52 protein-coding genes (1 of these 52 running past the window's edge) are annotated in these 55,382 nt (G+C 70.6%); 15 read left to right on the top strand and 37 right to left on the bottom strand.

The annotated features are described in order from the left end of the window. Positions 1–53, top strand: partial view of a YdcF family protein gene (locus tag ACLBWX_RS17200; protein ID WP_447678222.1) — the end only. It extends 757 nt beyond the left edge of the window; only the last 53 of its 810 coding nucleotides appear in the window; its start codon lies beyond the left edge, outside the window; its stop codon occupies positions 51–53. Between the two features lie 55 nt (positions 54–108). On the opposite strand, the gene ACLBWX_RS17195 is transcribed toward ACLBWX_RS17200, so the two are convergent. From ACLBWX_RS17195 to ACLBWX_RS17155, 9 genes are all read right to left on the bottom strand, one after another. Further along, on the bottom strand, positions 109–453 hold the full coding sequence (locus tag ACLBWX_RS17195) for a hypothetical protein (protein ID WP_447678221.1): 345 nt from the start codon (positions 451–453) through the stop codon (positions 109–111). Further along, positions 450–917, bottom strand: coding sequence for a PTS IIA-like nitrogen regulatory protein PtsN (gene ptsN, locus ACLBWX_RS17190; RefSeq protein WP_056476546.1), 468 nt, complete (start codon positions 915–917; stop codon positions 450–452). Before ptsN ends, ACLBWX_RS17195 begins: the two co-directional genes overlap by 4 nt. A 118-nt stretch (positions 918–1,035) precedes the next feature. Next, the gene (gene hpf / locus ACLBWX_RS17185) at positions 1,036–1,647 is read right to left on the bottom strand and encodes a ribosome hibernation-promoting factor, HPF/YfiA family (protein WP_447678220.1); all 612 of its coding nucleotides are present in this window, start codon (positions 1,645–1,647) and stop codon (positions 1,036–1,038) included. A 253-nt stretch (positions 1,648–1,900) separates the two neighbouring features. Then, positions 1,901–3,463 (bottom strand): RNA polymerase factor sigma-54, encoded by a 1,563-nt coding sequence (rpoN, locus tag ACLBWX_RS17180; RefSeq protein ID WP_447678219.1) that lies wholly within the window; start codon positions 3,461–3,463, stop codon positions 1,901–1,903. Between the two features lie 368 nt (positions 3,464–3,831). After that, positions 3,832–4,620 (bottom strand): LPS export ABC transporter ATP-binding protein, encoded by a 789-nt coding sequence (lptB, locus tag ACLBWX_RS17175; protein WP_243214809.1) that lies wholly within the window; start codon positions 4,618–4,620, stop codon positions 3,832–3,834. Positions 4,621–4,703: 83 nt separating this feature from the next. Beyond that, positions 4,704–5,390 carry an LptA/OstA family protein gene (locus ACLBWX_RS17170; RefSeq protein ID WP_447678239.1) on the bottom strand — a complete coding sequence of 229 codons (687 nt, stop codon included), beginning with the start codon at positions 5,388–5,390 and terminating at the stop codon, positions 4,704–4,706. 71 nt (positions 5,391–5,461) lie between these two features. After that, positions 5,462–6,274 (bottom strand): lipopolysaccharide-assembly, LptC-related protein, encoded by an 813-nt coding sequence (locus tag ACLBWX_RS17165; protein ID WP_447678218.1) that lies wholly within the window; start codon positions 6,272–6,274, stop codon positions 5,462–5,464. Positions 6,275–6,487: 213 nt separating this feature from the next. Then, entirely contained in the window at positions 6,488–7,114 is a 627-nt protein-coding gene (locus tag ACLBWX_RS17160; protein ID WP_447678217.1) for a ribonuclease D, read from the bottom strand. Positions 7,115–7,297: 183 nt separating this feature from the next. Further along, positions 7,298–7,660, bottom strand: coding sequence for a helix-hairpin-helix domain-containing protein (locus tag ACLBWX_RS17155; protein WP_447678216.1), 363 nt, complete (start codon positions 7,658–7,660; stop codon positions 7,298–7,300). A gap of 1,151 nt (positions 7,661–8,811) precedes the next feature. On the opposite strand from ACLBWX_RS17155, the gene rpmF reads away from it, so the two are divergent. Then, positions 8,812–9,000 carry a 50S ribosomal protein L32 gene (rpmF, locus tag ACLBWX_RS17150; RefSeq protein ID WP_055946842.1) on the top strand — a complete coding sequence of 63 codons (189 nt, stop codon included), beginning with the start codon at positions 8,812–8,814 and terminating at the stop codon, positions 8,998–9,000. Positions 9,001–9,137: 137 nt separating this feature from the next. On the opposite strand, the gene ACLBWX_RS17145 is transcribed toward rpmF, so the two are convergent. Continuing rightward, complete coding sequence (locus ACLBWX_RS17145) at positions 9,138–9,386, bottom strand: hypothetical protein (RefSeq protein ID WP_447678215.1); 249 nt, start codon at positions 9,384–9,386, stop codon at positions 9,138–9,140. A 153-nt stretch (positions 9,387–9,539) separates the two neighbouring features. Next, complete coding sequence (gene phaR, locus ACLBWX_RS17140) at positions 9,540–10,166, bottom strand: polyhydroxyalkanoate synthesis repressor PhaR (protein ID WP_447678214.1); 627 nt, start codon at positions 10,164–10,166, stop codon at positions 9,540–9,542. Positions 10,167–10,482: 316 nt separating this feature from the next. Here phaR and ACLBWX_RS17135 point away from each other — a divergent pair, with 316 nt between their 5' ends. Together ACLBWX_RS17135 and phbB are read left to right on the top strand one after the other, a co-directional pair. Beyond that, positions 10,483–11,664: an acetyl-CoA C-acetyltransferase gene (locus ACLBWX_RS17135; protein WP_447678213.1), complete on the top strand. Its 1,182-nt coding sequence runs from the start codon at positions 10,483–10,485 to the stop codon at positions 11,662–11,664. A 133-nt stretch (positions 11,665–11,797) separates the two neighbouring features. Continuing rightward, positions 11,798–12,529, top strand: a complete 732-nt coding sequence (gene phbB, locus ACLBWX_RS17130) for an acetoacetyl-CoA reductase (protein ID WP_447678212.1) — start codon at positions 11,798–11,800, stop codon at positions 12,527–12,529. Between the two features lie 36 nt (positions 12,530–12,565). On the opposite strand, the gene ACLBWX_RS17125 is transcribed toward phbB, so the two are convergent. Further along, positions 12,566–13,822: a glycerophosphodiester phosphodiesterase family protein gene (locus ACLBWX_RS17125; RefSeq protein ID WP_447678211.1), complete on the bottom strand. Its 1,257-nt coding sequence runs from the start codon at positions 13,820–13,822 to the stop codon at positions 12,566–12,568. Between the two features lie 155 nt (positions 13,823–13,977). On the opposite strand from ACLBWX_RS17125, the gene yddG reads away from it, so the two are divergent. Continuing rightward, positions 13,978–14,847 (top strand): aromatic amino acid exporter YddG, encoded by an 870-nt coding sequence (yddG, locus tag ACLBWX_RS17120; protein WP_447678210.1) that lies wholly within the window; start codon positions 13,978–13,980, stop codon positions 14,845–14,847. Positions 14,848–14,872: 25 nt separating this feature from the next. Here yddG and ACLBWX_RS17115 read toward each other — a convergent pair whose 3' ends face one another. From ACLBWX_RS17115 to ACLBWX_RS17105, 3 genes are read right to left on the bottom strand one after another with little or no spacing between them, the layout of a single operon-like run. Further along, on the bottom strand, positions 14,873–15,322 hold the full coding sequence (locus ACLBWX_RS17115) for a cupin domain-containing protein (RefSeq protein WP_447678209.1): 450 nt from the start codon (positions 15,320–15,322) through the stop codon (positions 14,873–14,875). 36 nt (positions 15,323–15,358) lie between these two features. Beyond that, positions 15,359–16,174 (bottom strand): hypothetical protein, encoded by an 816-nt coding sequence (locus ACLBWX_RS17110; RefSeq protein WP_447678208.1) that lies wholly within the window; start codon positions 16,172–16,174, stop codon positions 15,359–15,361. Further along, positions 16,174–16,485 (bottom strand): hypothetical protein, encoded by a 312-nt coding sequence (locus ACLBWX_RS17105; protein ID WP_447678207.1) that lies wholly within the window; start codon positions 16,483–16,485, stop codon positions 16,174–16,176. Before ACLBWX_RS17105 ends, ACLBWX_RS17110 begins: the two co-directional genes overlap by 1 nt. A 318-nt stretch (positions 16,486–16,803) precedes the next feature. Here ACLBWX_RS17105 and ACLBWX_RS17100 point away from each other — a divergent pair, with 318 nt between their 5' ends. Further along, on the top strand, positions 16,804–19,719 hold the full coding sequence (locus tag ACLBWX_RS17100; protein ID WP_447678206.1) for a phosphoenolpyruvate carboxylase: 2,916 nt from the start codon (positions 16,804–16,806) through the stop codon (positions 19,717–19,719). Between the two features lie 81 nt (positions 19,720–19,800). On the opposite strand, the gene ACLBWX_RS17095 is transcribed toward ACLBWX_RS17100, so the two are convergent. The 5 genes from ACLBWX_RS17095 to ACLBWX_RS17075 all read right to left on the bottom strand — a co-directional run bounded on the left by ACLBWX_RS17095 (position 19,801) and on the right by ACLBWX_RS17075 (position 25,212). Continuing rightward, entirely contained in the window at positions 19,801–21,246 is a 1,446-nt protein-coding gene (locus tag ACLBWX_RS17095; RefSeq protein ID WP_447678205.1) for a phosphomannomutase, read from the bottom strand. A gap of 279 nt (positions 21,247–21,525) precedes the next feature. Next, the gene (locus ACLBWX_RS17090; RefSeq protein ID WP_447678204.1) at positions 21,526–21,960 is read right to left on the bottom strand and encodes an NfeD family protein; all 435 of its coding nucleotides are present in this window, start codon (positions 21,958–21,960) and stop codon (positions 21,526–21,528) included. Further along, entirely contained in the window at positions 21,957–22,937 is a 981-nt protein-coding gene (locus tag ACLBWX_RS17085) for an SPFH domain-containing protein (RefSeq protein WP_447678203.1), read from the bottom strand. Before ACLBWX_RS17085 ends, ACLBWX_RS17090 begins: the two co-directional genes overlap by 4 nt. Positions 22,938–23,032: 95 nt before the next feature. Beyond that, positions 23,033–24,178 (bottom strand): thermonuclease family protein, encoded by a 1,146-nt coding sequence (locus ACLBWX_RS17080; protein WP_447678202.1) that lies wholly within the window; start codon positions 24,176–24,178, stop codon positions 23,033–23,035. Positions 24,179–24,300: 122 nt separating this feature from the next. Next, positions 24,301–25,212 (bottom strand): hypothetical protein, encoded by a 912-nt coding sequence (locus tag ACLBWX_RS17075; RefSeq protein WP_447678201.1) that lies wholly within the window; start codon positions 25,210–25,212, stop codon positions 24,301–24,303. A gap of 397 nt (positions 25,213–25,609) precedes the next feature. Between ACLBWX_RS17075 and ACLBWX_RS17070 the strand changes: the two genes are divergently transcribed. Together ACLBWX_RS17070 and ACLBWX_RS17065 are read left to right on the top strand one after the other, a co-directional pair. Beyond that, positions 25,610–26,533 carry a lipid kinase gene (locus ACLBWX_RS17070; RefSeq protein WP_447678200.1) on the top strand — a complete coding sequence of 308 codons (924 nt, stop codon included), beginning with the start codon at positions 25,610–25,612 and terminating at the stop codon, positions 26,531–26,533. Positions 26,534–26,635: 102 nt separating this feature from the next. Beyond that, a complete protein-coding gene (locus ACLBWX_RS17065; RefSeq protein WP_447678199.1) occupies positions 26,636–27,385 on the top strand; it encodes a TerC family protein in 750 nt (249 codons plus the stop codon). A gap of 562 nt (positions 27,386–27,947) precedes the next feature. Here ACLBWX_RS17065 and ACLBWX_RS17060 read toward each other — a convergent pair. From ACLBWX_RS17060 to ACLBWX_RS17045, 4 genes are all read right to left on the bottom strand, one after another. After that, complete coding sequence (locus ACLBWX_RS17060) at positions 27,948–28,808, bottom strand: acid phosphatase (RefSeq protein WP_447678198.1); 861 nt, start codon at positions 28,806–28,808, stop codon at positions 27,948–27,950. A 259-nt stretch (positions 28,809–29,067) separates the two neighbouring features. After that, positions 29,068–29,847, bottom strand: a complete 780-nt coding sequence (locus ACLBWX_RS17055; protein ID WP_447678238.1) for an anti-sigma factor family protein — start codon at positions 29,845–29,847, stop codon at positions 29,068–29,070. A 123-nt stretch (positions 29,848–29,970) separates the two neighbouring features. Next, positions 29,971–30,585, bottom strand: a complete 615-nt coding sequence (locus ACLBWX_RS17050) for a sigma-70 family RNA polymerase sigma factor (protein ID WP_447678197.1) — start codon at positions 30,583–30,585, stop codon at positions 29,971–29,973. A gap of 57 nt (positions 30,586–30,642) precedes the next feature. Further along, a complete protein-coding gene (locus ACLBWX_RS17045; RefSeq protein ID WP_447678196.1) occupies positions 30,643–31,755 on the bottom strand; it encodes a patatin-like phospholipase family protein in 1,113 nt (370 codons plus the stop codon). Positions 31,756–32,099: 344 nt separating this feature from the next. On the opposite strand from ACLBWX_RS17045, the gene ispG reads away from it, so the two are divergent. Both ispG and ACLBWX_RS17035 read left to right on the top strand, forming a co-directional pair. Further along, on the top strand, positions 32,100–33,407 hold the full coding sequence (gene ispG / locus ACLBWX_RS17040) for a flavodoxin-dependent (E)-4-hydroxy-3-methylbut-2-enyl-diphosphate synthase (RefSeq protein ID WP_447678195.1): 1,308 nt from the start codon (positions 32,100–32,102) through the stop codon (positions 33,405–33,407). A gap of 206 nt (positions 33,408–33,613) precedes the next feature. Then, positions 33,614–35,563 (top strand): potassium transporter Kup, encoded by a 1,950-nt coding sequence (locus ACLBWX_RS17035; RefSeq protein ID WP_447678194.1) that lies wholly within the window; start codon positions 33,614–33,616, stop codon positions 35,561–35,563. A gap of 19 nt (positions 35,564–35,582) precedes the next feature. On the opposite strand, the gene ACLBWX_RS17030 is transcribed toward ACLBWX_RS17035, so the two are convergent. The 5 genes from ACLBWX_RS17030 to ACLBWX_RS17010 all read right to left on the bottom strand — a co-directional run bounded on the left by ACLBWX_RS17030 (position 35,583) and on the right by ACLBWX_RS17010 (position 40,920). Beyond that, entirely contained in the window at positions 35,583–35,939 is a 357-nt protein-coding gene (locus ACLBWX_RS17030; protein WP_447678193.1) for a hypothetical protein, read from the bottom strand. 146 nt (positions 35,940–36,085) lie between these two features. Further along, positions 36,086–36,805, bottom strand: a complete 720-nt coding sequence (locus ACLBWX_RS17025; protein ID WP_447678192.1) for a cell wall hydrolase — start codon at positions 36,803–36,805, stop codon at positions 36,086–36,088. Between the two features lie 222 nt (positions 36,806–37,027). After that, positions 37,028–37,441 (bottom strand): GNAT family N-acetyltransferase, encoded by a 414-nt coding sequence (locus ACLBWX_RS17020; protein ID WP_447678237.1) that lies wholly within the window; start codon positions 37,439–37,441, stop codon positions 37,028–37,030. Continuing rightward, positions 37,438–40,332 carry a preprotein translocase subunit SecA gene (gene secA / locus ACLBWX_RS17015; protein WP_447678191.1) on the bottom strand — a complete coding sequence of 965 codons (2,895 nt, stop codon included), beginning with the start codon at positions 40,330–40,332 and terminating at the stop codon, positions 37,438–37,440. The genes ACLBWX_RS17020 and secA overlap by 4 nt, the downstream gene beginning before the upstream one ends. Positions 40,333–40,590: 258 nt before the next feature. After that, entirely contained in the window at positions 40,591–40,920 is a 330-nt protein-coding gene (locus ACLBWX_RS17010; protein WP_447678190.1) for a hypothetical protein, read from the bottom strand. 284 nt (positions 40,921–41,204) lie between these two features. Between ACLBWX_RS17010 and ACLBWX_RS17005 the strand changes: the two genes are divergently transcribed. Further along, positions 41,205–42,128 (top strand): peptidylprolyl isomerase, encoded by a 924-nt coding sequence (locus ACLBWX_RS17005; RefSeq protein WP_447678236.1) that lies wholly within the window; start codon positions 41,205–41,207, stop codon positions 42,126–42,128. Between the two features lie 6 nt (positions 42,129–42,134). Here the strand turns inward: ACLBWX_RS17005 and ACLBWX_RS17000 are convergent, their stop codons facing one another. The 5 genes from ACLBWX_RS17000 to ACLBWX_RS16980 form a co-directional block, all read right to left on the bottom strand. Beyond that, a complete protein-coding gene (locus ACLBWX_RS17000; protein ID WP_447678189.1) occupies positions 42,135–43,307 on the bottom strand; it encodes a GGDEF domain-containing protein in 1,173 nt (390 codons plus the stop codon). Between the two features lie 152 nt (positions 43,308–43,459). Continuing rightward, a complete protein-coding gene (locus ACLBWX_RS16995) occupies positions 43,460–44,755 on the bottom strand; it encodes an HlyC/CorC family transporter (protein ID WP_447678188.1) in 1,296 nt (431 codons plus the stop codon). Between the two features lie 65 nt (positions 44,756–44,820). Continuing rightward, positions 44,821–47,691 (bottom strand): PAS domain-containing protein, encoded by a 2,871-nt coding sequence (locus tag ACLBWX_RS16990; RefSeq protein ID WP_447678187.1) that lies wholly within the window; start codon positions 47,689–47,691, stop codon positions 44,821–44,823. Next, the gene (aroB, locus tag ACLBWX_RS16985; protein ID WP_447678186.1) at positions 47,688–48,806 is read right to left on the bottom strand and encodes a 3-dehydroquinate synthase; all 1,119 of its coding nucleotides are present in this window, start codon (positions 48,804–48,806) and stop codon (positions 47,688–47,690) included. Before aroB ends, ACLBWX_RS16990 begins: the two co-directional genes overlap by 4 nt. Further along, positions 48,803–49,450, bottom strand: coding sequence for a shikimate kinase (locus tag ACLBWX_RS16980; protein ID WP_447678185.1), 648 nt, complete (start codon positions 49,448–49,450; stop codon positions 48,803–48,805). Before ACLBWX_RS16980 ends, aroB begins: the two co-directional genes overlap by 4 nt. A gap of 235 nt (positions 49,451–49,685) precedes the next feature. Between ACLBWX_RS16980 and ACLBWX_RS16975 the strand changes: the two genes are divergently transcribed. Both ACLBWX_RS16975 and ACLBWX_RS16970 read left to right on the top strand, forming a co-directional pair. Further along, positions 49,686–49,838 (top strand): hypothetical protein, encoded by a 153-nt coding sequence (locus ACLBWX_RS16975; RefSeq protein WP_055946764.1) that lies wholly within the window; start codon positions 49,686–49,688, stop codon positions 49,836–49,838. Positions 49,839–49,891: 53 nt separating this feature from the next. Continuing rightward, positions 49,892–50,788, top strand: a complete 897-nt coding sequence (locus ACLBWX_RS16970; protein ID WP_447678235.1) for a site-specific tyrosine recombinase XerD — start codon at positions 49,892–49,894, stop codon at positions 50,786–50,788. 103 nt (positions 50,789–50,891) lie between these two features. Here ACLBWX_RS16970 and ACLBWX_RS16965 read toward each other — a convergent pair whose 3' ends face one another. Next, positions 50,892–52,139, bottom strand: a complete 1,248-nt coding sequence (locus ACLBWX_RS16965) for an AI-2E family transporter (RefSeq protein WP_447678184.1) — start codon at positions 52,137–52,139, stop codon at positions 50,892–50,894. 140 nt (positions 52,140–52,279) lie between these two features. Continuing rightward, positions 52,280–52,735, bottom strand: a complete 456-nt coding sequence (locus ACLBWX_RS16960; RefSeq protein ID WP_447678183.1) for a molybdenum cofactor biosynthesis protein MoaE — start codon at positions 52,733–52,735, stop codon at positions 52,280–52,282. Positions 52,736–52,885: 150 nt separating this feature from the next. Between ACLBWX_RS16960 and ACLBWX_RS16955 the strand changes: the two genes are divergently transcribed. Together ACLBWX_RS16955 and ACLBWX_RS16950 are read left to right on the top strand one after the other, a co-directional pair. Beyond that, positions 52,886–53,905: a gamma carbonic anhydrase family protein gene (locus tag ACLBWX_RS16955; RefSeq protein WP_447678182.1), complete on the top strand. Its 1,020-nt coding sequence runs from the start codon at positions 52,886–52,888 to the stop codon at positions 53,903–53,905. A gap of 195 nt (positions 53,906–54,100) precedes the next feature. Next, the gene (locus ACLBWX_RS16950) at positions 54,101–54,379 is read left to right on the top strand and encodes a hypothetical protein (protein ID WP_447678181.1); all 279 of its coding nucleotides are present in this window, start codon (positions 54,101–54,103) and stop codon (positions 54,377–54,379) included. Positions 54,380–54,488: 109 nt separating this feature from the next. Here ACLBWX_RS16950 and ACLBWX_RS16945 read toward each other — a convergent pair. Continuing rightward, the coding region (locus tag ACLBWX_RS16945) for a methyl-accepting chemotaxis protein (protein WP_447678180.1) at positions 54,489–55,382 on the bottom strand (894 nt) is incomplete at its 5' end.

Below are 55,382 nucleotides of genomic sequence, written 5' to 3'. Positions count from 1 at the left end.
GCAAGCCGATCAAGATGGTCGCCGAACCGCTGCTGCTGCGCGGGCAGGAATAGACCGGAAGCCCTGGCCGAGCGTCGTCCCGGAGACCCTTGCTTCAGAGACCGTTGCTCAGAGCCCCTTGCACTGGCTCCGGATCATCCCGGAAAACTCCCTCTCGGAAGTCTGGACCTGATTGAGTCGGTCCGTGCGCTCGGCACCCGAGAGGCAGCGGCCGTAGACGCTCGCCACCCGGCGCATGGTTTCCACGTGCCTGCGCCAGACGCGGCACTGATCGGCCGCCTCGCTGCCGGCCTGTTCGAGCTGGTCGATGGCCTGGCGCTGCATCGAATTCGCCACCAGGACATCGCGGGCACAGGCCATATCGGTGGCGCCGCGCTGTTGCGCCAGGGCGGGCGCGGCGACGAGCAGGAGGGCGGCCGCGACGGGCACGCAGGACAGGACGCGCATGATCATGCGGCCTGCGAGGCCGAGGTGTGGGTGAGCAGCGCGTAGAGGGCACTGGCATCGCGGGCAGCGCGGATGCGCTCGAGGATGCCGGGCTCGCGCAGGATGCGGGCGACCTGAGCCAGGGCCTTCAGGTGATCGGCGCCGGCGCCCTCGGGGGCCAGGAGCAGGAAGGCGATGTCGACGGGCTGGCCGTCGAGGGCATCGAAATCGACCGGCTTCTCCAGCCGGGCGACGAGCCCGAACAGACGGTCGAGGCCGGGCAGCTTGCCGTGCGGGATGGCGACGCCGTCACCGATGCCGGTGGAGCCCAGGCGCTCGCGCTGCAGCAGGGTCTCGAACACCTCGCGCTCGTCCAGTGCCGGAAGCTGACGCACCGCGTGAGCGCTGAGCTCCTGCAGCATCGACTTCTTGGCGCGGACGCGCAGGGACGGCACCACGGAATCCGGAGAGAGGAATTCCAGCACTGGCATGAAGGACCGTCGCCCCGTCGGCGGCCGCCGAACCGGCTGCCACTCCATGAAAGGTCGGGCCGCCCGAGCGGCCCTTGAACTCAATCGAGCGGGTTCAGGCTCTGTTCCCGACCCGCGCCTACGAGGCCGCGTCGGCCGGATCGACCCAGCCGATAGCCCCGTCAGAGCGGCGGTATACGACGTTGATGCGCCCGGTGCCAGCGTGAACGAACACGATGACCGGTGCCCCCGTGAGATCGAGGGCGGTGACCGCCTCGCTGACCGAGTGGCGCTTCAGGGTCTTGGTGCTCTCGGCCACCACGGGAGGATGCGCCGCCTCCTCGTCCGCTTCGTCCTCGTCGAGGTCGATGGCGTCCGCCTCGCTCGGGGCGGCGAACACCGCGTAGGCCGCCTGCACGGTCGCGCCGTCATGGCCGGCCGCGCCGTGATCCTTCAACTTGTGCTTGTAGCGACGGAGGCGCTTTTCCAGGCGGTCCGCCGTCTGCTCGAAGCTCGCATGGGCGTCGTGGGCCGCGCCGGAGGCTTCCAGGGTCAGGCCGGAGACGAGGTGGAGCACGCAATCGGTGCGGTAGGCCGTCCCATCCCGGCGCAGGGTGACGTGGCCGGAGCAGGTCCCGCTCATGTGGCTGTCGAGATATTTCGAGAGGGTGGCAGCCATTCGCTCCTCGACCCGGCCCCGCAGGGCTTCGCCAAGGTCCAGGCCGTGGCCCGTCACGCGCAATGACCCCATGATTCCTCCGCTTTTGGTTGTGGACACGCCCTGGGTGAGGCGAAACCCGAGTTAAGGAGCCTCTCTCGGAGAAGTCAACGCGAGGCAGTGCCCGGACCTTGTCCCGGCCTCCGATCCGTCAGGCGCGACCGAAGAGCGCCTCGCCGTCGTCGTGGCGGAGCCTGGCGCGTCCATGCTCAGGTACGGGTCGGCCGGAGCAAGCCTCGACGACTCTCCGCGTCAACCGTCGCGGAGAACGCCCTGGCGATGCGCATCACCGCCCCGCATAGGCGAAATGCTCCCGGCGGCGCTCGATCGAGGAGGGGATCCGCAGGGATTCCCGGTACTTGGCGACGGTGCGGCGGGCGATGTCGATGCCCTCGTCGCGCAGGCGCTGCACAAGGGCGTCGTCCGAGAGCACGTCGCTCGGCGCCTCGGCGTCGACGAGTTGCTTGATGCGGTGGCGCACGGCCTCGGAGGAGTGCGAGGCCGTGCCGGCGGCGCCCGGGATCGCGGCGGTGAAGAAGTACTTCATCTCGAGCGTGCCGCGACTGGTGCCGATCGACTTGTTGGAGGTGACCCGCGAGACGGTGGATTCGTGCATGCCGATCGCCTCGGCAACGGTCTTCAGGTTGAGCGGGCGCAGGTGCGCGACGCCGTGCAGGAAGAAGGCGTCCTGTTGGCGCACGATCTCGGAGGCGACCTTGAGGATGGTGCGGGCGCGCTGCTCCAGGCTGCGGGTGAGCCAGTTGGCGGTCTGCAGGCATTCCGAAAGGAAGGCCTTGTCGCCGTCCGCCACCGCGCCGCGCGAAACGCGGGCGTAGTAGCTCTGGTTGACCAGCACGCGCGGCAGGGCCTCGGCGTTGAGTTCTACCAGCCAGGACCCGTCGGGCGCGGCGCGCACGAACACGTCGGGGATCAGCACCTCGACGGCGCGCGCCCCGAAGGCGCGGCCGGGCTTCGGGTCGAGCCGGCGCAGTTCGGCCAGCATGTCGACGAGATCCTCGTCGTCGACGCCGCAGAGCCGGCGGAGGGCCGTGAAGTCGCGCTTGGCCACGAGGTCGAGGCGCGAGACCAGGGCCTGCATGGCCGGGTCGAAGCGGTCGCGGTCGCGCAGTTGCAGGGCGAGGCACTCGGCGAGGTCGCGGGCGGCGATCCCGGCCGGCTCGAAGCTCTGGACCAGCTTCAGCACCCGGGCGACCCGGTCGAGGGAGGCGCCGAGGCGCTCGGCCACATCATCGATGGATTCGCGCAGGTAGCCGGCATCATCGACGGCATCGATGAGGAAGCCGCCGATCAGGCGGTCCATCGGATCGCGGGTGGCGAGATCGAGTTGGGCACCGAGATGCTCGCGCAGGGAGATCTCGGCGGTCAGGCTCGCCTCGAAGTCGGGGGCCTCGCCGTCGAAGCTGCCGCCGGTGTTGCCGTAGGGTGCCGGCGTCAGCGAGAGCATGTCGCCGGAGGCGGCCTCCCGGGCATGCGTGGGGTTCTCGTCCGAGAAGACGTTGTCGAGGCGGGTGTCGAGGGCGCTCTCCATGTCGGCGCCGCTCGCCGTCAGCGTGGTGGCGATCCAAGGCTCTTCGCCCCCGTCGAAGTCGCCGCCCTCGCCGTCGACGTCCCGGTCCACCGAGGATTCGGATGGCGTCTCGGCGGCGGGGCGCTCGCTCTCGCTCTCCCCCTCGGCGCGCTCCAGAAGCGGGTTGCGCTCGAGCTCTGCGTCGACGTAGGCGGCGAGGTCCAGCTGGGAGAGCTGGAGCAGCTTGATGGCCTGGAGAAGCTGAGGCGTCATCACCAGGGCTTGCCCCTGGCGCATTTCCAGCCGTTGCAGCAGACTCATGGTTGTCGCCCCGGGTGAGTCGCACCTCAGATCCGCGGCGCACGTCGCCGTGAGCCGCGCTTCGGCACAAATCTTGCTTCCTGTTGTCTGCTTCCAGGTCTAGCGCCAACCCGATCGCACGTCAAAGTGTGCAGGCCCCTGTTTGCATCCAAATTGGGCAGGCCATGAAAGCAGCACGGGTGTGAGCGCCCCTCCCCGGCCCGAGCTTCGCATCGCGTGCCCTAACAAAAGCTTCTGCAATCAAGGGAAATTCCCGCACCGCACCAAAGCTGCAGACGGAGCGCGGCCGCGGAAGCCGGCAAAAAAATCTGGGGGAACGGAGACGGGTGCAGGGCTCGCATGCTGCGAGGAAGGCGGAGACTCGGAGCCTAGAGGCGAAAATCCTCGCCGAGATAGAGTCGGCGCGCCTCTGGATTGGCCACGATCTCCTCGGGCGTGCCCTCGGTGAGGATGCGGCCCGAATGGGCGATGTAGGCGCGGTCGATCAGGCCGAGGGTCTCACGCACGTTATGGTCGGTGATGAGCACGCCGATGCCGCGCTGCTTCAGGTGCTTCACCAGATCCTGGATGTCGCCGACCGCGATGGGGTCGATGCCCGCGAAGGGCTCGTCGAGGAGCATGAAGCTCGGCGAGGAGGCCAGAGCCCGGGCAATCTCGCAGCGCCGGCGCTCGCCGCCCGACAGGGCGATGGAAGGCGACTTGCGCAGCCGGGCGATATCGAATTCCTCGAGCAGCGATTCGAGCTTGCGGGCGCGCTCCTTCCGATCCGGCTCGGCCACCTCGAGCACCGCGCGGATGTTGTCCTCCACGGTGAGGCCGCGGAAGATCGAGGCCTCCTGCGGCAGGTAGCCGATGCCGAGGCGGGCACGCTGATACATCGGCAACTGGGTGATCGGCAGGCCGTCGAGGGTGATCGTGCCGCGGTCGGCGGTGACGAGACCCGTGATCATGTAGAAGATCGTGGTCTTGCCCGCGCCGTTGGGACCGAGGAGTCCGACCGCCTCGCCGTTGCGCACGGTGAGGCCGGCCTCGTGCACCACGGTGCGGGCACCGTAGCTCTTGCGCAGGCCGCGCACGCAGAGAATGCCCGGCCCGCCGCCCTCCTCGACGATGGCGGCCGCCTCGGCCGCACGGCGGCGGGCGCGGCCGCCGAACAGCCGTCGGATCAGGGAGGGCGCCGGCAGCGCGCCGGCGCGGTCGGAGGAGCGCTCCGCCAGGGCGGGCGCCGGCGATGCGGCACTCAATTCGTCTGGGCCCGGGTCTTGCCGGCCGGCTTTTCGGCGGAGGCCTCGGTGGGCTTATCGGCTGTGGGCTTGGCCGGGCGCCCGGCGATGGGCGCCTGCGAGCAGCCCTTGCCCTTGGCCCCGTCGTCCTTCTGCGGCACCAGAAGGGCGGAGACACGCCCACCCGCCACCGGGTCCATGTTCGCCCGGCCGGTGTTCATGTCGTAGACGAGGCGCGAGCCCCGGGTGACGTTCTGGCACTGGCTCAGGATGACGTTGCCGGTGACCACGATGCGCTTGGCCTCCTGATCGAACACGGCGTTGTCGCCGGTGGCGATCTGGTCCTTCTGCACCACGGTGACGGGGCCGGCGCATTCCACGCGCTGGATTCCGTTCTCGTTCAAGCCGGCGGCACGCTCGGCTTGGCTCGGAGGCTCGGCACCCGCCGCTGCCGGCTCCTTCTTGTCCTTGCCGCGCTTGTAGCGCACCGTCATGCTGGAGCAGCGGATGGTGCTGTCGCCCTGCACGGCGACGACGTTGCCGGCGAAGATCGCCTTGTTCTCGCGGTCGAACACGTCGAGCCGGTCGGCGTCGATCTTGATGGGCTCCTTGCCGCCCCCGCCGAGATTGCCCATGGGCGAGGCGGCCTTTTCCTTGCGCGGGGCCGCGGGCGCGATTTGCGCCGTGGCGGGTCCGGCCGCCATCAGGACCGCCAGAACGAGCGCGAGGGGCGCCAAGTGTCGGTGGGAAGCGATGTCCTTGCCCGCGGACCGCGTCACCGGCGGCGCTCCCCGTCATCGGGTTCGGCCGCCGTGGTCCGGATGCGGGGCGGCTTGTCGGTCAGCCCGGCGACCTGAGCCGGGTCGGCCTGGGCCTTGCCCTCCGTCGCTTCGGACTTGTCCTGCGGATCCTGTCCGGTCCGCTCCTGCCCGTGCAGGACCGTGTGGACGTTGCCGACGAAGGAGATCACATGGCCGCTGTCGATCACCTCGAGGGTGTCGGCCACGATGGTGCCGCTGGGCATCGAGACCGTGACGGTCTCGCTCGAGCGCACGCTGCCGGCCTTGAAGTCGACGGCGGCCGTCTTCAGACGAACCTCCTCGCCCTTGTCGGTCCAGAGGCGGATGTCGCGCTCGAGGGTCATGGCCTCCCGGGACGAATCGAACACGCCGGAGGCGGCTTCGAGATGGACAAGGCCGCCCTTGTCGTCGGTGTTGAGCTGGCCCTTCATCGCCTGCAACTCGATCACGCTCGGCTTGCGCACGTCCTGGAAGGCGGCGGTGGCGGTGACCTCGTAGCCCCGGTCGCCCTTGCGAAAGCCGGAGAGGCGCGGGTTCTCCATCTTCACCTTGCTGCCCGACAGGCTGACCTGGCCCATCGACACGTCGGGAAGGCCGGCTCCGAACGGGTTGAACAGGGTGACGACCGCGAGCGCCAGCACGGCGGTTCCGGCGGCGAGGGGGATGAGGCGGCGCAGGGCGCGCACGTGGCTGCTGTGGTTGCGCGCCCGCGCATGGGCACGGGTCCGGCGCACATCGACGCGGCCGCCGCTCGTCTGCCCCGTCTCGATCGCTGCGCCCACGTGCATGATCTTTCCAACATCGTACCCCGGCAGCGTCGACGCTCGCGAAGGGCGCGCCACGGCTGGGTCGACCGCCGGATGCCCGGGGGCAATGGCGAAGTTATGGCCGGAAGCTTGAGAAAGCATCAAGCCTCCGCGTCCGCGAAAGGCGGAATGGCGCAGGGGCGGGATCGGGGATGTGCGACGGCGCACGGCGGTCCATGCGGCCCCCGCCCGTCCTCACGCATGCGCGAAGATGTCGGTCTCCGCCCAGCCCGCCAGATCGAGCCGGGCGCGGGTCGGCAGGAAGTCGAAACAGTTTCGGGCGAGGTCCGTGCGGCCTTCCCGCTCCAGCATCGCGTCGAGGCGCGCCCGCGCGGCGTGGAGATAGAGCACGTCGGAGGCGGCGTAATCGACCTGAGCCTGACTCAGGGTGTCGGCGCCCCAGTCGGAGGATTGCTGCTGCTTGGAGAGGTCGACGCCCACGAGTTCGCGGACCACGTCCTTCAGGCCGTGCCGGTCGGTGTAGGTACGCGCCAGCTTCGAGGCGACCTTGGTGCAGTAGACCGGCGCCGGCATGACGCCGAGGCCGTGGAACAACACCGCGAGATCGAAGCGCGCGAAGTGGAAGATCTTCAGGGTGGCCGGATCGGCCAGCACGCGCACGAGCGTCTCCGGGGCCGGACCACCGGGGACGATCTGGATCACGTCGGCGCTGCCGTCGCCGCGCGAGATCTGCACGACGCAGAGCCGGTCGCGATGGGGATTGAGCCCAAGGGTCTCGGTGTCGATGGCGATGGCCGGACCGGCGACGTAATCGGCGGGCAGGTCACCGCGATGCAGGCGGATGGCAGGATGCGACGGCATGGGGGGGCGTTTTCGCGCTGGGATCGACGACGGGCCACGAACGGCGTTTCGCGCGTGATCCCGGGCGCCTATCACCCGGCCCGCTCCCCTGCAAGGATTGTGGAGCACGCGGCGCGAGGGATGCCCCCGCGCCGCCTCAGGCCTCACGTCTGCTTGGTCGGCCCTGTTTCTATTTCGCCAAAACTATTTCTGCTTGGCAATAATCTTGTCCTTGATACCGTCATAGGCGTTCTGCGGGATGATCTTCTTGGACAGGAGCTCGTCCTTGCCGCGATAGGGACGCCCCTTGATGATCGCGGCGGCACGAGCGGCGCCGATGCCCGGCAGGGCATCGAGTTCGGCGGCACTGGCGCTGTTGATGTCGATCAGGGCCGTCTTCGCCGCTGGCTCGACCGTCGGCGCCTTCGGGGCCGCGGGCGCGGTCGGCGCCACCGTCTTCGGTGCGGTTGTCGGACTGGGGGTGGCGGGGCTCGGTGCCTGGGCCAGGGCGGGGGCGGCGGCGAAGCAGGTCAGAACGGCGAGGGTACGCAGCAGGGATGAGGACATGGACGTCTCCCGAAAAGCGTCGCCGTCCGCGCGATGCGGCAGCGGGCCGATCCGCTGAATAGAAGTCTCAACTTGAACCAGAGATTAAAGTCTTCGCGCCGTTCCAAACGTCGTCAGGGCATCCGCGGCGGAGAACTCGGCGTCGGCGCCGGGCTCTCCGCGAAGCGCCACGCCGCCGAATGCACGCCCTCATCCTGTCCATCCACCGCCACGAGGCCAATCATCATGGTCTTCAAGCGCGCCGGGATCAGTTCAGAGATCCACACGCGCTGCCACGCGTCGCGGATCGTCAGGTCGGGATCGCACCAGGAGCGGCGCCAGAGGGCCGATGGCGGGCCGCACCTCGTTTCCCCGGAAAGCGGCCGGCATCCAGATCCAGGCCGACAGTACGTTCCCTGCCATCCGGTCGAGATCGGTGAGATCCTGTGCAGCGGGCGCGAAAACCCCAAGACCGGCCACGGGGCCGTCCGGATCGATTGGCCGGTCCCGGGACGGGTATTGCGCATCCCTCTTCGGCGGCGCCAGGGAATTAGGTTCGTCCGAGCAGGCCGGCGCAGTGGTGCGAATCCGCGCGCAGACCGATCGACCTCGGAGCAGACCGATCGCCCTCGGAGCAGACCGATCGCCCTCGGAACAGGGATCCAGTCACGCTCCCTGGAGACCTTCGTAGAGTTCGAGGTCCTTCGCTGCGCCGTAAGCGCCGGCATCCGTGTCGTGCGCCGCGACGCGCGTCTCAGGCGCCGAGTGGGCGAATCGGAACAGACCGAGGGGCTTCGCGTCACCGCCCCGCTGGACCAGATCGCGGTCGCAGGTGTCGCCCAGGCTTCCGAAGCCCTTGCGGAGGTCGTGAGGTATCGGGATATCGTCGCTGCGCCGGCGAAGCCGGAACCGCCTCGGCCATCAACTCCGAAAACGACGGGGGATCCGCCGATGGGCAGGATTCGGGAGGGAAGGGCGCGGCGGCTGAGGCTCGCGGTCGGACGAGCCGTCCGGGCGAAGCCCGGGACCGCGCATCCGGAGCACTCTAGCCAGAACCCGCGCGCGGCGTTATAGAGCCGCCAGCGAATCTCCGTTTGACCACGGTACCGAGGCGGCCTTCCCCTGGAAGTCGCGCCCACGGTGCCTTTTTTGCCGTAAACAGGACTCTTCCGATGGCCGTTCCGAAGCGAAAGACCTCTCCCTCGCGTCGCGGCATGCGCCGCTCCGCCGACGCCCTCAAGGCCCCGACCTACGTCACCGACAAGGATTCGGGCGAGCTGCGCCGTCCCCACCACATCGACCTGAAGACCGGCATGTACCGGGGCCGCCAGGTCCTGAAGGTGAAGTCGACCGAGGCCTGAGCGTCGCGGGGGCGCCGTATGGTCGCCCCGGAAGGCACCGGATACCTGGGATGCACGAGCCGAGGCCCCGCAAGGGCCCGGCTTTTTTCGTGGCGTGATCCGCTGCGGCACCCTGCAGTGGCCGATGTCGGTCGCCGTCAGGCGCGGCGCGCAGCCTCGGCGTAGCGCGCGGCGGCCGAGCGCGTGCGCTCGATGCGGGAGGGCCGCAGGGTCGGCTCGGTGCAGACGATGAGCTGGGCGAGGAAGCCGGAAAGGGGACGGGCCGGGATCGGCCGGTATCCGGATGCCTCGGCGCCGGAGACGACCACGAGGTCGCGACGCGCGGCGGAGGCCGATCCGGGCGATGCGCCTGCCGGGCCTTCCCGCTCCGTCTCGGCATGCCCCATAGCCGTCACTCCCCGCGCCCGCATGGCCCGTGGGAGGAGAATTGGCCCGCGTTAACGGTTCGTCAACCTTTGCTCTGGCGCCGGTCTCGCAGCAAGGTTACCGGCTCGGGGTGCCGAGCGGCGTCCGCCGACGCCCTCCGCCGATTCCCTGGCCTACTTCTTGGCCAGATCCTCGAGACGGGACTGCATCTCGGCCATCTGGCGCTTGAGATCGTCGAGGTCGCTTCCGCCGGAGGCATGCTGCGCAGGCGCGGGAACGACGGCGCCGGACTTGCCCGCCGAGGAGGGATGCGTGCCCATGCCGGAGAGCGGCCCGGTGCCGAAGGTGGTGAACATCTTCATCGCATCGCCGAAGAAGCTCATGTTGGCCCGAACCTGCTCCTCCATCGCGCTCTGGAACACGGTAGGCGCGAAGCTCTGGGTCATCTTCTCGCGCAGGCCCTCCTGGTCCCGGGCGAAGTTGGCCATCGAGAATTCCAGGAAGCTCGGGACCATGGTGCGCATGCTGTCGCCGTAGAAGCGGATCAGCTGGCGCAGGAAAGCCACCGGCAGCAGGTTGTCCTCGCCGGCCTTGTTCTCCTGCTCGAAGATGATCTGCGTCAGAACCGACCGGGTGATGTCGTCGCCCGAGCGCGCATCGTAGACGAGAAAATCCTCGCCGTTCTGCACCATCGTCGCCAAGTCCTCGAGGGTGACGTAGGTCGACGTCCCGGTGTGATAGAGGCGCCGATTGGCGTATTTCTTGATGACGGTGTGGGTGGACTTACCGTTATCCGCCATTTCTGGGGGCCTCTCCCGACGCGTTCATCGCCGCGCAATCTTCTTCGATGGCGCTGAGGACCACTGCCCGATCCCGCGGCGCACAAGTGCACCTTAAGACGTTCGCGTGCCGACGAAAACAGCAATTTAGCGCCCATCCCGCGGAATACCACGCAAGGGAGCGTTTCCTGTCACGGGAGGAGCCTCAAACAACCCTCGGGTGCCTTGACTTCGCAGGGTCGACGGCTTTCATCCGAGGGAACGGCACAAAGGCGCCCACGCTCGATCGACATCCGAGCGTCAAGGGAGCGCCGGCCGGTATGAGGAGAACGTCACCATGGCAGCAGAAGACATCGTCATCGTCGGCGCGGCACGCACCGCGGTCGGCTCGTTCGGCGGCGTGTTCAACACCGTCCCCGCGCACGACCTCGGCGCCGTGGCGATCAAGGCGGCCCTCGAGCGCGCCGGCGTCCCCGCCGACGACGTGGACGAGGTGATCTTCGGCCAGGTGCTCACCGCCGGCGCCGGCCAGAACCCCGCCCGCCAGGCTGCGATCAAGGCCGGCATTCCCGAGAAGGCCACGGCCTGGGGCGTCAACCAGGTCTGCGGCTCGGGCCTGCGCACCGTCGCCATCGGCATGCAGCAGATCGCCAACGGCGACGCCACCGTCATCGTGGCCGGCGGCCAGGAATCGATGTCCCTCTCCCCCCACGCGCAGTACCTGCGCGGCGGCCAGAAGATGGGTGACGTCAAGCTCGTCGACACCATGATCAAGGACGGGCTCTGGGACGCCTTCAACGGCTACCACATGGGTCAGACGGCCGAGAACGTGGCCCAGGCCTTCCAGCTCACCCGTGAGCAGCAGGACCAGTTCGCCACCGCCTCGCAGAACAAGGCCGAAGCCGCCCGCCGGGAAGGCCGCTTCAAGGAGGAGATCGTCCCCGTCACCGTGCCGGGCCGCAAGGGCGACGTGATCGTCGACACCGACGAGTACATCCGTGACGGCGCCACCGTGGAGGCGATGGCCAAGCTCAAGCCGGCCTTCACCAAGGACGGGACCGTGACCGCCGCCAACGCCTCCGGCCTGAACGACGGCGCCGCCGCCATCGTGCTGATGTCGGCCTCCGAAGCCGAGCGCCGGGGCATCAAGCCCCTCGCCCGGATCGTCTCCTGGGCCACGGCCGGCGTCGACCCCAAGGTGATGGGCACCGGCCCGATCCCGGCCTCGCGCAAGGCCCTCGACAAGGCAGGCTGGAAGCCGTCCGACCTCGATCTGATCGAGGCCAACGAGGCCTTCGCCGCCCAGGCGCTCGCCGTGAACAAGGACATGGGCTGGGACACCGACAAGGTGAACGTCAATGGCGGCGCCATCGCCATCGGCCACCCGATCGGCGCCTCCGGTGCCCGCGTCCTCGTCACCCTGCTGCACGAGTTGAAGCGCCGGGACGCCAAGCGCGGCCTCGCAACGCTCTGCATCGGCGGCGGCATGGGCGTCGCCCTCTGCGTCGAGCGCGTCTGAGCCGCGTCCCGGGCGGCGCGGGATGAAGTCCTGACGTCGCCGCAGATCTAGATCGGTCGCGTGATGCGCGGGCGCTCCGCTCAAGCGCGACCGGCCGACCAAAATCACAAGAAACCGGATTTCGGAGGAAACCATGGCTCAGGAACGCGTCGCACTCGTCACCGGCGGCACCCGCGGCATCGGCGCCGCCATCTCGAAGGGGCTGAAGGCCAAGGGCTACAAGGTCGCGGCCAATTATGGTGGCAACGACGAGGCCGCCAACGCCTTCAAGGAAGAGACCGGCATCCCGGTCTTCAAGTTCGACGTCGGCGACTACGCCGCCTGCGAGGCCGGCATCAAGGCCGTCGAATCCGAGGTCGGTCCGGTCGACATCCTGGTCAACAATGCCGGCATCACCCGCGACGGCCTGTTCCACAAGATGACCTTCGAGAAGTGGCAGGCGGTCATCAAGACCAACCTCGATTCCGCCTTCACGGTCACCCGGCCGGTCATCGAGGGCATGCGCAACCGGGGCTTCGGCCGCATCATCCTGATCTCGTCGATCAATGGCCAGAAGGGCCAGATCGGCCAGGCCAACTACTCGGCCGCCAAGGCCGGCGTGATCGGCTTCGCCAAGGCCTTGGCCCAGGAGAGCGCCTCGAAGGGCATCACCGTCAACGTGATCGCGCCCGGCTACATCGCCACCGACATGGTGATGGCGGTGCCGGAGGACGTGCGCAACAAGATCATCTCGACGATCCCGGTGGGCCGCCTCGGCGAGGCGGAGGAGATCGCCCGCGCGGTGGAATACCTCGCCGCCGAAGATTCGGGCTTCATCACCGGTTCGACCCTGACCATCAACGGCGCCCAGTACATCGCCGGATGAGCGTTCGCGCGGCTCCCGTCGCGGGAGCCGCGTCCCTCACTCGAGACCGAGGCAGTTCGCGTAGAACGTCGTCGTCGCCGGCCAATCCGAGAACACCCCCTTCACGCCGACGTCGCGGTGGAGCACGTCGAGGAGGGTGAAGGTGTCGCCGTCCCGGTCGATCACCGGGCGGATCGATTTGTAGTAATATCCTCCCCCGTCCTTCAGCGGCCCCGAGCGCTCCAGCGACCAGGTGATCAGGTCGAGTCCGGCGGCCCGCGCCGCGCGCGCATAGGCCGAAGGCTCGATCGTCCCGTTCGGCCCGACCCGGACCAGCATCCAGAGCGGCGGCGCCAGGGTGCGCAGGCCCAGCGCCGCCAATTCCGTCATGCCGGGTTTCCAGCTCTCCGGCGTCTCGGGGTCGAAGCCCGGATCGGTCTCGTCGCGGTTGTCGAGCCAGAGAGCCTGCCGTCCGAATTCGGGCTCCGCCTTCAGCCAGTACAGGATGTCCCGGAGCTGGAAGCTCTGCGGCCGCACGTCCGAGGCCGGAATGCCCACCCGCTTGTAGGCGTCGATCATCGCCTGGGCGTACTGGTCCTGGCCGTAACCCTCGAAGGGCATCGGCACCTCGGGCGCCTTCAGCTCCGGCGTGAACCGGCGCCCCAGGGATTTCACCAGCGCGATGTACGCGTCATGGGTCATCAGCGTGCCGGTGGTGGCGTAGAGATCGGTGCGCCAGCGCGGGGTCGCGTTCGCGTAGGCCTCCCGGGTCGTGGCCCGCGGGTCGCTCGCGTCCATCTTGCCATTGAGGCTCTCGAACTCGGCCAGGGTCAGGTCGCTGGTGCAGCAGCGGGCCGAGGCCTTTCGCCCGGTGGCCGGGTCGGCGGGCTGGAAGTCCTGGCTGCACTTGGCCGCCAGGTCCGGGCGGGCGAGGATGTCCGTGGTGGCATGGAGGTCGCACTGGGCATGCCGGCAGACGAGCTGCCGATCGCGCGTGAAGGCGACGTCGCACTCGATCACGCCGGCGCCCATGCGGGCGGCCGCCAGGATGCCCTCCCGGGTGTGCTCGGGAAACTGCAGCGGCGCGCCACGGTGGGCGATCGAGAAGGTGCGGGCGGTGTAGGCCCTGTCCGCGCCGCAGGCCAGCAGGCGTTCCTTCAAGGGACCCGGCTTCATGCTGTCGACGAGGTAGAACGGCCGCGGGCCGAGCTGGGCCGGCTCACCGGCCATCGCCGGGCCTGCGGCGAGGAGCAGGGCCAGCCTCAGGGCCGACGCCGTCCGGGGGCGTCCCCGCCCGAGAGAAGCCGCGCCCATGGTCCGCCTCCGCGTCGCCTGTCTGCCCGTATCAGGTAGCGTGCGTCCGTGACCGGTCGATGAAGGGAGCCGCACCGGACGTCGTCGCCTTGCCCGGGACGGCTCCGGCATGGGACAGCGGCCCGGCCTCCCCCACCTCGGACATCCGGATTCCCATGCCCTCCGCGACCCTGCTCGGCTTCGGCGCGATCCTGCTCTGGTCGCTGCTCGCCCTGCTCACGGCCCTGTCGGGAGCGGTACCGCCGTTTCAACTCGCTGCGATGACCTTCGCGCTCGGCGGCCTCGTCGGCTGCGCCAGCTGGCTCGTGCGTCCCGCGGGGATCCGGGCCCTGCGCCAGCCCTGGCCGGTCTGGCTCCTCGGTATCGGCGGCCTGTTCGGATACCACGCTCTGTACTTCGCCGCCCTGCGCCTCGCCCCGCCGGCCGAGGCGGGCCTGCTCAACTACCTCTGGCCCCTGCTCATCGTGCTGCTGTCGGCCCGGCTTCCCGGAGCCGCGGGCCTCCGCGCCGGCCATCTCGGGGGGGCTGCCCTCGGGCTCGTCGGCGTCGGAGTGCTGTTCGCCGGGCGGAGCGGGATCGACTTCGCTGCCGGGGCCATGCCCGGCTACCTCGCGGCGCTGGCAGCCGCCTTCGTCTGGTCGAGCTATTCCGTGCTCTCGTCCCGGGTCGGGGCGGTGCCGACGGATGCGGTGGCGGGCTTCTGCGTCGCCACCGCCGCCCTGAGCCTCGCCTGCCACCGCGCCTTCGAGACGACCCTGTGGCCGGAGAGCGCGGTGCAGTGGGGTGCGGTCGTCGCCCTCGGGCTCGGGCCCGTGGGCGCCGCGTTCTACCTCTGGGACATCGGGGTCAAGCGGGGCGACCTGCGCCTCCTCGGGGTCTCGGCCTACGCGGCCCCGATCCTGTCGACGCTGACCTTGGTGCTCGCCGGCTACGCCGAGCCGAGCCCGGCCCTGGCGCTCGCCTGCCTCCTCATCGTCCTCGGCGCCGGGGTGGCGGTGCGGGCCTCTCGCGCCGACGCGCCCTAGGCCTCACGGATCAGGACCTTCGGCATCAGGATCTGGGCGTCGGGCGCCAGTCCGGCGGCGCCATCTCGAAGCCGGCGAACTCGAAGGCCGGCGAGACCGTGCAGCCCACCAGCGTCCAGGCACCGAGGCTGGTGGCGGTCTGCCAATGGCCGGCGGGCACCACGATCTGCGGCTGCTGGCCCCGGGCGAGGTCGGGGCCGAGATAGGCGGCCGTCGCATCGTGGCCGTTGGGGCTCACCGTCAGGACCAGCGGCGCGCCCGCATGCCAGTGCCAGATCTCGGCGGCATCCACGCGATGCCACTCGGAGACTTCGCCGAGATCGAGCAGGTAGTAGATCGCGCTGCCCACCGAGCGCCCGTCCGCGGTCCGCGGATCGCGGAAGGTCTCGCGATAATGGCCGCCCTCCGGGTGCGGCGCGAGGCCGAGGCGGGCGATCACTTCCGCGGCGGTCGGTCCCTGCGATCCCGCACTCATCGACGCATACTCATGGGCGAACTCCTACGGACCGTGTCACTCGATAGCGCCCTGTGGCAAACTGAGGCCGGGCGGCGCCTTGGCGCCGGACGCCCGGTCCGCTGAGTCCTTCGCCACCTTGGGCCGGCCCTTCGGCTTCGCTGGACTCTTTCCCGCCTTGGCCGCGTCGTCCTTGGCGGCGACCGGCGCGCCCTTCACCGCAGGTGCCTCGCCGCATTCGCGGAACCCGAGCTGCGCCAGGCTCTGACTGGTCTCGGAGACGATGTTGAGGGTGTCGGGCAATGGTGCCGGCACGGGATCCCAGCGGACCGGGGCGCCGAGCAGCGCGCCCAGCGCCGCCGGGCTTCCGCCGCGCCGCAGGGCGAACAGGTCGGGACCGTACGCCGTGGCGGCCTTGCCGGCGATGACGACCTCGAGCACCCGGGTGGTCTCCGGCGTGAGCGGACGCAACGGGTTCTCGACGATGACGGCGCCCGTACGGGTGACCCAGAGGGAGAAATCCTTCGGCCCCTCGTAGAGCGCCGCCCGAGCCTCGCATTGCACCGTGAGGCCGGGCAGGTTGGCGGCCGGCATCGGCGCCGGGGCGGCGGGCACGGGCTCCGGGACGACCGGCCGTACCTCGGCCGCCGTCGGTTTCGCCACCGGCTTGGCGACGGGTTTGGCGACGGGTTTGGCCACAGGCTTCGGCTTGGGCTTCGGAGTGGCCTTGCGCGGGGGTGCCTGCGGCTCGGATGCGGCCGGTGCCTCGGCCTCCGGCGCCGGTTCGGGGGCCTGGGCCCGGGCCGAGCCGGCCGCGATCAGGGCGGCCAGGGGCAGGAGGGTCGCCCACCGGCGCGTGCGGGAGCACACCATCAGGGAAGCCCTCGATCGCGATGCGGGTCTCGGAGGGGCGACGACGGCAGCTCCTTGGGCGGGGCCTCGGCCGAAATCGCGTGCGACCGCTCGGGCTCGATGTCCAGGATGGTCGCGGTGCGGTCGATGGGGCTCGCGCGCATCGGCTCCAGGCTCCGGATCAACAGCTCTTCGCCGTCGGCCTCGTCCACGAGGTCTTCCTCGCGTCCCATGCGCAGCTCCGGCCGGCGCCCGCGCGTGAGCTGCAGGGCCACGAGGAAGCCGGAGAACAGGAGGACGCCGAGCGCCCCCAGGATCAGGAGTGTTTCCATGCCGGGTCCAGCGTTAGCCCAGGACGCGCCGCGTTGCATCCTCCCCCGGCGCTTTCGCCGAGCCCCGCCGGGGCTCGGAACGGTCCTTGCGTCCCGGACCAGCGATGTCAGAAGGTGCGTCTCCATCCCGGCCCGATGCCCCCGAGAGCCGGGTCCGTCGGGCATGGAGCGTGCTACCGCGGAGACCCGGGACGGAACCAGTCGCCCCCTGGCGACGCCCGTGGATTCCGCGCAGTTCCGACGCACCGGCGTCGTCCGCATACCGTATGACGTATGACACCGTAGCCCGCTCCCGAACCCCAAGGTCGATCGATGCGCATGCATGACCTCAGCCCGGCCGATGCCGTCCGGGACCCCGGCCACGATCCGAAGGGGGCCGAGGGCCTGGAGCGTGATCTCCTGCGGCTGATCGAGGAATCCCGCGAGCAGGCGGCGGAGGACCCGTTCCGCAACCCCGTTCTCGCGGTGACGCTGGCCATCACCCGGCGATTCGACCGGGGCGAGATCGGCGAGGACGACCTCGACGCGCTGTTTCCGCGCCTGCGGGCGCAGTCCCTGGCCGCCCGCGCGGAGCGCCTGCGCGCCTATGTCGGGCTCGACCGGGACGCGTCACTGACGCCCGACGCCCGGATGGCCACCCGCCTCGTGGCGGCGGTGCCGGCGCGCCAGGGGGATTTCGAGACCTTCCGGGACCTCGTGGGCCGCACGGGCTTCGCCGTGGTCTTTACCGCCCACCCGACCTTCGGAATGCCGCGCGCCGTCGCCGCCCTGATCGCCCAGGCGGCGACCGAGGCCGAGGGGGCGACCCGGGAGCCGCTGCTCGCGCGCGCGGCCGGCCTCTCGACCCGGCCCGATCCGAACATCAGCCTCGACGACGAGTTCGACCAGGCCTGCGTCGCGGCCAATCACGGCCGCACCGCCCTCGACGGCTTCAACGCCGCGCTCCTCGACGCCGCCCGGGCGCGCTGGCCCGACCGCTGGACGGAGCTCGTGCCGAAGCCCTTCGCCATCGCGAGCTGGGTCGGCTGCGACACCGACGGGCGCACGGATATCGGCTGGTGGGACACCCTGCGCTACCGACTCGAATCGAAGCGGATGCAGCTCGACCGCGTGATGCGCCAGCTGCCACAGGTGCCGGCGACCCAGGTGGTGCGTGATCTCACGGGGGGAGCGCTCGCCGCCGTGAACCGCCAGCTCGCCGTGGCGCCCCGCCTCGGGACCAAGCCGTCCCTGGAGGCCGTACACCGCTTCGCCCTCGCCCTGATCATCGAGCGCGAGCGCGCCCAGACCGATTCCAGCGCGATCCTGGCCGGACTCGCGGGGGCCATCGGCGCCGCCGAGTCGGATGCCGACAGGCACAGGATCGCACTGCTGCGCTCCGGCATCGCCACTCACGGCCTCTCGAACGCCCTGCCGCACTTTCGGCTCAACGCCAGCCAGATCCACAACGCGGTGCGCCGCGTCACCGACCTCGAGGGCGAACCCACGGATGCCGCCCAGCGCCGCTCGCACCTTGCCACCATCCATGCGCTCCTCAACGACGTGCAGCCGGTGGACGTCGATTTCGGTGCGCTGGCCGCCGAGCGCGCCTCAGCCGCCCGGCTGATGATGACGATCACCCAGATCCTCAAGCACGTCGACGGCACCCACCCGGTCCGCTTCCTCATCGCCGAGACCGAGACCGGCTACACCCTGCTCGCCGCCCTCTGGCTGGCACGACATTACGGCATCGCCGACAAGGTCGAGATCACGCCGCTGTTCGAGACGGCGAGCGCTCTGGAACAGGGCATCCGCGTCCTCGACGATGCGCTCCGCAACCCGCATTGGCGGCAGTATCTCAAGCGCATCGGGCGCCTGACGGTGCAGTTCGGCTACTCGGATTCCGGGCGCTACGTCGGCCAGCTCGCCGCGAGCTTCTGGATCGAGCGCCTGCGCCTGCGCATCACCGAGTTGATGGTGCAGAACGACCTCACGGGGGTGGAGCTCGCCATCTTCGACACGCACGGCGAATCCATCGGCCGGGGCGCCCACCCGTCGTCGCTGCGTGACCGCCTCGCCTATCTCGCGCCCGAGGATGCGCGCCGGCGCAACCGGAACGCGGGGATCCGCGTGCGCCTCGAATCGAGCTTCCAGGGCTCGGACGGCTACCTGATGTTCGGCACCCTGCCCCTGGCCGAGGCCACGGTGGAGCGCATCGCCGAGCACGTCTTCGCCTTCGACGTCGCCGACGACGACAGCTTCGCCGACTACGTTCTGTCCGATCCGGCGAGCGGGGCCGACGAGACCGACGACCCGATCTACGCCGAGCCGGACTTCGCTGCCGAGTTCTTCACCGTGGTGCGCCAGGACATGGAGGCGCTGGTGGACGATCCCGGCTACGCCGCCCTCCTCGGCACATTCGGCCCGAGCCTTCTCGACCGCACAGGCTCCCGGCCGGTCGCCCGCCAGACCGATGGCGGCGGCCCGACCATGATCACCCATCCCCGTCAGATGCGGGCGATTCCCAACAACGCGATCCTGCAGCAGCTCGGCTTCCTGGCCAATTCCCTGCACGGCGTCGGCCGGGCCGCCGGCCGGACCCCGGACCTGTTCCGCGACATGCGCCGGGATTCGGTGCGCTTCTCACGCGCCTTCCGTCTGGTCCAGCACGCCGCCAGCGTCGCCGACCTCGACGTGCTGCGCGCCTACATCGACACCCTCGATCCGGCGGTGTGGCTGGAGCGGGCGCGGCGCACCCAGCGCGACGGTCGGCGCGAGGAACTCGTGGTGATCGCCAACGCCCTCGACCGGCTGCACCTCGCCCCCGACCTGCGCCACCTGTTCGGCCGCCTCACCTGCGATTGGCTCGACCTCCAGGTCGCCGCGCCCGACCTCGGCCGGATGTCGGCCCGCTTGACCCTGCTGCACGCGATCCGGCTCGCGCTGATCCATCGGATCTGGTTCCTGGCCGTGCACATCCCGGGCTTCCGGCCGCAATCGGGTGTGAGTCGCGAGGCCCTGATCGAGCGCTTCCTGCGCCTCGATATCGACGGCTGCCTCGCGCTGCTGGAAGATATCTTTCCGATCACGCCGGATCCGACCCTCGGTCTGAACTTCGGCGAGCCCGCCGGTCCCCGCGACGTCGGAACCTACGAGGCCGAGCACAGGACGCTGTTCGAACCGATTCGGCGCAGCTTTCTGCGCGTGCGCGAGATCTCGGGCATGATCCAGCACGAGGTGGGTGCGTTCGGCTGAGGCCGGGGCTCGCGGCCCCGGCGCGTCGGGGCCGCCGGATCGCGCCGACGGCCTTGTTACGCTCCGGATCCCGAGCGCCGATCAGTGCGGCGCGGAGGCCGAACCCGATGCGCCCGTCGTCATCGCGGCGGCCGCGGCGGCCAATCCCCAGCGGACCAGCTCTTCCGCCTCGTCGGCCGTCCCCGCCTCGGCGTAGCAGCGCAGTTCAGGCGCGTTGCCGGAGGCGCGGAAGTGGATGGTCCGCCCGCCATCGAGCTCCATCCTCACGCCGTCCTGCTCGTCGACGGCGCGCGGCTCGCCGATCGGCCGAAGGAAATCCCGCCGGTACGCCTCCTGGCCGAGTTGCCGCAGGAAGGCGCCACTCTTCTCGGCCGGCGTGTTGGGCAGGCGGTCGCTCGCGGTCTCACCCACGTTGAGGGACGCGACGAGATCCGCGAGGGACAATCCGGCTTTGCGCGCCGCGGCCAGCGTCGCCAGGATCGGCAGCATCGCATCGCGCGTCGGCAGCGCGGGCAGGGTTCGGCCGTCGAGCCTCACGTCCGAGCCGAGCAGGAAGCCGCCATTCGCCTCGAAGCCGACGACGGCTTCGGCGCCCTGCGTCTCCGCCTGGGCCATGCCGGCGATGACGTAGGGTGAACCCACCCTGGTGCGCAGCACGCGCCGGAACCCGCCCGCCTGCTCGATGGCCGAGCCGGCCGTGACGGGCACCACGACGGTATCGACGCCGAGATAGCGTGCCGTGATCAACCCGAGCACATCTCCCCGCAGGATCCGCCCGGCGGCATCGGCGACCAGCGGCCGGTCGGCGTCGCCGTCGGTCGTCACGAGGGCGTCGAACGTGCCGGACGCCATGGCTTCGCGGATGAAGGCGATGTCCTCCGGGCGATGGGCCTCCGTGTCGATCGGAACGAAGCGCGCCGCGCGCCCGATCGAGACCACGTCCCCACCCAACGCCGTCAGCAGTTCGACGAGCAGGTCCCGCGCGACGGAGCTCTGCTGGTAGACCGCGATCCTGAGGCCGGCCAGGATGTCGGATGCGAAGGCCTCGCAGTAGCGTTGGCGGTAACGGTCCGTCGCGCCGGGTTCAGGCGTAGCGGGAGCGGCAGCCGCCATGGTGCCTTCCGTGGAGATGTCGCCGAGGGCGGCCAGGATCGCGACCTCATCGGTCTTGGTGATCTCGCCGTCGGGCCGGTAGAACTTCAGACCGTTCCGGTCCTCCGGGATATGGCTGCCGGTGACCATCACGGCACAGGCGCCGCGGCGCAGCGCCTCCAGCGCCAAGGCCGGCGTCGGCAGCGCGCCGCAATCGATCGCCGTGAAGCCGGCGCCCGTCGCGGCAGCGGCCACCGTCGCCGCGATGCCGGGGCTGCTGTCGCGCAGGTCCCGCCCGATCACGACGGTCTGGCCGGCGCCGGTCGTCGCGGCGATGGAGCGGAAGAAGGCGCTTGCATAGGCATAGCTTGGCCATCCCACGAGATCGGTGACCAGCCCGCGCAAACCGCTCGTTCCGAACTTCAAGCTGCTCATGAGATGTCCTGTCAGAGGGGCGCGACGCAATGGTGAGGAGGGCGCCACCTGCGCTTCTATAAATAGCCGTGCGCTTTCTCAAATGAATCTCGGCTCGTCGCGCAGGGTCTCGGACGGATCAGAGAAGCTGCTCCGCGGGGACGGCTCCGAAAACCCTGCCCGAGGAATGCCATGCGACGGTCGAGGGAGCGGGACGAGGGAATTTCCGGCATCCCGGCCCTGCACCGTCGAGCCGGCACCTCTCCGTTCCGCCGACGACCCGCCTGGGGACGGTCGTTCCTAAGGCGCGGCCTCCACTGTCAGCAGCGTGCCCTCCACCCCCGTCACCCGCACCCGCGCGCCCAGCGGCGCATCCGGGCCGGTGACGCGCCAAAGGGTGTCGTTGACGCGGATCTGGCCCTCGCCCGCCACGATCGGGGCCGAGAGGAGGTAAGCGCGCCCGACCAGCCCCTGGGCGCCCTGGTTCAAGGTGTTCGTCGCCCTGGTCCGCCGGCTCGCCACCACCGCGAAGAGCACGGAGAGGATACCGAAGAGCAGGATCTGACCCTGCCAGGGCATCGGTACGAGGAGGATCTGCAGCCCCGTCACCAGGGCTGCCAGCCCCAGCCAGAGCAGGAAGACGCCGGACGCCACGAGCTCCGTCCCCATCAGCACGAGGCCGATCAGGATCCAGGTCCAGGCAGGCCCGATCGCCTCGACGAACGACGCGATCATCGGGTGCCGCCCCCGACATTCGGCGGCAGGCCGGTGCTCTTGCGGGCCGGAGCGCCCTCGCCGAAGACGCTGCGCGTGATCTCCGCGATGCCGCCCAGGGTGCCGGCCAGGGCCGCCGCCTCGATCGGCACGACCACCACGCGCTGGTTCGGCGCCGTGGCGATCGCTTTCACCGCATCGACGTACTTCTCGGCCACGAGGAAGTTCGCCGCCGCGAGATCGCCCTTGGCGATGGCCTCGCTGACGAGTTGCGTCGCCCGCGCCTCCGCCTCGGCGCCGCGTTCACGGGCCTCCGCATCGCGAAAAGCCGCCTCTTTGCGCCCTTCCGCCTCCAGGATCGCCGATTGCTTGCGTCCCTCCGCGCGCAGGATCTCGGCCTGCCGGTGCCCTTCCGCCTCGAGCACCGAAGCGCGCTTCTCACGCTCGGCCTTCATCTGGCGCGCCATCGCACCGGCAAGGTCGGCGGGCGGCACGATGTCCTTGATCTCGATGCGGGTCATCTTCACGCCCCAGGGCGAGGCGGCGGCATCCATCACCCGCAGCAGGCGCTCGTTGATCTCGTCGCGGTGCGACAGCAGCTGGTCGAGGTCCATCGAGCCGACCACCGTGCGGATGTTGGTCATGGTCAGGGTCATCATTGCGACCTCGAGGTTCGAGACCTCGTAGGAGGCGCGGGCCGCATCGAGCACCTGATAGAAGACCACGGCGTCGATCCGCACCCCGGCATTGTCGCGGGTGAAGGCCTCCTGGCTCGGCACGTCGATGACCTGTTCCATGACGTTCACCCGTCGGCCGATGCGCTCGACATAGGGGGCGATGAGGCCGAGGCCGGATTCCAGGCTGCGGTGGTACTTGCCGAACCGCTCCACGGTATAGACGTGCCCCTGCGGCACGATGTTGATGCCGATCCCGAGAGTGATGACGACGAGCGCCACGAGCACCACCGCCGCGACGCTCACGCCCACAGAGAAATCCATGCCCCGCCCCCAGACAGTCCCGCCGGCATTGAGACCAGGGGACCGGTGCGACGCAAGGGTGTTTTCGGCGCCGCGCCCCGGATGGGTTCAAGGCATCAGCGTGACCAGACTCCGAGGCGCTCGGCACGGGCATGGTCCTCGGCGGCCACGAGGTCAGGCGTCGCCTCGGGCGAGGCCCGGCCGCCACCGTTGAACAGCACCACCTCCGAGAGGTCGCGCCCGTCCACCGAGCACAGCCGGGCCTCGCTGCCGGCCACCGGCTGGCAGGTCACCGTGCGGCCGGCGAGGTAGCGGGTGAGTTCGTCGGCCTGTCCGCCGCGAACCCACTCGACTCCGAACAGGCGCACGAGCTTGCCGCCGACGCGCAGGGTCGCGGTGTCGATGACCTCGACCGGGCCGCTGATCTCGTTGGCCGAGGCCTGCTTCGGAGGCGGCTCCTCCGGCGCGGCCGGGCTCATGTCGGGAGCGCTCGGCGGCGGCGTGGCCGATGGGACCTGCGGCCGGGTCTGTGCCGGCGGCGCGCCGGTCTCGGCCGGCGCCGTCTCCTGGGGCGTACGTCCGCCGAGAACGGCGAGCAGGGCCGCGAGGGCGGCGGCGCCGAGACCGATCGGAAGGGCGCGCCGGGACAAGGCGTCCCGCAGCACGTTGCGGTCGCGGGCGACCTCGCCCAGCCGCGAGGCACTGTCGGCGAGCCGGCCGCGAGCATAGCCGCCAACCCGCTGCGCTCCCTCCCGGACGCGGCCCGCGGCGAGGCCGGCCCGGGTCGGCTCCGCCGGCTCCACCGCCGCGCCGGGCACAGCCGGCGAGGCCTCGGCCCGGCTCCGCCGCAGCGTTGCCAGGCGGTCGGAGACGGACGTGGCGAGGGCACGGCCCCGGCTGGCCGAGCGGGCCATCAGCGACCGCGCGAGGACCGACTGCGTCTCGACGAACCGCGCCGTCGCCGTCCGGAAGTCTTCGGTCGGAACGGGCTCCGGTTCGCGTTCGGGTTCCGACGCGGGGACTGGCCGGAACAGGGTGGGATGCCGCTCTCGGAACTCCGCGAGCAGGGCCGGCAGATCCATCGGGACGGTGGCGCCGTCCGTCGCAGCGACCTGGCGCGGCGCACCCGTTCGGTCGACCACGCGGTAGCCGGGAGGCTCCGGGCTCGGCATGAGGGCCGCCTCCGCCAGGAGCGCGAGTGTCCGCTCCGCGACCGGATAGGCGCCGGCCTGCGCGACCGCTTCGGCGATGCGCGCGCGCAAGGCCTCGCGCTCCGAGGCCGTCCCGTCCCGTCGCGCGTCACCCGGCACCGGCGAGGGTGGATCTCGATCATCCAAGACGCGAACAACTCCGGGTATGACGCACCGATCGCGGCGGGCCGGCCTCAGGCCCCACGCTGAGCACCCGCTATAGCGCTCTGCGGCCCGGCACCATAGCGGCGCAGGACGCGGCTCGATTCGGCGACGATGAGCGGGCGTTCCCCGGCGAAGCTGATGGTGAGGGTAAGCTCCGAGACGCCCTGCGAGCGGACGCCGCGGACCGGATTGTCGGCGCGGAAATCGAAGGTGGTTTGGACGATACAGGTCGCACTGGCGGCGTTGCAGGCGGTCCGGGTGGCGCCGCCCTGCGCCTCGTAGCGCCGCTCGGGCCAGCGCCGGACGAAGCGGCGCTTCTCGGCAATGAGCGCGGCCAGCGACACGGTCCGACCGTGAAAACGAACGCGCTCGGCATAGAACCGGGGCGCGGCAGCTACCATTGCGTCGCCCGATGCCGAGACGTTGTCGAGGTAGCGGTCGGTCAGGCGGGTCGCGGCAGCGGCCCATTCGGGGAAGCGGGCCTCGGAAGCCGCCACCGGCGGCGCCATCGGCGTGGGCGTGTCGGCGAGGCGCGGACGGATGTGGAGGCGCTCCGGCACGGTGCCCCGGATCGCGGCGCGGCGGCCCTCGGCGGACGAACCGGCTACGCGCCGCCGGTGCGAGGCCATCGGAGTCCGCTCGGAGACCGCCGGGTCCTGAGCCGCCTGACCCTCGGCCTGGGTCTTCGCCGGCGCAGGGGTCACGGGAGCAGGTTTTTCGGCCACAGGTCTCTCGCCCGAAGGCTTCTCGCCGACCGTTTTGTCCGCACCGGGCGTCCCGGCCTGGCGCGCCGGGGGATCGACCCAGCCCGGGCGCGACTGCGCCTGCGCCATCCCGAGAGACAGCGCCGCGCTCACCAGTGCGACGGACGAGACGAGACCGAGGCGGACCTGCGTCAGCCGGACGAGGCCGGTTCGGTGGAAGCTTGAACCGTGGCGCATGGGATCATCACCGAGGTCGCGGCCGGGGTTTCGGAAAGGCGCGTGCGGGACCGATCGACCGGAGTGAAACGTCGGGTGCGCCCGCTAAGTTTCCCTGAACGCGTGCGCAAAGGTGCGGTCCGGGGTGCCGACATGTGGAGGAGTGCGAGGATTGCGGGGACGCATCCGAGCGAAGACTCTTGTGCCGGCCGGCTCTTGTCATTGCCAAGCCTGAACCCACCTTGTGGTGCGGGTCCGGGCCCCTCTGGCGGTCGAGGCGTTGACCGTGATGTCGGACCCTTCCATGCTTTTGCGCTGACGCGGCGCGAACGCACCGGAGGGTGTCGAACCTCATGGTCCCTCGTAGTCTCCCGCCCGATCCGATCCGGCCTGATCAGACCCGATCCGGAGGAGCACGATGAGCGCGTCCGGCCGGAAGGCGCTCCTCCTCGTCAATCCGAAAGCCCGCAACGGCAGCTTCTCCCTGGACGAGGTGCGCGACGTCCTGCGCGCCGGTGGCATCGAGCCGTTCGAGCCGCCGGGCGACGCCGATTGCACCGCCGTCATCAAGCGCCATGCGGAAGGCTGCGACCTCGTCATTCTCGGCGGAGGCGATGGCACGCTCAATGCGGCTGCGCCCGCCCTGGTGGAGACGGGGCTGCCCCTGGGTATCCTGCCCCTCGGCACGGCGAACGATCTCGCCCGTTCCCTCGGCCTGCCCGTCGACCCGGTAGAGGCCGCTCGCCTCATCACCACCGCGGATGCGCGCCCGGCCGATCTCGGCTGCGTCAACGGGCACTACTACTTCAACGTCGCCAGCATCGGGTTCTCGGCGGACCTCGCCGGCGACCTGACGGCGGAATCGAAGAAGACCTGGGGTACGCTCGGCTACGGCATCGCGGCGGTGCGCGTGCTCCGGCGGATGCGGCCCTTCACCGTCTACATCGAGCATGACGGGCAGACCGAGACCGTGCGCACCATCCAGGTCTCGGTGGGCAACGGTCGCCACTACGGCGGCGGCATGACCGTGGAGGAGACGGCCACCGTCGACGACGGCAAGCTCGACTTCTACAGCCTTGAGGTCGCTCATTGGTGGCGGCTGCTGATGCTGCTGCCAGCCCTGCGCAGGGGTACGCAGGGCAAGGCGGCCGACGTGCGGGCCTTCAGCACCACCGAGATCGTGGTCAAGACCAAGAAGCCGCGGCCGGTGAATACCGATGGCGAGCTGTCGACCTATACGCCGGCCCACTTCAAGGTCCTGCCGAAGGCGGTGCGGATCTTCAGTCCGGCGCCGGCCGACCGGTCCGGCGCCGCTTCGAGCAGCGCCGGCCTCACGGCCTGACCCCGCGAAATCCGGGGCCGGAACCGGCCCTTTCCCACTTCACGCCTGCTCCCGGCGCGACGCCGCTCGTGGAGCGACCCTCACCGACGAAACGAGGCCCCCGTGGACAGCCTGCTTCAACTCGCCAGCGATCCCACCGCCTGGGTGGCCCTCGCCACCCTGGTGGTGATGGAGGTCGTACTCGGCATCGACAATCTCATCTTCATCTCGATCCTGACGAACAGGCTTCCGCCCGAGCACCAGCAGAAGGCACGGCGCATCGGCATTGGCCTCGCCCTGATCCTGCGCCTGGGGCTCCTCGCCACCATCGCGTACATCGTTGCCCTGACGCAGCCGGTCTTCGAGGTGTTCGGCAAGGGCTTCTCGTGGCGCGACCTCATCCTCATCGGCGGCGGCCTGTTCCTGCTGTGGAAAGCCACGAAGGAGATCCACCACACCGTCGATCCGGAACCGGAGACGCCCGGGAGCGGCGCCGTGCGGCTCGGCTTCGCCGCCGCCATCGGCCAGATCCTCGTTCTCGACCTCGTATTTTCCATCGACAGCATCATCACGGCGGTGGGCATGACCGAGCACGTGCCGATCATGGTGATCGCCGTCGTGACCGCCGTGACCGTGATGCTGCTGGCCGCCGACCCGCTGTCGCGCTTCATCGCCGCCAATCCGACGGTGGTGATGCTCGCTCTCGGCTTCCTCTTCATGATCGGCATGACGCTGATCGCCGAGGGCTTCGGCGCCCACGTGCCGAAGGGCTACATCTACACCGCCATGGCCTTCTCGGCCGGCGTGGAGGGGCTGAACATGCTGGCCCGGCGCCGCAAGCGGAGCCAAGCCGGGACGGTGACCAAGCGCTGAGGCGCCGTGGTTAACGTTTCACGGGAAAACAATACCGAGGCCCGGCCGAGTGATCGGCCGAGCCTCCTCGCATCCGACCGCGTCCCGGCAGTGGTCGATCAGCTCACGAGGAACCGGCGCGGCAGCCGCGGTGGCCGAGGCCGGTCCGGCAGATCCGATCGTCGCGGTCGAACAGGGTGTAGACGTTCGCCCGAAGCTTCATGCCCGGCCGATTCGGAGCCATCCGCGAGACGCCAAAGCCGACCACGCGGCTCGGCCGCTTCCCCTGTGGCGCTGCCCTCACCCGCTCCGATGCCGATGCCCTCGGCGCTCAACTGCTGGCGCGAGACACTTCGCTCCTGGGCCGGTCCTACACCGGAGAGGAGGGCCGCGGTCGTCGGCGGAGCACCGCGCAGGAATGCGGACCGCGTGGGTGGAACAAGGAGGATGACCGGAAGTCTGGCGGTCCCCTGTCGAGTAGGACCACTGCCACGGCCTGGGTACCGACCACCTTCCGGACGACACTCCGACACCCAGGCAAGAGAAAGCTCTCTTTCTCCAGTTATTGAGAGAACATCACAAACTACAACACAGGCTCCCGTGCGGCAGCTTCCTCGCGGGCGCAGATCGCCCGGTCGGGGGCCGGGCCGCCGGCGCTCACGAGCTTGGCGAGTTCCACGCGGGCCTTCTCCAAGTCGGCCCGGAAGCCGGCATCGCCTTGAAGCGCCGCGAAGACCGCGCTGGCGGCGGTGCGTCCGGCCTCGATGTCGCTGACCCAGTGCAGACCGCAGACGATGCGGCTCTCGCCGTAGGAGCGGGCGCGGACGAAGAACTGCGTCGCCTTCTCCGGCATCAGCGCCGCCATGATCGAAGCATAGGTCCAGGCCTGCGTCGCGTGGCTCGACGGGAAGCTGAAGGCGTTGCCGAGGTCGCCCGTGCGCATCACGCAGATTTCCGCATCGTTGCCGACGAAGGGGCGCAGGCGGCGGTAATGCAGCTTCGGTCCTCGCGTGGCCTGAGCGATGTCGAGACGCGCGCGCTCCAGCAAGGTCATCAAGGCGGGCGCCCGCGACTGTTCGATGCGCTGGCCGATGACGCAGGCGAAATCGTCGAGGATCGCCGAGGCGCCGTCGGCCACGTCGGTGGTGGCCAGCGCCCAGCGCGGCGTGCCCTTGAGGGCGCGTGTGGCGACGAAGGCCGCCTTGTCGGCGGCCTCGGCCGCCGACTGACCCCGGGGCGGCGCGCCGAGAATCGCCACGGTGTCGGGCGCCTGCGCTTCGGAGAGGTAGGGCATGCGGGCCGGCTTGCCGGGCGTCAGCGGCGCGACGCCGACGGCGGGGGCCGAAGCCGGCTTCTGCGCCGCTTCCTGGGCCAGAACCGGCAGGGGCACGACCCCGATCGGCGCGACCGCGAGGAACATCAGGATCTGGGACAGGCGGGCCATCGGCGTCTCGGTGTCAGAGGGAAGCACAGAGCAGGTGTCGCAGGAGTATAGAACTCCTTTACAACAAGCCTATGGCAGGCTTCATCTGAACGCTGACGGAACTGCCTCCAGTGTTTCCCTTAGTGCAGGCAGGATTTCGATAGACATCCGATTTCTCCGCCTCTGCCAGAGCGCGGATCGGTCACGACGAATGATCCGCCGCGCCCTGGAAGGCACGACGGATCGAGCGGTGCGTGAACCGATGCGGCCGGAGCCGGGTTCAGAGCTTCGTCGCGGTTCGGCCTGCGAGGCTGCGCGCCGCGGTTTCGAGCCCGGCATGGTCGCGGCCGCCGCTGAGGGCGTAGGCCGAGTGGCCGGCGGTCCAATAGGCCGTCTCGCCGTCGCCGGGGCTCGTGACCTCGCTCGGGGCAACGTGACCCTCGAGACTGCGGGTGGCAAAGAGCGAGACCTCGCCGAGCTTGCCGGCGTCGATCATGACCTCGATGCCGGTGCCGTTCCGGGCCGGGACGACCTGCAGATCCCGAACCGTCCAGTCGGCCGGCAGGTCGGGCAGCGCGATGCCGGTGGCGGCCGCGATGCCGGCGCGGTCGTAGGCCTGGGCCTGGTCGCCCCGCTGCGCGGCGATGCGGGCGCGGATCTGCGCCGCCTCGCGGGCGTGGCGGGCATCGGCCACCAGGGCCGGGTCGACGGGAGAGGCGAACGTGTCGGGCACGCCGAGGAAGGGGCCGTCCGAATGGGCGAGCCAGCCGGTGCCGACGAGGAGGGCGATCACCGCGGCCCGGCGCAGCCGGTCGCCGAACCGGCGCCAGGCCAGGGTCCGGTCGAGGCGGCGCGCGGCGGCCCGATTGCGCTCAGGTCCGGCGCCCGGAAGAGCGGCGAAGGCCTGCCGCAGGGCGTCTCGGTCGTGCAGCTCCGCCATGATCTGCGCGGCGGTCTCGGGGCTGCGGGCCAAGTGCGCCTCCACGTCGAGGCGGCGCAGACCGTCGAGCTGCCCGTCCACGAAGGCAATGAGGTCGTTTTCCGTGATCGGATCGATCATCGCGGTCTGTTCCATGGCGTCGGCTCCGGTCAGATACAGGGGGCGCGTCCCCGGACAAGGAGTCCCGGCCGCGCGAAGGACGGATCGGCCCGCAGGGGCGCTCCGTCCCAGTCTTCGAAAGCGTCAGGTGTCACCGACGGCCCGGCGCGGCTTGGCGTCCGCGTCGTCCTGGGCGACGAGGCGCAGGCGAGGCCGCTCGGCGGCGAGTCTCTGGCGCCGCTCGGCGACGCCACCTCCCTGGCGCTCGCCCTCCTCGAAGGCCCGCAGGGCGGCGCGGCCGCGGCCGAGGCGGGACATCAGCGTGCCGATGGGAATGCCGAGCACGGCCGCCGCATCCGCGTAGGCCATCCCTTCCAGGGTGACGAGGTGAAGGGCCGCGCGCTGCTCCTCCGGCAGGGTGAGGAAGGCGCGCCGGATCTGTGCGAGGCGCACCTGCGCCTCCTGGGCCGGAGGCGCCATCTCCTCGCTCATCTGGACCAGCGTGTCGGCATGGCGGGCCTCGACCCGCTTCCGGCGCTGCTCGTCGATGAAGACGTTGTGCAGCACCGTCATCATCCAGGTGCGCAAATTCGTGTTCGGCCGGGCCGCCTGACCCGATTCGAGAGCCCGCACCAGGGCATCGTGCACGAGGTCGTCGGCCCTGAGCGTGTCGCGCGTCAGGGCCCGCGCGTAGCGCCGGAGCGGCACGAGCAGATCGACGATGGCAGTGGGGCCGGGCCGGTTCGGTTCGGTCGTCATAAGAGCATCAACGCACGAACCGGTGGTCTTAATCCAGCCGGTCCATGCGCGAACGCATCAGCGGTAGGTCGCCTGGAGGTCGAGGGTGCAGGTCCGGCCGATCTGATCGTAGTTCTCCGCGATCCAGGTCTGCGCCGCGCCGCGGCCCTTGTCGCGCAGACGCTCGAACACCCGCCAGCGGGCATCGAGGCGCGAGGAGGCCTGGTACTCGTCGAGGGCCCCGGTGCCGTCGATGCGATGGACGTATTGCGACTGGTACTCGCCCCGACCGAGCACGCCTTCGGCGATGAGATGGTCGACGAAGTCGATGGCCCGCAGTTCACGCATCAGATTGGCGTTGAAGGTGATCTCGTTGAGCCGGTCCTGGATCTCCTGGGGCGTGCGCGGGGTCTCGCGGCGCTCCACCGGGTTGATCTGCACCAGGACGATGTCGCGGGTCTCGGCGCCGCGATAGAGCGGGTAGAGCGGCGGATTGCCGAGGTACCCGCCATCCCAGTACGGGACGCCGTCGATTTCCACGGCCTGGAACACGGTCGGCAGGCAGGCCGAGGCCATGAGGTGGTCGACGTTGAGGGCCTCGCGCTCGAACACCGCGAGCTTGCCGGTCCAGACATTGGTGGCAGAGACGAAGACCGCCGCCGTCTCGGCCGCACGCAGGCGATCGAAATCCACCTGCGCGGCCAGCACCTTGCGCAGGGGATTGTAGTTCATCGGGTTCGACGTGTAGGGGCTGGTCTTCAGGGCCCGGCCCCAGAACGCGGCGATGGGGTTGTTCGACCAGAACTCGAACAGGCCGCTGAAGGCGCGGCGCTGGGCCGGCCACAGATCACCGTCGAGGCTGACCTCGCGCCAGAACCGCGCCAGGGCGCGGCGGGCGCCGTCGGGGCCGCCCTCGAGCCAGCCGTCGACCATCACGACGGCGTTCATCGCCCCGGCGCTGGCGCCGGTGATCGCCTCGAAGCCGAGGCGTCCATCCTCGATCAGGGCGTCGAGCACGCCCCAGGTGAAAGCCCCGTGGGCGCCGCCGCCCTGCAGGGCGAGGGCCACCGTCTTCTCCGCCCGCGGTCCCGCCATCACGCGGGTTCCGGCGGCCGGCTGCATTCGCAGGTCCCGTTCGACGGGGACGTCGATGAGCGAATCGACCGGTGGTTCCTGATGCGGATCGAGCATGCGGATCTCCCGAGACTGATGCTGCACCGCAATATATGATGCTGCAAGGCCACAAACAGGCTGGAACGTGCAGTGGTTCCCTGTCCGTCACGCAGCCCTGCCTCCCGGACCAGTCCGGAAACTCGACATCGTCGCCCGGATGAGACATGGGAGAAGCCGAATACGATCAGCGCGTCCGCTGTGCCGTCCGGGATGCCGGGTGACGCAGCGGACTTGACGCCCGCCCGCCGTCATCTCAGCTAAACGATCGAGGGCCTAGAGTTCGCGGCATCGCAACGCCGCCACCCGGACCGGCCGGTGGCGCCCGTCCGCCAGCGGACGTTCCTCGGAGCGCACAGTCAACGATGGACATCATGGACGCGACCCCCGTCAACCCGATCAGCGGCACCGGCCCCGAGATCGCAGGCCCGAGCCCCCGGCACCGTACGGTCGGCGTCACCATCGGGTCCGGCGAGGGCGCGGTCACGGTGGGCGGCGGCGCGCCGATCGTCGTCCAGTCGATGACCAACACCGACACCGCCGACATCGACGGCACCGTGGCCCAGGTGGCCCAGCTGGCACGGGCCGGCTCGGAGCTCGTCCGCATCACCGTCGACCGCGACGAGGCCGCCGCCGCCGTGCCGAAGATCCGCGAGCGCCTCGACCGGATCGGCGTGCACGTGCCGCTGGTGGGCGACTTCCACTACATCGGCCACAAGCTCCTCGCCGACCATCCCGCCTGCGCCGAGGCGCTGGCCAAGTACCGGATCAACCCGGGCAATGTCGGCTTCAAGGAGAAGAAGGACACGCAGTTCTCGAGCATCATCGAGCAGGCGATCCGCTACAACAAGACCGTGCGCATCGGCGCGAACTGGGGCTCCCTCGACGAGGCCCTGCTCACCCACCTCATGGACGAGAACGCCCGCTCGCCCCGGCCCATCGACGCCCGCGCGGTGATGCGTGAGGCCATGGTGCAGTCGGCCCTCACCTCGGCCGAGCGCGCCGTGGAACTGGGCCTGTCCAAGGACAAGATCATCCTCTCGGCCAAGGTCTCGGCGGTGCAGGACCTCATCGCGGTCTACCGCGAGGTGGCGCGCCGCTCGGACTTCGCCATCCATCTCGGCCTCACCGAGGCGGGCATGGGCTCGAAGGGCCTGGTGGCCGCGTCCGCCGCCATCGGCGTGCTGCTGCAGGAGGGCATCGGCGACACGATCCGCTACTCGCTGACCCCCGAGCCGGGCGGCGACCGCACCGTCGAGGTGAAGGCATCGCAGGAACTCCTCCAGACCATGGGGTTCCGGACCTTCGTGCCGCTGGTGGCCGCCTGCCCGGGCTGCGGGCGCACCACCTCGACCACGTTCCAGGAACTCGCCCGCGACATCCAGAGCTGGATCGTCAACTCGATGCCGGAATGGAAGAAGGCCTATCCGGGCGTCGAGGGCCTCAACGTGGCGGTGATGGGCTGCATCGTGAACGGCCCCGGCGAGTCGAAGCACGCCGACATCGGCATCTCGCTGCCGGGCACCGGCGAGACCCCGACGGCCCCGGTCTTCATCGACGGCAAGAAGGCGATGACCCTGCGCGGGCCGACCCTCGCCAAGGACTTCGAGACCGTGGTGACCGACTACATCGAGCGGCGCTTCGGCTCCGGCAACCGCACGGCGGCCGAATAGGGCACCGCCCGACCGCGCGACCGGCCGTGACGGAACGGCGGCCCCTGCCTCAGGTCGCCGTTCTCCCATGCTGCGCCGCATGATAGCGTGAACGCACCCGTCCCCCGCCGGCCGACTTCGTCGGGTCCGGCCCCGGCGTTCCCGCACGCGGTCCCGAGCACCGCGCCGCGAGACGTTGGGCTCGCCACGAGCCTCGATCGAGCCGAATGACGCAATCCGCCCCTTCGAGCGCACCCGCCCCCAAACCCGAGGGCATAGGCGCGCCCCCTCCGGCCGAGGGCACCAGCGAGACCGCCCGCGCCCACGCGCCGGCGGGGCTCTGGACCCTGATGATCGGCTCGGTCGGCGTCGTCTACGGCGACATCGGGACGAGCCCGCTCTACGCCTTCCGCGAGGCGCTCGTCTCCGCGCGCGCCGACGGCATCCTCCTGCGGGAGGAGGTCCTCGGCGTCGCCTCGCTGATCCTGTGGGCGCTCGTCCTCATCGTCACCATCAAGTACGTCGTCATCCTGATGCGGATGGACAACAACGGCGAGGGTGGCATCCTCTCGCTGATGGCGCTCGCCCGCACCGCGCTGGGCGGCTCCCGCGTGGTGTTCATGTTCGGCCTTCTCGGCGCCTCTCTGTTCTACGGAGACGCCATCATCACGCCGGCGATCTCGGTGCTCTCGGCGGTGGAGGGACTGAAACTCGTCACCCCGGCCTTCGACGCCTACGTGCTGCCGATCACCATCGCGATCATCGTGCCGCTCTTCCTCATCCAGGTGCGGGGCACGGGCAAGGTGGCGGCGTTCTTCGGACCCGTCATGGTGGTGTGGTTCGCCGCGATGGCGCTCGCCGCCCTGCCCCACATCGCCGCCAACACCGACGTGTTCTGGGCGCTGAACCCCTATTACGCCGTGCACTACCTCCTCGGGCACGGCACCGGGGCCCTGGTGGCGCTCGGCGCCGTGTTCCTGGCGGTGACGGGCGCCGAAGCCCTGTTCGCCGATCTCGGGCATTTCGGACGCCGGCCGATCCAGATCGCCTGGCTCGCGCTGGTCGGCCCCTGCCTCGTGCTCAATTATTTCGGGCAGGCCGCCCTGGTGCTCTCGAAGCCCGACACCACCGACCCGTTCTTCCAGCTCGTGCCCGAATGGGGCCTGCTGCCGATGGTGCTGCTCGCCACCGCCGCCACCGTCACGGCGAGCCAGGCCGTCATCACCGGCGCCTTCTCGCTCTCGCGCCAGGCGATCCAGCTCGGCCTGCTGCCGCGCCTCGAGATCCGCCACACCTCCGAGTCGCATTCGGGCCAGATCTACCTGCCGCAGATCAATGCCCTGCTGATGGTCGGCGTCGTGATCCTGGCCGTGCTGTTCCGTTCCTCCGCGGCCTTGGCTTCGGCCTACGGCATCGCCGTGACGGGCACGATGCTGATCACCGCGAGCCTCGCCTTCCTGGTGCTGTGGAAGACCTGGAAGTGGTCGCCCTGGGCCGCCGGCCTCGCGATCCTGCCCTTCGCGGCGGTGGAGTTCCTGTTCCTGCTGTCGAACATGCTGAAGGTGTTCGAGGGCGGCTACGTGCCCCTGCTCTTCGCGGGCGCCCTGATCATCATGATGTGGACCTGGGTGCGCGGGGTGGGCATCCTCATCAACAAGACGCGCAAGACCGACGTCCCGTTGACCGAGCTCGTCAGCATGCTCGAGAAGAGCCCGCCGCATCACGTGCGCGGCACGGCGGTGTTCCTCACCAGCGACCCCTACATCGCCCCCGCCGCTCTGCTGCACAATCTCAAGCACAACAAGGTGCTGCACGAGAAGAACGTTGTGCTCACCGTCGAGACCGTGGACACGCCCCGGGCCTCGGAAGCCGACCGCATTCACATCGAGCCGATCGGCCCGCATTTCCACAAGGTCGTGATGAAGTTCGGCTACATGGAGACGCCGAACATTCCCCGGACTCTGACGCTGCTGCGCAAGCAGGGCTTCAAGTTCGACATCATGGCGACCTCGTTCTTCCTCTCGCGCCGCTCGATCCGACCGGCCGCCCATTCGAGCATGCCCCTGTGGCAGGACCGGATCTTCATCACCCTGGCCAAGAACGCCAACGACGCCACGGACTTCTTCCAGATCCCCACCGGCCGCGTGGTCGAAGTGGGGACCCAGGTCACCGTGTAGGGAACGCTCCGAGGCCGGGTTACGAGTCCGGTGTGCCTGCGGTGACCGGATCGGTGGGCTGCACCGGTCTCATGCCATGAGCGATGGCTGCGGTGGCGCCGCCTCGCCCGGTCGACCCCGGCGCGGTCTCGCTGATCCCGCCGCGCAGCGCCAGATCGATGGGCTCGTCGAGGAAGGGCACCGGCGCGGCCTTCCGAGGCGCAGAACGCCCGTAATAGGCCCTGAGCAGCGGCGTCCGCTCGAGAAGATGGGCCTCGACGCGATCGCTCAGACGTCCGACCGGACCCGTCAGCGCATCGAAGCTCCCGGTGAGGGCGCGGACGATTGCGCGCGTGCACGCCGTGGCGAGGCCGGCGACCGGACGAAGAATGTTCATCGTGACCTGCAGTGAGGAGGGCGCACGATGGAAAGTAGGGCGGTGCTCCCGACCATCCCCGCGACCGAAAGCGGCACGCGCGGTACTGGAACCGGAGGCGCGTCAGGATCCGGCGGTCGGTTCGATTTCCTGTTCCGCGCGCCGGCTCACGGCCTCGGCAGGTTTAGGACGGGCGGCGGGATCAGCGGTTCCGGGGCCAGGGCGGCCGGCGTCAGGGCGACGCGGCTGCGGGCGGGTGTCGTCGCCTTGGCGGCGGGAGCGGTCTTCTCCTCGGCGGCAGCTCGCGCCGTGCGGATCGGAGCCGCGCGAGCGCGCGGCGCTGACGCGGCCGAGGTCACGGGCGTGGGCGCCGTCACGGCCGAGGCGGGGGCCGACGGGATGGAAACCGGGGTCCCGACCACGGGCATCGTCGGCGCCGCGGGGGCCTGGGCGGATGCGAAGGCGAGGGCGGTCGCCGGGACCGGCGGCTCGGCCTGGGTCACGGCGCCGGGCTTGCGCTTCTCGTAGAAGGCGTTGCCGCCGGCCACCGCCACGTAGTGCATGTTGTTGTAGGGGAAGCGCAGGCCGGCGGTGTGGAAGTACATCGCCCGACCGACCTTGGGATGGCGCTGGCCGTCGAGGACGGCGTCCGTGACCTCGGCGACCTTCTGCAGGCTCTTGTCGTCCATCTTCTTCGTCAGGACGCCGGGGGCGAATTGCCGGGGCTGCCCGACCACGGCGCAGATCCCGCCATTGGGGAAGGCGGCGGCCTCGAGCCGGTTCATCACCACCGTGCCGACGGCGAGCAGGCCTTCCGAATCGCTGCGGTTGGACTCGAAGTACATCGCCCGACCGAGACAGTCGCGCTCCTCATCGGTGACAGACACCGGCTTGGCTGCGATCGTCGAACCCGTCGACGCAGGTGCACCCGCATAGGTATTGCAACCACCGAGGGTCGGCACCGCCAGAAGGAGACCAAGTAGAGGCAGCGTCGTCGCCGATCGGATTTCCTGCATGCCGCCTCGCCCCACTCCCTCAAGCGTATCCATTAGGCTTGACCACCAAATGGGTTCGTTTTCGGGCAGAGACGGTCATTCCGAGGCGGCGCGTCAGGCCTCGCGGTCGTAACGGAAAGCGTCCGCGACCCGCGGCATCCCGATGTGATCGTAGAAGCTGACGGCACCGGGAGCCGCCGTCAGCAGGAGCGAGGCCTGCGCCCCGATCGCCGCGCGGGTGGCGGCGATGAGCCCCTGGCCGATCCGGAGGCCCTGGACCGAGCGGCTCACCGCCAGGTCCGAGAGGTAGGCGCAGAACACGAAATCGGTCAGCGTGCGCGCGACGCCGACGAGTTCGCCGTCCCGCCCGGCGGTCACCACGAGGTCGGCCTGCGCCAGCATCCGGGCGAGGCGCGCCAGATCGTCGGCCGGCCGGCGCGCCGCGAGGCCGGATTCGATCAGGACGCGGCGAAACTCCGCCGCGCCGAGGTCCGGCTCGATGCCGTAGGCGACTTCCGGCACGCTCAGGCCGTCAGCGTCCCATGGCAGTGCTTGTACTTCTTGCCCGAGCCGCAGGGGCACGGCTCGTTGCGCCCGACGCGGCCCCAGGTGGAGGAATCGTCCGGGTTGCGCTCGAGGACGGCCGTGTCCGTGCCCATCTCGCGGGCGGCGTAGCCGTAGGCGGGTCCCCCGCCCCCGTCGCTGCCGGAGCCATGGCCCGCCATCTCGTTCTCGCCGGTGACGGGGTCGAGGTGCTGGGCGAACATCGGCGGCAGGCCGGGCTGGGCGAAGGGATTGTCGGCGCCCTCCGCGGGTGGCTCCTCGTACATGATCTCGATGCGCGAGAGCTGCTGCGTCACCTGCTCGCGCAGGGCGGCGACCAGACTGTTGAAGAGCTCGAACGCCTCGGACTTGTACTCGTTGAGGGGATCGCGCTGGGCGACGCCGCGCCAGCCCACCACCTGGCGCAAGTGGTCGAGGGTGACGAGGTGCTCGCGCCAGAGGTGATCGAGGGTCTGCAGGAGCACCTGCTTCTCGACATAGGTCATCACCTCGGGCGTGTTCTTCTCCGTACGCTGGGCATAGGCCTCGTCGGCGGCCTGCCGCAGGCGGTCGCGCATCTCCTCGTCGGCGATGCCCTCCTCCTTGGCCCAGGTCTCCACCGGCACGTCGAGGTTGAGCACGGTCTGGACCCGCTCGCGCAGCCCCTCGATGTCCCACTGCTCCGCATAGGCGTTCTCGGGCACGTGCACGGCCACGAGGTCGTCGACGACGCCATGGCGCATCTCGTCCACGGTCTCGCGCACGCTCTCCTGGCCCATGAAGTCGCGGCGCTGCTCGAACACGACCTTGCGCTGGTCGTTCATGACGTTGTCGTACTTGAGCACGTTCTTGCGCATGTCGAAGTTGCGCGCCTCGACCTTCTGCTGCGCCTTCTCGATGGCCTTGTTGATCCAAGGGTGGATGATCGCCTCGCCCTGCTCCAGGCCGAGGCGGGTCAACATGCCGTCCATGCGGTCAGACCCGAAGATCCGCATCAGGTCGTCCTGGAGCGACAGGTAGAACTTCGAGCGGCCGGGATCGCCCTGGCGTCCGGAGCGACCGCGCAGCTGGTTGTCGATGCGGCGGGATTCGTGACGCTCGGTACCGATGATGTAGAGGCCGCCCGGCAGAGCGACCTTGCGGCCCGCCTCCGGATCGGCCGGCTCGCCCGAGGCCAGCACCTTGTCGCGGTTCTGGGCGATTTCGGCCTTGATCGCCTCGATCTTCGCGTCGCGCTCCGGACCCTCGGGCACGCCCGCCACTTCCTTCTCGACCCGCATCTCGACGTTGCCACCGAGTTTGATGTCGGTGCCGCGGCCGGCCATGTTGGTCGCGATGGTGATGGCGCCAGGCACGCCGGCCTCGGCGACGATGTAGGCCTCCTGCTCGTGGAAGCGGGCGTTCAGCACGGCGAACCGCTTCGTCACCCGGCCCTCGCGGGCGGCGGCGTAGACGTCGGTCAGGGCATTGGGGTCCGAGTAGTCGAGCTGGCGGAAACCCGCCTTGACCAGCATCTCGGCGAGATGCTGCGACTTCTCGATCGAGCCGGTGCCGACCAGGATCGGCTGGTGGCGGGCATGCGCCTTCTCGATCTCGGCGATGATGCCGTCGTACTTCTCGCCCACCGTCCGGTAGACCTCGTCGTCCTCGTCGACGCGCTCGACTTCCTTGTTGGTCGGAATGTCGACGACCTCGAGCTTGTAGATCTCGGCGAATTCGTCAGCCTCGGTGGAGGCGGTGCCGGTCATGCCGGCGAGCTTGGAATAGAGGCGGAAGTAGTTCTGGAAGGTGATCGAGGCCAGCGTCTGGTTCTCGGGCTGGATCGTCACCCGCTCCTTCGCCTCCAGGGCCTGGTGGAGGCCTTCCGAGTAGCGCCGACCCTGCATCATGCGGCCGGTGAACTCGTCGATGATCACCACCTCGTCGTTCTTGACGATGTAGTCCTTGTCCAGGGTGAACAGGGTATGGGCGCGCAGCGCCAGATTCACATGGTGGACCAGCGAGACGTTGTGCGCGTCGTAGAGGTCGCCGTCCTTCAGAAGGTCCGCGCCGCGCAGGAGATCCTCGACGAACTCGTTGCCGCTCTCGGTCAACGAGACCGTGCGCTGCTTCTCGTCGAGGTCGTAATGCTCGCGCTCCAGGTGGGGCATCAGGGCGTCGACGGAGACGTAGAGTTCGGAACGGTCGTCCACCGGGCCGGAGATGATGAGCGGGGTCCGCGCCTCGTCGATCAGGATCGAATCGACCTCGTCGACGATCGCGTAGTTGTGGCCGCGCTGCGCGAGCTGGGAGAGCTCGTACTTCATGTTGTCGCGCAGGTAGTCGAACCCGAACTCGTTGTTGGTGCCGTAGGTGATGTCGCAGGCGTAAGCCTCCTTCCGCTGCTCGTCGTCGAGACCATGCACGATGGTGCCGACGGTGAGTCCGAGGAAGCGGTAGACCCGGCCCATCCACTCCGCGTCGCGGGCGGCGAGGTAGTCGTTCACGGTGACGACGTGGACGCCGAGGCCCGAGAGGGCGTTGAGATAGACCGGCAGGGTCGCCACCAGGGTCTTGCCCTCGCCGGTGCGCATCTCGGCGATGCCGCTCTCGTGCAGGACCATGCCGCCGATGAGCTGGACGTCGAAGTGCCGCTGGCCGAGCACGCGCTTGGCCGCCTCGCGCACGGTGGCGAAGGCGGGCACGAGGATGTCGTCGAGGGTCTTGCCGGCGGCGAGCTCGGCCTTCAGCATCGTGGTGCGGGCGCGCAGGTCGTCGTCCGAGAGCGCGGCGACCTGCGGCTCCAGGGCGTTGATCTCGGCCACACGGGGACGATAGCCCTTCACGCGCCGGTCGTTGGACGAGCCGAAAATCTTCTTGGCGAGGGCACCGAGCATCGTGAACCTACGGTCGATCGAATAAGTCTGAAGGCGAGTGTTGGCCGGGCTTATAGAGGTAAACACGGGCCGGCGCATCCGAAAGAGCCGCCCCCGGCCTCAACGCCCGGAAGCGGGGTGCGGCGGGCCTGCGCAGAGCGGGCGGACGACGCCGAGCGGCCGCGCGCCCGGGCGGGCGGGCGGCAGCCGACGTCGCACACAAACGCGGTACGGCTCCGTTTCGATCCGGCGCGCGATGACCGGCTCGAAGGCCCGCTGTCAGTTGATCACGCAGAAACCGGCGCCGGCGCCGACCACCCGCCGCGGCGCACATCCCATCTCGGCGGTCCGGACCTCGCGGGTCGCCCGAGGACTCGCGGCGAGGACGGGCATCACCCGGCGCAGGCCGGGATCGCGTGCGACCGGAGCAGGGTCGAGGCGGGGCCGGGACACCGACGCCGCGGCGGCGCCGGAGGGCATGAGGACGATGGTTCCGGCCTGTCCGCCGCGCGCGCCACCACGGAACCCGCGCCCCCGTGCCTCGGCCTCGCCGGCCAGGCCGACGATCAGGGCAAGCACGGCCGCTCCGACGACGAGACCTCCCCGCATCGTGATCTCCTCAGCGATTGGACCCGGTGAGGCTAGGCGGACCGGCTTAACGACGCCTCTCGGGAACCCGTCGCATTCGCCGAGACCCCGCGCCCGGATTCGACCGTTCCGCGCCACGACCGTGCTTGCCATCGGAGCTTGCCATCGGAGCGCGCACGCGCCACCTGATGTCGCGGCAAAACCGCGGCTTCCGGCCGCCCGTCTCTCTCGACCGCCCCATGCGACGACCTCCGGCCGGCCTGGGCCGCGACGCGGGCGGCGCTCCCAAGGACGCCTCCATGACGATGATCAAGTCCCTCTCGCGCCCCGGTCTCCTGCCCACGGGCCTTCTGCGCACGAGCCTCCTGCGCACGGGTGCCGTCGCGCTGGCCCTCGGCCTGCCGCTGGCCTCCGCCCGGGCGCAGGCACCCGCAGCGGCTCCGGCCGCCCCGGTGGCGCCCGAGACCGTGGTGGCGAAGGTGAACGGCGCGCCGATCACCGCCGGGGATCTCGCCATCGCGGCCGAGGATCCGGCCCTGTCGCTGCCTGGGGTCGACGACGCCCAGAAGAAGTCCCTGCTCGTCGACTACATGATCGACCTCAAGGTCGGGGCCCAGGCGGCGGAGACCGCCAAGGTCGGTGATTCGCCGGACTTCCAGCGCAAGCTCGCCTACTTCAAGGACAAGCTCCTCCTCGACGAGTACCTGGAGCGGGAGGCCAAGAAGGCCGCGACCCCGGAGGCGGCCAAGGCCCTCTACGACCAGACCGTCAAGGCGATGAAGCCCGAGGAGGAGGTGCATGCCCGCCACATCCTCGTGGAGAGCGAGGACGAGGCCAAGAAGATCGCCGCGCGCATCAAGGGCGGCGAGGACTTCGCCCGGATCGCGGCCGAGGTGTCGAAGGATCCCGGCTCGAAGACCGAGGGCGGCGATCTCGGCTGGTTCACGAAGGAGCGCATGGTCGCCCCCTTCGCCGAGGCCGCCTTCAAGATGAGCCCGGGCCAGGTCTCCGATCCGGTCAAGACCCAGTTCGGCTGGCACGTGATCAAGCTCGAGGAGAAGCGCACGAAGCCGGTCCCGACCTTCGACGAGATGCGGGAGCAGGTGGACCAGTACCTCACCCGCAAGGCGCAGCAGGACCTGATCCTCAAGCTGCGCGAGGGCGCCAAGATCGACCGCACGGCCGCGGCCCCCGCCGTGGCGCCCGCTCCGGCCCAGAAGGCGCCGTAACGGGCCTCAGGCGACCCGGCGCAGCGGGCGCGGCGCGGGCTCGGTCCGCCCGCGTCCATTGCGCTTGGCTCGGTAGAGGGCGGCGTCGGCCCGGCTGAGCAGGGCATCGAGGCGCCGGCCGGGCGCTGCCGAGGCGGCGGCGTCCGCTGTCGCGAGTCCGATGCTGACGCCGATCGCGAGCCGCGGCAGTTCCGGCACGGCGATCCGGGCCACGGCGCGGCGCAGGAACTCGGCCTTGGCCAGGGCTTCCTCCGGGGTCAGGCCGCGCAGGAGGCAGGCGAATTCCTCACCGCCCATCCGCCCGAAGAGCGCGGCGCCCGGCAGCAGCGCCCCCACCGCGTGGCAGAACCCGACGAGGACGCCGTCGCCCACCGCGTGGCCGTGCACGTCGTTGATGCGCTTGAAATGGTCGAGGTCGAACAGGAGCAGGGTGACGTCGCCCCCGGCGGTCAGGGCCGCCTCCGCCCGGGCCACGAAGGCGCGCCGGCTGAGGATGCCGGTGAGCGCGTCGGTGTCGGCGGCCAGCCGCTGCAGGCGTTCCGCGCGCTCCTTCGTCAGCGACATGAACACGAAGGCGATCGCCAGGGTGAAGAGCATGCCGGCGAGGCACAGGATCGTCAGCCAGGGCGACTGCAGCGGATTCGGCGTGGTCTGCGGCGGTACGACGATCGCGAGGGGCACGCGGATCCAGTAGGCGACGGTGTAGAGCGACAGCAGGGCGACCCCAGGATAGCGCGACACCAGGGGCTCGGCCCGTGCCCGCCAGATCTCGCGCGCGGCGAGGAGGCAGAAGCCGCCGGCGAGGCTCGAAGCCAGGATGACCCGGGCGGGAACCGAGGCGAAGAAGGCCGGGATCAGGCAGCTGCCGCTCCAGAGCGCGACGGCCACCGCGATCGGCATGAACCGCGGGGGCCGGCCCTCGAAGGCGCGGGTCCCGGTCCAGATCAATCCGTAGGCGCCGATCATCACGCCGTTGGCGACGCCGATCGAGGCCCAGTCCGGTATGATCCCGCGTAGGGACAGCAGGGCTGAGGCCATCGCGCCGGTGATGTGGGCGGCGCCCCAGATCGCCAGGGCGTGGACGTGCCGGGCCTGACTCCACGACAGCAGGAACAGGCTTCCGACCATGGAGGTCAGAATCACGGTCACGAGCAGAAGGGTCGAGGCATCGAGCAGCATCGATCGGTTCCGCCCCCCTCGCTCGCTCGATGTGCGGAGACCCCTCGCCTCCTCGGGACAGTCGGATGACTGCCCGATGCTATCCTAAACGATCACGGTTACCCAGACATGGACGACGGATGCCCGTTCGCGACGTCCGCGGAACGGAGGTCTCAGGGCTCCGCCTTGCGGGGACCGGGGCCGAGGGGCGTGATCCGCAGGGCGGTGATCCGGTTGCGGGCCTTGCGCAGGACCTGAAAGCGGAAGCCGTGGAAGTTGAAGGCGGTCCCGGTGTCGGGAATCGCCCGGGCCTCGTGGATGACGAGGCCCGCGATGGTGGTGGCCTCGTCGTCGGGCAGGTCCCAGTCCATCGCCCGGTTGAGGTCGCGGATCGGCACGCCGCCATCGGCCTGGACCGAGCCGTCGCCCTGGGGCCGAACGCCGGAGACGGTGACGTCGTGCTCGTCGGCGATGTCGCCGACGATCTCCTCGAGGATGTCCTCCAGGGTCACGAGGCCCATCACCTCGCCGTACTCGTCGACCACCAGGGCGAAGTGGGTCTTCTTGGTGAGAAAGGCCTTGAGCTGGTCGCGCAGGGAGGTGGTGTCCGGCACGAACCAGGTCTCCAGCGCCAGGGCCTCGACCTTGAGGCCTGAGGCGTCGCCGCCGGCGGCGTCGAGCGCGCGCAGGAGATCCTTGGCGTGCAGCACGCCGACGATGTTCTCCGTCGTGCCGCGCCAGAGGGGCATGCGCGTGTAGGGCGAGGCCAGCACCGCGCGCACGATCTCCTCCGAGGGCAGGTCGGCATCGATGGTGCGCATCTTGGTGCGGTGGACCATCACCTCGGAGACGGTGAGGTCGGACAGGTCGAGGAGGCCGCCGAGCATGTCGCGCTCGGCCTTGGCGACTCCGCCCTCGCGATGCAGCAGGGCGACCTGGCCGCGAATCTCGTCCGTGGCCGAGAGGATGGTCTGGCGTTCGCCAATCCGGACGCCGAAGGGCCGGAGCATGGCGCGCACCAGGGCCTCGATGGCGAGCGCCGCCGGCCCGAGCAGGGCCACCGCGAAGGCCACCGGCCGGGCCATGACCAGGGCGGCGCTGTCCGGCTTGTTGATCGCGAGGGTCTTGGGCAGAACCTCGGCGAAGATGATGACGAGGACCGACATCACCCCGGTGGCGTAGAGGACGCCGCTCTTGCCGAAGAGGGTCGTGAGCACGCTGGTGGTGAAGGCCGAGGCGCCGATCGCCACGATGTTGTAGCCGATGAGCATGGCGCCGATGAAGCGCTCGCGGCTCGCCATGATGGCGTTGACGAGGCGCGCGCGTGCGTCGCCGGCATTCTCCAGGGCCAGCATCCGGGCCCGGGACGCCGCCGTGAAGGCGGTCTCCGCCCCGGCGAAGAAGGCCGAGAGCAGGAGCGAGATCGCCACGATGCTCGCGGCCAGCCAGAGATCGGTATGGGGTTCCATGCGCGCCGATGCCGGAGGATGTCGTCAGGACGAGCCGTTGATTACCACGGCGCGGGCCGGACGGTTCACGGCCCGCCGGTCCCGGCGATGAGTTCCTTGATCCGCCCGGCCAGCGCCTCCATCACGAAGGGCTTGGTCAGGACCTGCATGCCGGGCGCGAGGTAGCCGTTGCCGAGCACGGCGTTCTCGGCGTAGCCGGTGATGAACAGCACCTTCAGGTCGGGGCGCGCGACCCGGCCGGCATCGGCCATCTGGCGGCCGTTCATGCCGCCGGGCAGCCCGACATCGGTGACGAGGAGGTCGAGCCGCACGTCGGATTCGAGCACCTTGAGGCCGGCCGCCCCGTCCGCCGCCTCGATGGCGGTGTAGCCGAGATCCTCCAGCACCTCGGTGACGAGCATCCGCACCGTGGGCTCGTCGTCCACGATGAGCACGGTCTGGCCCTGCTCGGCCCGGGGCGCGTGAGCGAGGTCGGCCTCGGCATCGCGGGCCTCGACCTCCCCGTAGTGGCGGGGCAGGTAGAGGCAGACCGTGGTGCCCTGACCGACCTCCGAATAGATCCGCACCTGGCCGCCCGACTGGCGGGCGAAGCCGTAGATCATCGACAGGCCGAGGCCCGTGCCCTCGCCGAGCGGCTTCGTGGTGAAGAACGGGTCGAAGGCGCGGGCGATCACCTCCGGCGTCATGCCGATGCCGGTATCGGTCACGCAGAGGGAGAGGAACTGGCCGGGCTCCAGGTCACGGTCGCGGGCGGCACGGGCATCGAGCCACTTGTTCGCCGTCTCGATGGTGATGCGCCCGCCCTCCGGCATGGCGTCGCGCGCGTTGATGCAGAGGTTGAGCAGAGCGTTCTCGAGCTGGTTCGGATCGACCAGGGCGGTCCAGAGCCCGGCCGCGCCCACCACCTCGATGGTCACCGCGGGGCCGACGGTCCGGCGCACCAGTTCCTCCATGCCGGCGATCAGGCCGTTCACGCTGGTGGGCCGGGGGTCGAGGGTCTGGCGGCGCGAGAAGGCGAGGAGACGGTGCGTCAGGGCCGCGGCCCGCTTGGCCGCGCCCTGCGCCGCGTTGATGTAGCGGTCGAGGTCGGTGACCCGCCCCTGTGCCATCCGGGCCTGGAGCAGTTCGAGGCTGCCGGAGATGCCCGTGAGCAGGTTGTTGAAGTCGTGGGCGAGGCCGCCGGTGAGCTGGCCCACCGCCTCCATCTTCTGCGCCTGGCGCAGGGCCTCCTCGGTCCGGCGCTGGTCGGTGACGTCCCGCCCGATGATGGTGAAGATCTCGCCGTCGGGGGCCGCCGTCCACATCACCGTGCGCCGGTCGCCCGCCTTGGTGAGGACGCGGTCGACGAAGCCGGTCACGGTCTCGCCCCGCGCGAGGCGACGGACCACCTCTTCCGTCTCGGCGTGGTCGGCGGGATCGATCAGCGCGGCGAAGGGCCGGCCGAGCAGCGCGTCGTCGTCCCAGCCGAGGGTGCGGCCCCAGGCCGGGTTGATGGTCTTCAGGTAGCCGTCGAGCCCGGCGGTGCCCATCAGGTCGGTGGTGGTCTCCCAGATGCGGTCGCGCTCGCGGGTGCGGCTCTCGACCTGGCGCTCCAGGCTGGTGTTGAGGCGCGCCAGCTCGGCGCTGGCGGACTTCTGATCGTCGATGTCGGTGCTGGTGCCGACCCAGCGCAGGATGGTGCCGTCCGCTGCCCGGATCGGCTCGGCTCGGACGAGGAACCAGCGATGGGCGCCGTCCGCGCGGCGGATGCGGAACTCGCCCGCGTAGGGCCGGCCGTCGGCACGGCAGGCCTCCCACCGCTCCATCGCCTCGCGGTCGGCGGGGTGGACCACAGGAGCCCAGGCCGCGCCGTGAACGGCGTCGAGGGCGGGACCGCAATAGGTGGCGCAGGCGGCGTTGAACCAGTCGAGGGCGCCGGCGGCGGAAGCGGCCCAGACATGGATCGGCACGGCCTGCGCGAAGGCGTGGAACTGCGCGTCGCTGGCCCGCCGGGCGAAGGTCGCGCGGCTGCGCTCGGTCGCCGCGCGCACGCGCTCGGCGACGTTGCGCATGAAGGCGAGTTCTTCGGGCGACCAGGACCGGGCGGTGGCGTGGTTGAGGTAGAGGAGCGCGACGAAGCCGCCGTGCTCGGTCAGCGGCATGTTGACGAAGGACTGCGCGCTGATCGCCTTCAGGGCCTCGGCGCCGGAGGCGGTGCGCGGATCGGCGTCGGCATCGCTGCAGATCACGGTCTCGCCGCGCTTCAGGTCCTCGATGTACGAGCCGTAATCACGGAAATGCAGGGTCCCGGCGAGACTGCGGATGCCGGGAGCGTTCCAGTCGCGCTCGATCAGGATCGTTTCGGCCACCGGATCGATGGTGCCGTAGCCGGCCCGGCTGACGCCGAGGGTGGTGCCGAGGATCTCGGCGGCCGCGTAGGCGATCGCGGCGGTGTCGTCGAGGTCGCGCAGGCGATCGCCGAGTTCGGCCACCGCGATGCGCCGGGCCTCGGCGGCGCGGCGCTCCTCGATGTCGATGGCGAGGACGAAGAACCCCTCCACCGCTCCGGTCTCGGTCCGCCGCGGGATGTACTGGATCGCGCAGGCCCGCAGCCGGCCGTGGCGGTCCGGCAGGACTCCGTCGCGCGCGACGCTCTCGCCGGCCAGCGCCCGGTCCATGTCCGGGCGGCGCTGGGCGAAGACCGCGTCGCCGAGCACCTCGCGCGCGTGGCGGCCGACCAGGGTCTCCACACCGCGCCCGAACCAGATCTCGTAGTAGCGATTGTTGAACCGGTAGGTGTAGTCGCGGTCGAGATAAGCCACGAGCACCGGCAGCGCATCGGTGATCAGATGCAGCTCCGCCTCGCCCCGCTCGGCCGGCGCGCTGCGCAGGCGGGCGACCTCGGCCTCCAGCGCCGCGATGCGGCGATGCAGGCCCTCGGTTTCGGGAATGCTCAAGCGGCGCTCAATTCGGCGGTCAGGAAGGCGCGGACCTCGGCACCGTCGATGCCGGGCGCGATGAAACTCTGGCCGATGCCGCGCGCCAGGATGAAGGTCAGCGCGCCGTCGCGAACCTTCTTGTCCTGGGCCATCGCCGCCACCAACGCATCGGCGTCGCCGCAGCCGCCGGGCACCGCCTGGAGCCGGGTCGGCAGGCCGGCGAGGGCGAGGTGGTTGGCGACGCGGCCGGCATCCTGACCCGGGCACAGGCCGAGGCGGGCGGAGAAGCGGAAGGCCAGCGCCAATCCGATCGCCACCGCCTCGCCATGGACGAGGCGGGCGGAGTCGTAGCCGGTCAGGCGCTCCAGGGCATGCGCGAAGGTGTGGCCGAGGTTGAGCAGGGCGCGCTCGCCGTCCTCGCGCTCGTCGCGCACCACCACGCCGGCCTTCGACCGGCAGCAGATCGCCACCGCCTCGTCGCGCTCCGGCCCGCCCGCGAAGATGCCGGCCCAGTGCGCCTCGCACCAGTCGAAGAAGCGCGCATCGTTGATGAGGCCGTACTTGGCCACCTCGGCGTAGCCCGCCCGCATCTCCCGCTCCGACAGGGTGTCGAGGGTGGCGGTGTCGGCCAGCACCAGGCGGGGCTGATGGAAGGCACCGATGAGGTTCTTGCCGTGAGGCGAGTTGATCCCGGTCTTGCCGCCGACCGAGGAATCGACCTGGGCGAGAAGGCTCGTCGGCGCCTGCACGAAGCGCACGCCGCGGCGCAGGGTGGCGGCAGCGAAGCCCGCGAGGTCGCCGACGACGCCGCCGCCGAGCGCCACCACGAGGTCGTTGCGCTCGACCTTGTGGGCCAGAAGCCCGTCGCAGACCGCCGCGTAGGTGGCGTAGGACTTCGAGGCCTCGCCCGGGGCCACGGTGACGAGGCCCGAGCGCAGGCCTGCCGCCGCGAGGCCGTCCTGCAGGCGCGCGCCGTAGAGGGCGGCCACGTTGGTATCGGAAACGATCACCGCCGCCTTCGCCCCGAGGGCGGCCACGTGCCGGCCGGCCTCGTCGAGGAGGCCGCGCCCGATCAGGATGTCGTAGGCGCGGCCCTGGTCGAGGGGCACGGCCACGGTGAGGCGGTCGGTCACTGGGCTGCGATCCCGGTCTGTGAGGGTCGGTTCAGGTGAGCGTCCAGGGCTTCCATGACGTCCTGCACCACCCGGTCGTGGGCGACGTCGCGGGAGATCACCTCCACGTCGGCGGTGGCGTAGACCGGATGGCGCTGGGCCATGAGCTGGCGCAGGGTCTCCTCCGGGTCCTCGGTCTGGAGGAGCGGGCGGCCGCCGCGCTTGCGCACCCGGCGCATCAGCACGTCGAGTTCGGCCTTCAACCAGATCGAGACGCCGCCCTCGGCGATGCGGGCGCGGGTGGTCTCGCGCATGAAGGCGCCGCCGCCGGTGGCCAGCACCAGGGGACCCTCGCGCATCAGGCGGGCGATGACCCGCTCCTCGCCATCGCGAAAGCTGGGTTCGCCGTAGATCGCGAAGATGTCCGGGATGGTGAGCTTGGCCGCCGTCTCGATCTCGTTGTCGGCATCCTTGAACATCAGGCCGAGGCGGGCGGCCAGCCGTCGGCCGACGGTGCTCTTGCCAGCGCCCATGAGGCCGACGAGCACGATCGACCGGTGCCCGAGGGCCCGGCGCAGGCGCAGCTCGATCGGCTCGCCGCCGGAGGCGGCGTCCGGCGGTTCACCCGGGGGCGGGACGCCACCCTGAGGAGGGACTTCGGTCATCACGGACATCTACACATCGTTGGGCGGGTCTTAGCGCGTTTTCCGGTGGGGGCGAAGCACCCGGCACGGGGCGCGCACCGGAATGCCGTGCCGCCTGTGGCCACGAAGTCATTGCCATCGGCGCCCGCGCGTGATGCAACCCTCGAGCTTGTCGCCAGCCACATCCGGCTCCTGAAGCCGTCTGGCCCCCGAGGCGCGCCGCCTTGCCGGCGCCGCACGATCGAGGTTCGTCCGAGTGCCGACCCTGTTCCGTTTCCTCGCCACCCTCGCCATCCTGGCCGGGCTCGCCTTCGCGGGGATGTTCGCGCTGGCGACCTTCGTGGTGCCGACCCCGCGGGAGATGAGCGTGACCATCCCGGCCTCGAAGCTCCAGCCGCCGAACCGGTGACGCGGGCGCCGCTCCCTGCTCCGACCGCGCCCGGCGAGCTTTCCGCCGGCGAGATCCTGATCCGCGACTACCTCGACATGCTCGCCGCCGAGCGGGGCGCGGCCGCCAACACCCTGGCGGCCTATCGGCGCGACCTCGCCGACTACCTCGCCGCCCTCGCACGGGACGGGCACGATCCCGTCGCGATGGAGGCAGCCCCCTTGCGGGCTTACCTCGCCGACCTCGAGACGCGCGGCCTCTCGGCCGCCTCCGCGGCGCGGCGCCTCTCCTGCATCCGGGGCTTCCACCGCTTCCTCTATGCCGAGGGCCTGGCCGAGGACGATCCGAGCGCACCGATCGGCGGGCCGCGCCGGGTCCGCGCCCTGCCCAAGGTGCTCTCGGTGGCGGAGGTCGACCGGCTGCTCGCCACGGCCCGGGAGGGTGCGACCGCAAACGCGGCGTCCGGCGACGCCCGGGGCACGCGCATGCTCTGCCTGATCGAACTCCTCTACGCGACGGGCCTGCGCGTCTCCGAGCTCATCGCCCTGCCCCGGGCGGCGGCCTCCACGAAGGAGCGCTACCTCGTGGTCAAGGGCAAGGGCGGGCGCGAGCGGCTGGTGCCCCTCACGGACATCGCCCGGAGCGCCATGCGCGACCACCTCGCCACCCTGCGCGCCGACGGCCCCTGGCTGTTTCCCGCCGACAGCGCGAGCGGGCACCTGACCCGGCAGTCCTTCGCCCGCGATCTGAAGACGGTGGCCGCCGCCGCCGGCCTCCGGGCCGACCGGGTCAGCCCGCATGTGCTGCGCCACGCCTTCGCGAGCCACCTCCTGCAGAACGGCGCGGACCTGCGCATCGTGCAGGAACTCCTCGGCCACGCCGACATCTCGACCACGCAGATCTACACCCACGTCCTCGACGAACGGCTGAAGAGCATGGTCCGCGACCTGCACCCGCTGATGGACGAGTGAGCTCCGGCGACGGCGCGCCGGGACCCCGCCGGACGCTCCGATCCCGGGCGGCGGCCTGCAGAGGGGCCGGCAGAGGAGCCGGCAGAGGAGCCGGGAAGTCGCCTCAGCCCTCCGCCTCCTCGTGCAGGGTGTCCTCGATGTAGAGCTGCGCCAGCAAGACCTTCGCCACCGCCATCAGCGGCAGGGCCAGGGCGATGCCCCAGAGGCCGAAGATGACGCCGAGCACGAGCTGGCCGGCGAAGATCGTCGCCGGCGGGATGTCGAGGGCCTGCTTCTGGATGAAGGGGGTGAGCCCGTAGCTCTCCAGGGTCTGCACCGCGAGGTAGACGCCGAGGGCTCCCAGGAGCGCCGTGGTGCCCGAGGCCAGGGAGGCCAGGAGGATCACGACGCCGGCGATCAGCGGCCCGATGGTGGGGATGAAGGCGAGGAGCCCGGCCTGGAGACCGAGGATGAGGGACCCGCCGATGCCCAGGAAGGCCAGGCCCGCCCAGGTGCAGACGAAGATCACCGCCATGGTGATGAGCTGGCCGAACAGCCAGTGGCGCAGCGTCTCGCCCATGCCGTCGAGGAGGGCGGTGGCGCGGTCCCGGTGCGCGGGCGGCACGAAGCGCACGAGGCCGTCGCGATAGGCGCCCGGATCGGCCGCCACCGAGAGGCCGAGGAAGACGATGACGAGGGCGTTGCCCAGCGCGCTGAACAGGCCGATCACCACGGTGGCCGCCGGCCCGAGCACGCTGCCGGCATCCGACAGCAGCGACCCGGGGCTCTTCATCGCCCCCGAGGCGAGACCGGCGAGGCCGCCGGGCTTCTGGCCCGAGGCCGCGGAGTCGTCGCCCCTGGACGCCGATTCCTGCCCCTCCCCGGAGGCGCCGCCCTTGCCGTCGGCGCCCTTGCCGTCAGCCCCCTTGCCATCGACACCCTTACTATCGACGCCCTTGCCATCGACACCCTTGGCGGGGGCGATCTCGGGCAGGTCGATGCCGTAATCCTTCAGCCGGTCGCGCACGGTGCCGGCCTGGGCCGCCACGGTCTGGCCGAGGTCCCGCCCCTGCTGCACGATGGTGGCGCCGCCGAAGGCGATGAGCGCGAGGGTCAGGCCGGCGAGCACGAGGCTGACGAGGCCGAGGCGCAGGCCCCGGCTTCCCGGCAGAACCCGACCGAGGAGACGCGTCAAGCCGTCGAGGAAGACGCCGAGCAGGATGCCGGCGAAGACGAGGAACAGCGTCGAGGTCGCCATCCAGGCGAGCGCCAGGACGGCGATGAAGGCCACGACGGCGATGCCGGAGACGGCGAGCGACCAGCTGCGCGGGCGCGGGCCGGCCGGCTCCTCGCTGAGGAAGGGAATGGGCATGAGGGGAACGGACTCCTGGCGCGCCGCGGGCACGAGGCACGATCCGGCGGCGCCGGAGAGCCCCGCGGTTCGAGCGAGCGGTCGCGACGAAAACGTCTCAAGGCCGCGCTTCGGTTCCGTGAAGCGTGGCGGTGACGTGGCTAGTCCCAGCGCGCGGCGGCCCGGTCATCCGCCTCCGTCGCCTCGACCCAGCCGCCCGTGGTGCCGTCGGCGAGATGCTCGCGCTTCCAGAACGGCGCCCGCGTCTTGAGGTAATCCATCAGGAAGCTCGCCGCCTCGAAGGCCGCGATCCGGTGGCTCGACGCGGTGACCACGAGGACGATGCCGTCGCCGGGCGCCACGAGGCCGTGGCGGTGGATCACGCGCACCCCCTGGAGCGGCCAGCGCCCGCGGGCGGTCTCGACCACCCGGCCGATCTCCGCCTCGGCCATGCCGGGATAATGCTCCAGCTCGAGCCCCGTGAGGCGGCCGCCCTCGTCGCGGCACAGGCCCGTGAAGGTGACGATCGCCCCCGCCCGGCCCCCGAGCTCATCGGTGAGGCGCGCGATCTCGGCGCTCGCGTCGAAGGGCGCGCTCTGGATGCTGATGTCGGGCATGGTCTCCCCTTGGAACGGTACCCGGCCCGGAGCCGCCTTCCGGGCGGTACACCCTTGACGAGGCCCGGCGAACCTGCCCTCACGGGCACGGGCGCTCTATGCCCCCGAACGCCCGGCGACGCCACCGGGATGCGAAGGACATCTTCCGCCGTGACCCCAGAGCTGATCCTGCCCCATGACGGCACCCTGCCGGTCTTCTCGGCCCGTCCGGTCTGGTGCGGGCGCGCGAGCACGGTGATCGGCGACGCGGCCATCGGCGCGCAGGCCTGGCTCGGCGACCACAGCGTGATTCGCGCCGACGGCGACCGGATCGTCATCGGCGAGCGCTTCTGGCTCGGCCATCGCTCCACCGTTCACATCGCCACCAACACCTATCCGACCCTGGTGGGCGACCGGGTGACGGTGGGCCGCAACGCCGTGGTGCATGCCTGCACCATCGGCTCGGACGTGGTGATCGAGGACGATGCGATCGTGCTCGACGGCGCGCGCGTCGAGAGCGGCGTGCTGATCGAGGCGGGCGCCACCGTCTTCCCCCGGGCGCATCTCGCCGCCGGATTCGCCTATGCGGGCAGCCCGGCCAAGGCGGTGCGGGCGATCAGCCTGCCCGAGATCGCCGAGCAGGCGGAGCGCCTGCGCGAGGCCTCCGGCGACCTGCCGATGCCGCCGGCCGCCGACGAGCCGGAGCCGGAGCCCAGCGTCTACGTCGCCCGCACCGCGCGCCTGCGCGGCCGCATCGCCCTCGGGACCGGCTCCACCGTGCTGTTCTCCTGCGACCTGCACGCCGAGGTCGGCCCCATCGTGGTCGGGGCCAACACCAACATCCAGGACAACAGCGTCATCCGCGCCCGCGGCGAGGGCGTCGTGCTCGGGCGCGACACCACGGTCGGGCACAATGTCCGCCTCGCCGACTGCCGCATCGGCGCCCGCAGCCTCATCGGCATCGGCTGCGTCGTCGCCCCCGGCACCGTGATCGCCGACGACGTGCTGCTGGCCGCCGGCGCCACCACCGATCCGGGCCAGCTCCTGGAGGGCGGACAGCTCTGGGGCGGCCGTCCGGCCCGCATCCTCGGGCCGCTCGATGCCGAGAAGCGCGCGATGATGGCCCGGGTGGTCGAGGGCTACGTGGCCCACGGCGTGGCCTACCGGCAGGCGGAAGCGGCGCTGCCATAGCCCCGTGACACTCGAGACGACGCGCGACCGCCAGACGTCGTCCCGCGCCGTTCGTGCGATGAATCCCAGATCGCCAACCGTATTCATCCCTGCAGCGCAGCAGAGATGGCCGTGCGGGCGGGCCGATTGTTTCCGGAACGCTTCTCGGCAGGCGGACGTTGTCCGCCCCCGAACGCCGGGTGCCAGGAGGTCTTCATGAAAGCCGTCACGCTCGCCCTCGCCAGCACGCTCGCCCTCAGCACGGCCGCCCTCGCCGCCGGCAGCGGTCCGGGCTCCGCCAACAACGCCCCCGGCCAGGAGATGCAGCAGAACGGGTCGCAGTACGGCTCCCCCGGGGCCTCGGGCTCCGCGCCGGGCCAGGAGAAGGGCGCGACCACGGGCTCGACCAATCGCTCCGGCATGGAGACGAACGGAAGCGGGTCCCCCGCAGCGTCGGGCGCCGCCGGCATGAAGCCCGGCGCCGCCGGTCGCTGAGCCTGAGACGCCGAAGGGCCCGGATCGCTCCGGGTCCTTCCTGGGCCGAGCGGCGTGTGGCCCCGGGCGGCGCTTTTCAGGCGGCGCGTACGGTGGCCGGGCGCCGCCCTCAGGCGGCGCGTACGGTGGCGAGGAAGCGCTGGACCTCGGCGCTGAGATGCTCGGACTGGCGCGACAGCTCGGAGGCGGCGCCCAGCACCTGGGCGGCGGCCGCGCCCGTCTCCTCGGCCGCGCCGGCCACGCCCGCGATGTTGGTCGTCACCGCCCCCGTGCCCTGCGCCGCCTGGGCCACGTTGCGCACGATCTCCTGGGTCGCCGCCCCCTGCTCCTCCACCGCCGCCGAGATCGAGGTGGCCACGCCGCTGATCTCGCGGATGCGCGCCGCGATCCCGCCGATCGCCTCCACCGCCTGGCCCGTCGAGCCCTGGATCTGGGCGATCTGCCCGCCGATCTCCTCGGTGGCCCGCGCCGTCTGGTTGGCCAGCTCCTTGACCTCGGCCGCCACCACCGCGAAGCCCCGCCCCGCCTCGCCGGCCCGCGCCGCCTCGATGGTGGCGTTCAGCGCCAGCAGGTTGGTCTGGCCCGCGATCGAGGTGATCATCGTCACCACGTCGCCGATGCGCGCCACCGCCGTGTTGAGGGTCTGCACGAAGGTGGCGGTCTGGGCGGCCTCGGCCACGGCGGTCTGGGCCATGGCGGCCGAGTTGCTGACCTGGCGGCCGATCTCCTGCACCGAGGAGCCGAGCTCCTCGGCCGCCGCCGCCACGGTGTTGACGTTGCAGGCCGCCTCGTCGGCGGCCGCGGCCACGCTGGTGGACTGGTTGGCCGTCTGGGTGGCGGTGCCGGCCATGCTCTGGGCGGTGGCCTGCAGCTCGGTGGCCGAGCTCGTCACCATGCTGATGATGCCGCCCACCGCCCCCTCGAAGCTCTCGGCCATCGCCCGCATCGCCGCCTTGCGCTGCGCCTCCGCCCCGGACCGCGCCAGAACCGTCTCCTCCTCGAG

It is taken from the genome of Methylobacterium sp. M6A4_1b, assembly GCF_053345175.1.
Note: the sequence above shows the minus strand (reverse complement) of the source record. Positions and strands in the feature narration are given on the sequence as shown.

What these genes read in the sequence shown, in the direction of transcription:
- ACLBWX_RS17195 (WP_447678221.1), bottom strand. Translation starts at nt 453, where the DNA reads ATGATCATGCGCGTCCTGTCCTGCGTGCCCGTCGCGGCCGCCCTCCTG.
- ptsN (WP_056476546.1), bottom strand. Translation starts at nt 917, where the DNA reads ATGCCAGTGCTGGAATTCCTCTCTCCGGATTCCGTGGTGCCGTCCCTG.
- hpf (WP_447678220.1), bottom strand. Translation starts at nt 1,647, where the DNA reads ATGGGGTCATTGCGCGTGACGGGCCACGGCCTGGACCTTGGCGAAGCC.
- rpoN (WP_447678219.1), bottom strand. Translation starts at nt 3,463, where the DNA reads ATGAGTCTGCTGCAACGGCTGGAAATGCGCCAGGGGCAAGCCCTGGTG.
- ACLBWX_RS17170 (WP_447678239.1), bottom strand. Translation starts at nt 5,390, where the DNA reads ATGGCGGCCGGACCCGCCACGGCGCAAATCGCGCCCGCGGCCCCGCGC.
- ACLBWX_RS17165 (WP_447678218.1), bottom strand. Translation starts at nt 6,274, where the DNA reads ATGCACGTGGGCGCAGCGATCGAGACGGGGCAGACGAGCGGCGGCCGC.
- ACLBWX_RS17160 (WP_447678217.1), bottom strand. Translation starts at nt 7,114, where the DNA reads ATGCCGTCGCATCCTGCCATCCGCCTGCATCGCGGTGACCTGCCCGCC.
- ACLBWX_RS17155 (WP_447678216.1), bottom strand. Translation starts at nt 7,660, where the DNA reads ATGTCCTCATCCCTGCTGCGTACCCTCGCCGTTCTGACCTGCTTCGCC.
- rpmF (WP_055946842.1), top strand. Translation starts at nt 8,812, where the DNA reads ATGGCCGTTCCGAAGCGAAAGACCTCTCCCTCGCGTCGCGGCATGCGC.
- ACLBWX_RS17145 (WP_447678215.1), bottom strand. Translation starts at nt 9,386, where the DNA reads ATGGGGCATGCCGAGACGGAGCGGGAAGGCCCGGCAGGCGCATCGCCC.
- phaR (WP_447678214.1), bottom strand. Translation starts at nt 10,166, where the DNA reads ATGGCGGATAACGGTAAGTCCACCCACACCGTCATCAAGAAATACGCC.
- ACLBWX_RS17135 (WP_447678213.1), top strand. Translation starts at nt 10,483, where the DNA reads ATGGCAGCAGAAGACATCGTCATCGTCGGCGCGGCACGCACCGCGGTC.
- phbB (WP_447678212.1), top strand. Translation starts at nt 11,798, where the DNA reads ATGGCTCAGGAACGCGTCGCACTCGTCACCGGCGGCACCCGCGGCATC.
- ACLBWX_RS17125 (WP_447678211.1), bottom strand. Translation starts at nt 13,822, where the DNA reads ATGGGCGCGGCTTCTCTCGGGCGGGGACGCCCCCGGACGGCGTCGGCC.
- yddG (WP_447678210.1), top strand. Translation starts at nt 13,978, where the DNA reads ATGCCCTCCGCGACCCTGCTCGGCTTCGGCGCGATCCTGCTCTGGTCG.
- ACLBWX_RS17115 (WP_447678209.1), bottom strand. Translation starts at nt 15,322, where the DNA reads ATGAGTGCGGGATCGCAGGGACCGACCGCCGCGGAAGTGATCGCCCGC.
- ACLBWX_RS17110 (WP_447678208.1), bottom strand. Translation starts at nt 16,174, where the DNA reads ATGGTGTGCTCCCGCACGCGCCGGTGGGCGACCCTCCTGCCCCTGGCC.
- ACLBWX_RS17105 (WP_447678207.1), bottom strand. Translation starts at nt 16,485, where the DNA reads ATGGAAACACTCCTGATCCTGGGGGCGCTCGGCGTCCTCCTGTTCTCC.
- ACLBWX_RS17100 (WP_447678206.1), top strand. Translation starts at nt 16,804, where the DNA reads ATGCATGACCTCAGCCCGGCCGATGCCGTCCGGGACCCCGGCCACGAT.
- ACLBWX_RS17095 (WP_447678205.1), bottom strand. Translation starts at nt 21,246, where the DNA reads ATGAGCAGCTTGAAGTTCGGAACGAGCGGTTTGCGCGGGCTGGTCACC.
- ACLBWX_RS17090 (WP_447678204.1), bottom strand. Translation starts at nt 21,960, where the DNA reads ATGATCGCGTCGTTCGTCGAGGCGATCGGGCCTGCCTGGACCTGGATC.
- ACLBWX_RS17085 (WP_447678203.1), bottom strand. Translation starts at nt 22,937, where the DNA reads ATGGATTTCTCTGTGGGCGTGAGCGTCGCGGCGGTGGTGCTCGTGGCG.
- ACLBWX_RS17075 (WP_447678201.1), bottom strand. Translation starts at nt 25,212, where the DNA reads ATGCGCCACGGTTCAAGCTTCCACCGAACCGGCCTCGTCCGGCTGACG.
- ACLBWX_RS17070 (WP_447678200.1), top strand. Translation starts at nt 25,610, where the DNA reads ATGAGCGCGTCCGGCCGGAAGGCGCTCCTCCTCGTCAATCCGAAAGCC.
- ACLBWX_RS17060 (WP_447678198.1), bottom strand. Translation starts at nt 28,808, where the DNA reads ATGGCCCGCCTGTCCCAGATCCTGATGTTCCTCGCGGTCGCGCCGATC.
- ACLBWX_RS17055 (WP_447678238.1), bottom strand. Translation starts at nt 29,847, where the DNA reads ATGATCGATCCGATCACGGAAAACGACCTCATTGCCTTCGTGGACGGG.
- ACLBWX_RS17050 (WP_447678197.1), bottom strand. Translation starts at nt 30,585, where the DNA reads ATGACGACCGAACCGAACCGGCCCGGCCCCACTGCCATCGTCGATCTG.
- ACLBWX_RS17045 (WP_447678196.1), bottom strand. Translation starts at nt 31,755, where the DNA reads ATGCTCGATCCGCATCAGGAACCACCGGTCGATTCGCTCATCGACGTC.
- ispG (WP_447678195.1), top strand. Translation starts at nt 32,100, where the DNA reads ATGGACATCATGGACGCGACCCCCGTCAACCCGATCAGCGGCACCGGC.
- ACLBWX_RS17035 (WP_447678194.1), top strand. Translation starts at nt 33,614, where the DNA reads ATGACGCAATCCGCCCCTTCGAGCGCACCCGCCCCCAAACCCGAGGGC.
- ACLBWX_RS17030 (WP_447678193.1), bottom strand. Translation starts at nt 35,939, where the DNA reads ATGAACATTCTTCGTCCGGTCGCCGGCCTCGCCACGGCGTGCACGCGC.
- secA (WP_447678191.1), bottom strand. Translation starts at nt 40,332, where the DNA reads ATGCTCGGTGCCCTCGCCAAGAAGATTTTCGGCTCGTCCAACGACCGG.
- ACLBWX_RS17010 (WP_447678190.1), bottom strand. Translation starts at nt 40,920, where the DNA reads ATGCGGGGAGGTCTCGTCGTCGGAGCGGCCGTGCTTGCCCTGATCGTC.
- ACLBWX_RS17005 (WP_447678236.1), top strand. Translation starts at nt 41,205, where the DNA reads ATGATCAAGTCCCTCTCGCGCCCCGGTCTCCTGCCCACGGGCCTTCTG.
- ACLBWX_RS17000 (WP_447678189.1), bottom strand. Translation starts at nt 43,307, where the DNA reads ATGCTGCTCGATGCCTCGACCCTTCTGCTCGTGACCGTGATTCTGACC.
- ACLBWX_RS16995 (WP_447678188.1), bottom strand. Translation starts at nt 44,755, where the DNA reads ATGGAACCCCATACCGATCTCTGGCTGGCCGCGAGCATCGTGGCGATC.
- ACLBWX_RS16980 (WP_447678185.1), bottom strand. Translation starts at nt 49,450, where the DNA reads ATGACCGAAGTCCCTCCTCAGGGTGGCGTCCCGCCCCCGGGTGAACCG.
- ACLBWX_RS16965 (WP_447678184.1), bottom strand. Translation starts at nt 52,139, where the DNA reads ATGCCCATTCCCTTCCTCAGCGAGGAGCCGGCCGGCCCGCGCCCGCGC.
- ACLBWX_RS16960 (WP_447678183.1), bottom strand. Translation starts at nt 52,735, where the DNA reads ATGCCCGACATCAGCATCCAGAGCGCGCCCTTCGACGCGAGCGCCGAG.
- ACLBWX_RS16950 (WP_447678181.1), top strand. Translation starts at nt 54,101, where the DNA reads ATGAAAGCCGTCACGCTCGCCCTCGCCAGCACGCTCGCCCTCAGCACG.